The 55,916-nt window shown below is 63.4% G+C and carries 53 protein-coding genes and 2 pseudogenes (1 of these 55 running past the window's edge); 27 read left to right on the plus strand and 28 right to left on the minus strand.

Features of this window, described 5'->3' with window-relative positions:
• Positions 1-22: 22 nt before the first annotated feature.
• From proC to KW568_RS27285, 8 genes are all read left to right on the plus strand, one after another.
• Positions 23-841: a pyrroline-5-carboxylate reductase gene (proC, locus tag KW568_RS27250; protein ID WP_004575483.1), complete on the plus strand. Its 819-nt coding sequence runs from the start codon at positions 23-25 to the stop codon at positions 839-841.
• 10 nt (positions 842-851) lie between these two features.
• Positions 852-1,442: a YggT family protein gene (locus tag KW568_RS27255; RefSeq protein ID WP_004575482.1), complete on the plus strand. Its 591-nt coding sequence runs from the start codon at positions 852-854 to the stop codon at positions 1,440-1,442.
• A gap of 99 nt (positions 1,443-1,541) precedes the next feature.
• Positions 1,542-2,681, plus strand: coding sequence for a homoserine O-acetyltransferase (locus tag KW568_RS27260; protein ID WP_003249108.1), 1,140 nt, complete (start codon positions 1,542-1,544; stop codon positions 2,679-2,681).
• Between the two features lie 7 nt (positions 2,682-2,688).
• Positions 2,689-3,309 (plus strand): methionine biosynthesis protein MetW, encoded by a 621-nt coding sequence (gene metW, locus KW568_RS27265; RefSeq protein WP_003249106.1) that lies wholly within the window; start codon positions 2,689-2,691, stop codon positions 3,307-3,309.
• A 22-nt stretch (positions 3,310-3,331) separates the two neighbouring features.
• Positions 3,332-3,766: a DUF4426 domain-containing protein gene (locus tag KW568_RS27270; protein WP_004575481.1), complete on the plus strand. Its 435-nt coding sequence runs from the start codon at positions 3,332-3,334 to the stop codon at positions 3,764-3,766.
• Positions 3,763-4,359 carry an RdgB/HAM1 family non-canonical purine NTP pyrophosphatase gene (rdgB, locus tag KW568_RS27275; RefSeq protein ID WP_004575480.1) on the plus strand — a complete coding sequence of 199 codons (597 nt, stop codon included), beginning with the start codon at positions 3,763-3,765 and terminating at the stop codon, positions 4,357-4,359. Before KW568_RS27270 ends, rdgB begins: the two co-directional genes overlap by 4 nt.
• The gene (gene hemW / locus KW568_RS27280) at positions 4,356-5,531 is read left to right on the plus strand and encodes a radical SAM family heme chaperone HemW (RefSeq protein ID WP_004575479.1); all 1,176 of its coding nucleotides are present in this window, start codon (positions 4,356-4,358) and stop codon (positions 5,529-5,531) included. The genes rdgB and hemW overlap by 4 nt, the downstream gene beginning before the upstream one ends.
• Positions 5,532-5,540: 9 nt before the next feature.
• Positions 5,541-5,867 (plus strand): DUF3392 domain-containing protein, encoded by a 327-nt coding sequence (locus tag KW568_RS27285; RefSeq protein ID WP_003249095.1) that lies wholly within the window; start codon positions 5,541-5,543, stop codon positions 5,865-5,867.
• Between the two features lie 207 nt (positions 5,868-6,074).
• Here the strand turns inward: KW568_RS27285 and trmB are convergent, their stop codons facing one another.
• From trmB to KW568_RS27305, 4 genes are all read right to left on the minus strand, one after another.
• On the minus strand, positions 6,075-6,797 hold the full coding sequence (gene trmB, locus KW568_RS27290; RefSeq protein WP_004575478.1) for a tRNA (guanosine(46)-N7)-methyltransferase TrmB: 723 nt from the start codon (positions 6,795-6,797) through the stop codon (positions 6,075-6,077).
• A gap of 9 nt (positions 6,798-6,806) precedes the next feature.
• Positions 6,807-7,619: a thiazole synthase gene (locus KW568_RS27295; protein ID WP_003249091.1), complete on the minus strand. Its 813-nt coding sequence runs from the start codon at positions 7,617-7,619 to the stop codon at positions 6,807-6,809.
• A 54-nt stretch (positions 7,620-7,673) separates the two neighbouring features.
• On the minus strand, positions 7,674-7,874 hold the full coding sequence (thiS, locus tag KW568_RS27300) for a sulfur carrier protein ThiS (RefSeq protein ID WP_003249090.1): 201 nt from the start codon (positions 7,872-7,874) through the stop codon (positions 7,674-7,676).
• A 102-nt stretch (positions 7,875-7,976) separates the two neighbouring features.
• Positions 7,977-8,348 (minus strand): DUF423 domain-containing protein, encoded by a 372-nt coding sequence (locus KW568_RS27305; RefSeq protein ID WP_003249087.1) that lies wholly within the window; start codon positions 8,346-8,348, stop codon positions 7,977-7,979.
• A 29-nt stretch (positions 8,349-8,377) separates the two neighbouring features.
• Between KW568_RS27305 and mtgA the strand changes: the two are divergent.
• Positions 8,378-9,123 (plus strand): annotated as a pseudogene (mtgA, locus tag KW568_RS27310) (monofunctional biosynthetic peptidoglycan transglycosylase).
• A gap of 293 nt (positions 9,124-9,416) precedes the next feature.
• Here the strand turns inward: mtgA and rpoH are convergent.
• The 4 genes from rpoH to ftsY all read right to left on the minus strand — a co-directional run bounded on the left by rpoH (position 9,417) and on the right by ftsY (position 13,563).
• A complete protein-coding gene (gene rpoH, locus KW568_RS27315) occupies positions 9,417-10,271 on the minus strand; it encodes an RNA polymerase sigma factor RpoH (protein ID WP_003249083.1) in 855 nt (284 codons plus the stop codon).
• Between the two features lie 111 nt (positions 10,272-10,382).
• Positions 10,383-11,408 carry a permease-like cell division protein FtsX gene (ftsX, locus tag KW568_RS27320; protein WP_003249081.1) on the minus strand — a complete coding sequence of 342 codons (1,026 nt, stop codon included), beginning with the start codon at positions 11,406-11,408 and terminating at the stop codon, positions 10,383-10,385.
• The gene (ftsE, locus tag KW568_RS27325; RefSeq protein WP_003249079.1) at positions 11,405-12,076 is read right to left on the minus strand and encodes a cell division ATP-binding protein FtsE; all 672 of its coding nucleotides are present in this window, start codon (positions 12,074-12,076) and stop codon (positions 11,405-11,407) included. The genes ftsX and ftsE overlap by 4 nt, the downstream gene beginning before the upstream one ends.
• A gap of 2 nt (positions 12,077-12,078) precedes the next feature.
• Positions 12,079-13,563, minus strand: coding sequence for a signal recognition particle-docking protein FtsY (ftsY, locus tag KW568_RS27330; RefSeq protein WP_004575477.1), 1,485 nt, complete (start codon positions 13,561-13,563; stop codon positions 12,079-12,081).
• 231 nt (positions 13,564-13,794) lie between these two features.
• On the opposite strand from ftsY, the gene KW568_RS27335 reads away from it, so the two are divergent.
• The 4 genes and pseudogenes from KW568_RS27335 to KW568_RS27350 all read left to right on the plus strand — a co-directional run bounded on the left by KW568_RS27335 (position 13,795) and on the right by KW568_RS27350 (position 18,369).
• Positions 13,795-15,150, plus strand: coding sequence for a pitrilysin family protein (locus KW568_RS27335; RefSeq protein WP_004575476.1), 1,356 nt, complete (start codon positions 13,795-13,797; stop codon positions 15,148-15,150).
• A 130-nt stretch (positions 15,151-15,280) separates the two neighbouring features.
• Positions 15,281-16,633 (plus strand): annotated as a pseudogene (locus KW568_RS27340) (M16 family metallopeptidase); the annotation flags it as partial.
• Positions 16,633-17,235, plus strand: coding sequence for a 16S rRNA (guanine(966)-N(2))-methyltransferase RsmD (rsmD, locus tag KW568_RS27345; RefSeq protein ID WP_003249075.1), 603 nt, complete (start codon positions 16,633-16,635; stop codon positions 17,233-17,235). The pseudogene KW568_RS27340 and the gene rsmD, both read left to right, overlap by 1 nt.
• Positions 17,236-17,376: 141 nt before the next feature.
• Complete coding sequence (locus KW568_RS27350; protein WP_003249073.1) at positions 17,377-18,369, plus strand: hydrolase; 993 nt, start codon at positions 17,377-17,379, stop codon at positions 18,367-18,369.
• Positions 18,370-18,421: 52 nt separating this feature from the next.
• Here the strand turns inward: KW568_RS27350 and KW568_RS27355 are convergent, their stop codons facing one another.
• Complete coding sequence (locus KW568_RS27355; RefSeq protein ID WP_003249071.1) at positions 18,422-19,276, minus strand: sulfurtransferase; 855 nt, start codon at positions 19,274-19,276, stop codon at positions 18,422-18,424.
• Between the two features lie 35 nt (positions 19,277-19,311).
• Positions 19,312-19,977, minus strand: a complete 666-nt coding sequence (locus tag KW568_RS27360; RefSeq protein WP_003249070.1) for a TetR/AcrR family transcriptional regulator — start codon at positions 19,975-19,977, stop codon at positions 19,312-19,314.
• Positions 19,978-20,128: 151 nt separating this feature from the next.
• Between KW568_RS27360 and KW568_RS27365 the strand changes: the two genes are divergently transcribed.
• The 5 genes from KW568_RS27365 (at position 20,129) to KW568_RS27385 (ending at position 24,625) form a co-directional block, all read left to right on the plus strand.
• Positions 20,129-21,559 carry a coniferyl aldehyde dehydrogenase gene (locus KW568_RS27365; protein ID WP_004575474.1) on the plus strand — a complete coding sequence of 477 codons (1,431 nt, stop codon included), beginning with the start codon at positions 20,129-20,131 and terminating at the stop codon, positions 21,557-21,559.
• A gap of 10 nt (positions 21,560-21,569) precedes the next feature.
• A complete protein-coding gene (locus KW568_RS27370; RefSeq protein WP_004575473.1) occupies positions 21,570-22,055 on the plus strand; it encodes a hypothetical protein in 486 nt (161 codons plus the stop codon).
• A 20-nt stretch (positions 22,056-22,075) separates the two neighbouring features.
• On the plus strand, positions 22,076-23,674 hold the full coding sequence (locus KW568_RS27375; RefSeq protein ID WP_004575472.1) for a GMC family oxidoreductase: 1,599 nt from the start codon (positions 22,076-22,078) through the stop codon (positions 23,672-23,674).
• A 112-nt stretch (positions 23,675-23,786) separates the two neighbouring features.
• Positions 23,787-24,266 carry a pantetheine-phosphate adenylyltransferase gene (gene coaD / locus KW568_RS27380; RefSeq protein WP_003249065.1) on the plus strand — a complete coding sequence of 160 codons (480 nt, stop codon included), beginning with the start codon at positions 23,787-23,789 and terminating at the stop codon, positions 24,264-24,266.
• Positions 24,267-24,373: 107 nt separating this feature from the next.
• Complete coding sequence (locus KW568_RS27385; protein WP_003249063.1) at positions 24,374-24,625, plus strand: YfhL family 4Fe-4S dicluster ferredoxin; 252 nt, start codon at positions 24,374-24,376, stop codon at positions 24,623-24,625.
• 160 nt (positions 24,626-24,785) lie between these two features.
• On the opposite strand, the gene mutM is transcribed toward KW568_RS27385, so the two are convergent.
• Positions 24,786-25,598: a bifunctional DNA-formamidopyrimidine glycosylase/DNA-(apurinic or apyrimidinic site) lyase gene (mutM, locus tag KW568_RS27390; RefSeq protein WP_004575471.1), complete on the minus strand. Its 813-nt coding sequence runs from the start codon at positions 25,596-25,598 to the stop codon at positions 24,786-24,788.
• A gap of 3 nt (positions 25,599-25,601) precedes the next feature.
• Positions 25,602-26,420, minus strand: coding sequence for an HDOD domain-containing protein (locus KW568_RS27395; RefSeq protein WP_173881454.1), 819 nt, complete (start codon positions 26,418-26,420; stop codon positions 25,602-25,604).
• A gap of 175 nt (positions 26,421-26,595) precedes the next feature.
• Here KW568_RS27395 and KW568_RS27400 point away from each other — a divergent pair, with 175 nt between their 5' ends.
• Both KW568_RS27400 and ilvD read left to right on the plus strand, forming a co-directional pair.
• Positions 26,596-27,792, plus strand: coding sequence for a class I SAM-dependent rRNA methyltransferase (locus KW568_RS27400; RefSeq protein WP_004575470.1), 1,197 nt, complete (start codon positions 26,596-26,598; stop codon positions 27,790-27,792).
• Between the two features lie 270 nt (positions 27,793-28,062).
• The gene (gene ilvD / locus KW568_RS27405) at positions 28,063-29,904 is read left to right on the plus strand and encodes a dihydroxy-acid dehydratase (protein WP_003249056.1); all 1,842 of its coding nucleotides are present in this window, start codon (positions 28,063-28,065) and stop codon (positions 29,902-29,904) included.
• A gap of 115 nt (positions 29,905-30,019) precedes the next feature.
• On the opposite strand, the gene KW568_RS27410 is transcribed toward ilvD, so the two are convergent.
• On the minus strand, positions 30,020-31,075 hold the full coding sequence (locus tag KW568_RS27410) for a phosphorylcholine phosphatase (RefSeq protein WP_003249051.1): 1,056 nt from the start codon (positions 31,073-31,075) through the stop codon (positions 30,020-30,022).
• 244 nt (positions 31,076-31,319) lie between these two features.
• Here KW568_RS27410 and KW568_RS27415 point away from each other — a divergent pair, with 244 nt between their 5' ends.
• Complete coding sequence (locus KW568_RS27415; protein WP_003249050.1) at positions 31,320-32,711, plus strand: L-cystine transporter; 1,392 nt, start codon at positions 31,320-31,322, stop codon at positions 32,709-32,711.
• 418 nt (positions 32,712-33,129) lie between these two features.
• Here the strand turns inward: KW568_RS27415 and KW568_RS27420 are convergent, their stop codons facing one another.
• On the minus strand, positions 33,130-33,645 hold the full coding sequence (locus KW568_RS27420) for a dihydrofolate reductase (RefSeq protein ID WP_003249048.1): 516 nt from the start codon (positions 33,643-33,645) through the stop codon (positions 33,130-33,132).
• Positions 33,646-33,699: 54 nt separating this feature from the next.
• Here KW568_RS27420 and KW568_RS27425 point away from each other — a divergent pair, with 54 nt between their 5' ends.
• Together KW568_RS27425 and KW568_RS27430 are read left to right on the plus strand one after the other, a co-directional pair.
• Complete coding sequence (locus KW568_RS27425) at positions 33,700-35,091, plus strand: DUF2868 domain-containing protein (protein ID WP_014861704.1); 1,392 nt, start codon at positions 33,700-33,702, stop codon at positions 35,089-35,091.
• Positions 35,084-36,448 (plus strand): GTPase/DUF3482 domain-containing protein, encoded by a 1,365-nt coding sequence (locus KW568_RS27430; protein ID WP_004577212.1) that lies wholly within the window; start codon positions 35,084-35,086, stop codon positions 36,446-36,448. Before KW568_RS27425 ends, KW568_RS27430 begins: the two co-directional genes overlap by 8 nt.
• 276 nt (positions 36,449-36,724) lie before the next feature.
• On the opposite strand, the gene KW568_RS27435 is transcribed toward KW568_RS27430, so the two are convergent.
• From KW568_RS27435 to KW568_RS27455, 5 genes are all read right to left on the minus strand, one after another.
• Positions 36,725-37,750 (minus strand): putative 2-aminoethylphosphonate ABC transporter substrate-binding protein, encoded by a 1,026-nt coding sequence (locus KW568_RS27435; RefSeq protein ID WP_004575858.1) that lies wholly within the window; start codon positions 37,748-37,750, stop codon positions 36,725-36,727.
• 18 nt (positions 37,751-37,768) lie between these two features.
• Positions 37,769-39,493, minus strand: coding sequence for a putative 2-aminoethylphosphonate ABC transporter permease subunit (locus KW568_RS27440; RefSeq protein ID WP_004575857.1), 1,725 nt, complete (start codon positions 39,491-39,493; stop codon positions 37,769-37,771).
• Between the two features lies 1 nt (position 39,494).
• Positions 39,495-40,553: a putative 2-aminoethylphosphonate ABC transporter ATP-binding protein gene (locus KW568_RS27445; protein ID WP_003249040.1), complete on the minus strand. Its 1,059-nt coding sequence runs from the start codon at positions 40,551-40,553 to the stop codon at positions 39,495-39,497.
• Between the two features lie 231 nt (positions 40,554-40,784).
• Complete coding sequence (locus tag KW568_RS27450; RefSeq protein ID WP_003249038.1) at positions 40,785-41,654, minus strand: LysR family transcriptional regulator; 870 nt, start codon at positions 41,652-41,654, stop codon at positions 40,785-40,787.
• A gap of 9 nt (positions 41,655-41,663) precedes the next feature.
• A complete protein-coding gene (locus KW568_RS27455) occupies positions 41,664-43,916 on the minus strand; it encodes a heavy metal translocating P-type ATPase (RefSeq protein WP_004575856.1) in 2,253 nt (750 codons plus the stop codon).
• Between the two features lie 83 nt (positions 43,917-43,999).
• On the opposite strand from KW568_RS27455, the gene cadR reads away from it, so the two are divergent.
• A complete protein-coding gene (gene cadR, locus KW568_RS27460; RefSeq protein WP_003249034.1) occupies positions 44,000-44,443 on the plus strand; it encodes a cadmium resistance transcriptional regulator CadR in 444 nt (147 codons plus the stop codon).
• A gap of 119 nt (positions 44,444-44,562) precedes the next feature.
• Here cadR and KW568_RS27465 read toward each other — a convergent pair whose 3' ends face one another.
• The 3 genes from KW568_RS27465 to KW568_RS27475 are packed head-to-tail and all read right to left on the minus strand — an operon-like array spanning position 44,563 to position 47,191.
• Positions 44,563-45,534, minus strand: coding sequence for a thymidylate synthase (locus KW568_RS27465; protein WP_003249029.1), 972 nt, complete (start codon positions 45,532-45,534; stop codon positions 44,563-44,565).
• 51 nt (positions 45,535-45,585) lie between these two features.
• A complete protein-coding gene (gene lgt, locus KW568_RS27470; protein WP_003249027.1) occupies positions 45,586-46,392 on the minus strand; it encodes a prolipoprotein diacylglyceryl transferase in 807 nt (268 codons plus the stop codon).
• Positions 46,393-46,408: 16 nt separating this feature from the next.
• Positions 46,409-47,191, minus strand: coding sequence for a sulfite exporter TauE/SafE family protein (locus KW568_RS27475; RefSeq protein WP_004575855.1), 783 nt, complete (start codon positions 47,189-47,191; stop codon positions 46,409-46,411).
• 130 nt (positions 47,192-47,321) lie between these two features.
• Between KW568_RS27475 and KW568_RS27480 the strand changes: the two genes are divergently transcribed.
• Positions 47,322-48,068, plus strand: coding sequence for an NRDE family protein (locus KW568_RS27480; protein ID WP_004575854.1), 747 nt, complete (start codon positions 47,322-47,324; stop codon positions 48,066-48,068).
• A 133-nt stretch (positions 48,069-48,201) separates the two neighbouring features.
• Here the strand turns inward: KW568_RS27480 and ptsP are convergent, their stop codons facing one another.
• Positions 48,202-50,481 (minus strand): phosphoenolpyruvate--protein phosphotransferase, encoded by a 2,280-nt coding sequence (ptsP, locus tag KW568_RS27485; protein WP_003249020.1) that lies wholly within the window; start codon positions 50,479-50,481, stop codon positions 48,202-48,204.
• A 22-nt stretch (positions 50,482-50,503) separates the two neighbouring features.
• Positions 50,504-50,983, minus strand: coding sequence for an RNA pyrophosphohydrolase (locus KW568_RS27490; protein WP_003249017.1), 480 nt, complete (start codon positions 50,981-50,983; stop codon positions 50,504-50,506).
• Positions 50,984-51,124: 141 nt separating this feature from the next.
• Between KW568_RS27490 and KW568_RS27495 the strand changes: the two genes are divergently transcribed.
• Entirely contained in the window at positions 51,125-51,781 is a 657-nt protein-coding gene (locus KW568_RS27495) for an HAD family phosphatase (RefSeq protein ID WP_003249010.1), read from the plus strand.
• A 129-nt stretch (positions 51,782-51,910) separates the two neighbouring features.
• On the opposite strand, the gene KW568_RS27500 is transcribed toward KW568_RS27495, so the two are convergent.
• Positions 51,911-52,336, minus strand: coding sequence for a DUF2269 domain-containing protein (locus KW568_RS27500; protein WP_003249008.1), 426 nt, complete (start codon positions 52,334-52,336; stop codon positions 51,911-51,913).
• Positions 52,337-52,405: 69 nt separating this feature from the next.
• On the minus strand, positions 52,406-53,920 hold the full coding sequence (gene ilvA / locus KW568_RS27505; protein ID WP_003249006.1) for a threonine ammonia-lyase, biosynthetic: 1,515 nt from the start codon (positions 53,918-53,920) through the stop codon (positions 52,406-52,408).
• 133 nt (positions 53,921-54,053) lie between these two features.
• Here ilvA and rpiA point away from each other — a divergent pair, with 133 nt between their 5' ends.
• A complete protein-coding gene (gene rpiA, locus KW568_RS27510) occupies positions 54,054-54,728 on the plus strand; it encodes a ribose-5-phosphate isomerase RpiA (RefSeq protein ID WP_003249004.1) in 675 nt (224 codons plus the stop codon).
• A gap of 104 nt (positions 54,729-54,832) precedes the next feature.
• Here the strand turns inward: rpiA and KW568_RS27515 are convergent, their stop codons facing one another.
• On the minus strand, positions 54,833-55,735 hold the full coding sequence (locus tag KW568_RS27515; protein ID WP_004575853.1) for an SdiA-regulated domain-containing protein: 903 nt from the start codon (positions 55,733-55,735) through the stop codon (positions 54,833-54,835).
• A gap of 90 nt (positions 55,736-55,825) precedes the next feature.
• Positions 55,826-55,916, minus strand: partial view of an SdiA-regulated domain-containing protein gene (locus KW568_RS27520; RefSeq protein WP_004575852.1) — the 3' end only. Its footprint extends 830 nt past the window's final position; the window shows 91 of its 921 coding nt (coding positions 831-921); the start codon falls outside the window, past its right edge — the gene reads right to left on this strand; its stop codon occupies positions 55,826-55,828.

Raw genomic sequence — 55,916 nt, forward strand, 5'->3', positions numbered from 1 at the left:
CTCTTTTCCACAAGGACCTGACATGAGCAAGACACGTATTGCCTTTATCGGCGCCGGCAACATGGCCGCCAGCCTGATCGGTGGTCTGCGTGCCCAGGGCCTGGACGCCTCGCAGATCCGCGCCAGCGACCCGGGCGCCGAGACCCGCAGTCGCATCCAGGCCGAGCACGGCATTGAAGCCTTCGAGGACAACGCCCAGGCCATCGATGGCGCTGACGTCATCGTGCTGGCGGTCAAGCCACAAGTCATGAAAACCGTATGTCAGGCACTGCAACCCAACCTGCAGGATGGCCAGCTGATCGTTTCAATCGCCGCCGGCATCACGTGCGCCAGCCTGCAAAGCTGGGTGGGCGCTCGCCCGGTGGTGCGCTGCATGCCCAACACCCCGGCATTGCTGCGCCAAGGCGTGAGCGGCCTGTACGCCACCGCTGAAGTGTCCGGCGAACAGCGTCAGCAGGCCGAACAACTGCTGTCGGCCGTGGGCACCGCCCTGTGGCTGGAGCAGGAACAGCAACTGGACGCCGTGACAGCTGTGTCCGGCAGTGGCCCGGCGTACTTCTTCCTGCTGATCGAGGCCATGACCGCGGCAGGCGAAAAACTCGGCCTGCCACGCGAAACGGCCTCCCAACTGACCTTGCAGACGGCCCTGGGCGCCGCGCGCATGGCAGTTGCAAGCGATGTCGATGCCGCTGAACTGCGCCGCCGCGTCACTTCGCCCGCCGGCACCACGGAAGCGGCGATCAAGTCGTTCCAGGCCAGCGGCTTCGAAGCCATCGTCGAGCAGGCGCTGCAGGCTGCAGCCACGCGCTCCGCCGAGCTGGCCGAACAACTGGGCAAATAAGGAGCTTTAGATGAATGCACTGTCAGGCGCCGCGATTTTCGTGGTGCAAACCCTGGTCAGCCTTTACCTGGTCATCGTCCTGCTGCGCTTCGTGCTGCAACTGGTCAAGGCCAACTTCTACAACCCGCTGTGCCAGTTCGCCGTTCGTGCCACCCAACCGCTGCTCAAGCCGATCCGCCGGATCATCCCTAGCGTTGGCGGGCTGGATACCTCGTCGCTACTGCTGGCGGTGGTCATCCAGGCCTTGCTGATGGGCTTTGTGCTGATGGTCACCTACGGTACCTTCGGCGACGTCCTGCACCTGCTGATGTGGGCGCTCATCGGCATCACCTCGCTGTTCCTGAAGATTTTCTGGGTGGCGATGATCGTCATGGTGATCGTTTCCTGGGTTGCCCCCAACAGCCACAACCCGGCGGCCGAACTGGCCTACCAGATCAGCGAGCCCGTGCTGGCGCCGTTCCGCCGCCTGGTGCCAAACCTGGGCGGCATGGACATCTCGCCGATCTTCGCCTTCCTGGCGATCCAGGTGATCCAGTCGTTTGTCATGCCTCCGCTGGCCGCCTACGCGGGCATGCCTCAAGAGCTGTGGCGAATGATCTGAGGCTCGCCAGAGCCAGCGTGCCCCCAGTCGCAAGCCTTTGCTTGCCGCTGGGGGTAGCGCTCTTTAGACTTACGCCTCCGTCAAGCGTGAGCAGGGTCGATGTCAACTGTCTTTCCCGAAGATTCCGTCGGTCTGGTAGTACCGCAAACCGCCCGGTTCGATGAACCGCTGGCACTGGCCTGTGGCCGTTCACTGGCCAGTTACGAACTGGTCTACGAGACCTATGGCACCCTGAACGCCAGCGCGAGCAACGCCGTGCTGATCTGCCATGCCCTGTCCGGCCACCACCATGCCGCTGGCTACCATGCCGCCACCGACCGCAAGCCGGGCTGGTGGGACAGCTGCATCGGCCCCGGAAAACCGATCGATACCAACCGCTTCTTCGTGGTCAGCCTGAACAACCTCGGCGGCTGCAACGGCAGCACCGGCCCCAGCAGTGTCAACCCAGCCACCGGTAAACCGTATGGCGCCGAGTTCCCGGTATTGACAGTGGAAGACTGGGTGCACAGCCAGGCACGGCTGGCCGACCGCCTGGGCATCCAGCAGTGGGCAGCTATCGTCGGCGGTAGCCTGGGTGGCATGCAGGCGCTGCAATGGACGATGACCTACCCCGAACGCGTACGCCACTGCGTCGACATCGCCTCGGCACCCAAGCTGTCGGCGCAGAACATCGCCTTCAACGAGGTGGCGCGTCAGGCCATTCTTACCGACCCCGAGTTCCATGGAGGCTCGTTCCAGGACCAGGGCGTGATCCCCAAGCGCGGCCTGATGCTGGCACGCATGGTCGGCCACATTACCTATCTGTCCGATGATTCGATGGGTGAAAAATTCGGCCGAGAGCTGAAAAGCGACAAGCTCAACTACGACTTCCACAGCGTCGAGTTCCAGGTCGAAAGCTACCTGCGCTATCAGGGCGAGGAGTTTTCCGGCCGTTTCGACGCCAACACCTACCTGCTGATGACCAAGGCACTGGACTATTTCGACCCGGCCGCCACGCACGGTGGTGATCTGGCCGCCACCCTGGCCCACGTCAAGGCAGACTACTGCATCATGTCGTTCACCACCGACTGGCGCTTTTCTCCGGCCCGTTCGCGCGAGATCGTCGACGCGCTGATGGCCGCGCGCAAGAACGTCTGCTACCTGGAGATCGATTCGCCCTACGGGCACGATGCCTTCCTGATCCCCACACCTCGCTACATGCAGGGTTTCTCGAACTACATGAACCGCATTGCCATCTGAGGACAGCATGAGAGCCGATCTGGAAATCATCCACGACTGGATCCCCGCCGGCAGCCGGGTACTCGACCTGGGCTGCGGTAGCGGCGAACTGCTGGCCTCGCTGCGTGACCGCAAACAGGTCACCGGCTACGGCCTGGAAATCGACGCCGACAATATCGCCGCCTGCGTGGCCAAGGGCGTCAACGTCATCGAACAGGACCTGGACAAAGGCCTGGGCAACTTCGCCAGCAACAGCTTCGACGTGGTGATCATGACCCAAGCCCTGCAGGCCGTGGAATACCCCGACCGCATCCTCGACGAAATGCTGCGAGTGGGCCGTCAGTGCATCATCACCTTCCCGAACTTCGGCCACTGGCGCTGCCGCTGGTACCTGGCGACCAAAGGCCGCATGCCGGTATCGGACTTCATGCCGTATACCTGGTACAACACGCCGAACATCCACTTCTGCACCTTCGCCGACTTCGAAGAACTTGTGCACGAACGCCGAGCCAAGGTACTCGACCGCCTGGCGGTCGACCACTTGCACCGCAACGGGTGGGGTGGCCGGCTATGGCCTAATCTTCTAGGTGAGATCGGCATCTACCGCGTCAGCAGTCCGGGCCTGCAAGAGCATCAGCTCGCGGTCTGACGCCCACCGGAGGAATCGCACCATGCGTCGCCTAGCCCTGTTCCTGATCAGCCTGTGCCTGGCCCTGCCAGTATTGGCTGCCGATGCCGCACGCCCCGAGCGCAAGGAGGTATTTGGCGACGTGACGGTGCACTACAGCGCATTCACCTCGAGCATGCTCACACCCGAGGTGGCCGCGGCCACCGGCCTGGTTCGCAGCAAGAACCAGGGCGTGCTCAACATTGCCGTACTCAAGGCCGGCAAGCCCACCCCAGCACTGGTCAGCGGTAAGGTCAGAGACCTGACCGGGCGCATCAGCCCGCTGTCGTTCACGCAGATTACCGAACCGGGCGCGGTGTACTACATCGCCCAGTTCAAGATCGAACAACCAGAAACCGTCACCTTCGACCTGACCATCGAAACCGGCGGCATCAGCAACTCTCTCAGCTTCAACCAGGAAGTGTTCCCAGGCGAATGATGAATTTCCAGCAACTCGTATTGGCCAGCCACAATGCCGGCAAACTGAAGGAACTCCAGGCCATGCTCGGCCATTCCGTGCAACTGCGCTCGATTGGTGAGTTCAGCCAGGTGGAGCCGGAAGAAACCGGCCTGTCGTTCGTCGAGAACGCCATCCTCAAGGCGCGCAACGCCGCCCGCATTTCCGGCCTGCCGGCCCTGGCCGATGACTCTGGCCTGGCAGTGGACTTCCTCGGCGGCGCGCCGGGCATCTACTCGGCGCGTTATGCCGACGGCAAAGGTGACGCGGCAAACAATGCCAAGCTGCTCGAAGCCTTGAAAGACGTGCCTGAAGCTGAGCGCAGTGCACAGTTCGTCTGCGTTCTGGCGCTGGTGCGCCACGCCGACGACCCATTGCCGATCCTGTGCGAAGGCCTGTGGCACGGGCGCATCCTGTTCGAGGCCAGCGGCGAGCAGGGCTTTGGCTACGACCCGCTGTTCTGGGTACCGGAGCGCAACTGCTCCAGCGCCGATCTAGCCCCAGCAGACAAGAACCAGCTCAGCCACCGCGCCCGTGCCATGGCCCTGCTGCGCAAACGTCTGGGCCTGGCATGATCGAAATGCTGTCGCCCCCCGGCGCGTCAGGCTTTAGCAGCCTGCCGCCGCTGGCGCTGTACATCCACATTCCGTGGTGCGTACGCAAATGCCCTTATTGCGACTTCAACTCCCACGCAGCCGGGCCTGAACTACCGGAAGATGCCTACGTCACAGCCCTGCTCGACGACCTCGACCAGGAACTGGCTGCCGTACAAGGTCGCCCGATCAGCTCGATCTTCTTCGGTGGCGGTACGCCAAGCCTGTTCAGTGCCAACGCCCTTGGCCGGCTACTGCGTGGCATAGAGCAACGTATTCCGTTCGCGCCAGACATCGAGATCACCCTCGAAGCCAACCCGGGCACCTTCGAGCAGGACAAGTTCAAGGCCTACCGGCAGACCGGTATCAACCGTCTTTCGATCGGCGTGCAGAGCTTCCAGCCAGCCAAGCTGGAGGCACTGGGGCGCATCCACAATGGCGACGAAGCGGTGCGGGCCGCCGACATGGCGCGCGCGGCCGGTTTCGACAATTTCAACATGGACCTGATGCACGGCCTGCCCGACCAGTCGCTGGACGACGCGCTGGGTGACCTGCGCCAGGCCATCGATCTGGGGCCGACACACCTGTCGTGGTATCAGCTGACCGTGGAGCCGAACACGGTGTTCTGGAACCAGCCGCCAGAGCTGCCCGAAGACGATATCCTCTGGGATATTCAGGAAGCCGGCCAAGCGCTGATGGCCGAGCACGGCTACCGCCAGTACGAGGTATCGGCCTACGCCCAGGCAGGCCGCGCCGCCCGCCACAACCTCAACTACTGGCGCTTCGGTGACTTCATCGGCATTGGCGCTGGCGCTCACGGCAAGCTCACCTTTGCCGACGGGCGCATCCTGCGTACCTGGAAGACCCGCCTGCCCAAGGATTACCTGAACCTGGCCAAGCCGTTCAAGGCCGGCGAGAAGCTGCTGCCAGTCGATGAACTGCCGTTCGAGTTCCTGATGAACGCCCTGCGCCTGACCGATGGCGTGGAAGCCGAACTGTTCACCCAACGCACCGGCTTGCCACTGTCACAGCTGCAGGAAGCACGCCGCGCCGCCGAACAAAAGGGCCTTTTGCAGGTCGAACCGGATCGACTGGTAGCCACGCCGAGGGGCCAGTTGTTCCTCAATGACCTGCTGCAGTATTTCTTGACCTAAGGATGACCCATGGATCTGGTACTTGATCTGCTCGCGACGGTTTCCCGCTGGAGCCGCAGCAACCTGTCGGAGATTTCACTGGCTTTGGTAGGCTGCCTGCTGGTGCTGTTCGGCACCGATGTCAAAGCCTGGGCCGAGCAGCGCCTGGGCGGCCTCGCGGGCGCCCTGCGCGTGCCGTTCATGGCGCTGATGGTCATGATCGGCAGCGGTGCTGCGCTGATCTATGCCACACCGTGGGTGGTGAAGGGGCTCAGCCAGTTCAACAACTATGCGTTGGCGCCTGTGTTGCTGGTGGTGCTGGTATTGATTGGCGTGGTGGCGGATCGCCGAGGCTGAGCCAATGGCCCCGGGCCCTTGTAGGAGCGGGTTCACCCGCGAAAGGGCCGGCCCTGCTGGCCAATCTCCACCCGCCGTTCACCGTTGCCGCCACTACCGTATTCGCGGGTGAACCCGCTCCTACAAAGAAAAAACCGCCCTTCTCAAGGCGGTTTTTTCGCCTGCATTCCTGCAAGCATCGGCACATCGAGAAGCCGTATCAGCCGCTCAATCGACCTTCTCGAACTTCAAGTCCCACACCCCGTGCCCCAGCCGCTCACCGCGGCGTTCGAACTTGGTGATCGGGCGCTCTTCGGGGCGCGGCACATAGGTGCCGTCTGCCGCACGGTTGCGATAGCCAGGAGCTGCGCTCATCACTTCCAGCATGTACTCGGCATACGGCTCCCAATCGGTGGCCATGTGGAACACACCACCAGGCTTGAGCTTGCGACGTACCAGCTCGGCGAACTCCAGCTGGACGATGCGGCGCTTGTGGTGACGCGCCTTGTGCCATGGGTCTGGGAAGAACAGCATCAGGCGATCAAGGCTGTTATCCGCCACGCAGCGGTTCAGCACTTCGATAGCATCGCAGTCATACACCCGCAGGTTTTTCAGCCCCTGGGTCAGCACGCCATTGAGCAGCGCGCCAACACCCGGGCGGTGCACTTCCACACCGATGAAATCCTGCTCAGGTGCGGCAGCGGCCATTTCCAGCAGGGAATGGCCCATGCCGAAGCCGATCTCCAAGGTGCGCGGGGCCGAACGGCCGAACACCTGGTCGTAGTCCACCGGGCTGTCAGCCAGTGGCAGGATGTACAGCGGGCCGCCTTGGTCCAGGCCGCGTTGCTGGCCTTCGGTCATGCGCCCGGCACGCATCACGAAGCTCTTGATGCGGCGGTGTGGGCGGGCTTCGCCGTCGGGGGTGATCGGCGTATCGTGCGATTCAGTCATCAGTTGCTCTTACTTGATCAGACCATCCAGCGGCGAAGAGGCGCTGGCATAGAGTTTCTTCGGCATACGGCCGGCCAGGTAGGCCATGCGACCTGCGACAATGGCGTGTTTCATGGCCTCAGCCATCAGCACCGGCTGCTGGGCGTGGGCGATGGCCGAGTTCATCAGCACTGCCTCACAGCCCATTTCCATGGCGATGGTGGCGTCGGATGCGGTACCCACGCCAGCATCGACCAGCACCGGCACCTTGGATTCTTCCAGGATGATCTGCAGGTTGTAGGGGTTGCAGATACCCAGGCCGGTGCCAATCAGGCCAGCCAACGGCATGACCGCAATACAGCCGACTTCGGCCAGCTGACGGGCGATGATCGGGTCGTCGCTGGTGTAGACCATGACATCGAAACCTTCCTTGACCAGCACTTCGGCGGCCTTGAGGGTTTCGATCACGTTGGGGAACAGGGTTTTCTGGTCGGCCAGCACTTCCAGCTTCACCAGCGTCCGGGACTCGTGCGATTTGCGCCCATCGAGCAGTTCGCGGGCCAGACGGCAAGTGCGTACCGCTTCCACCGCGTCAAAGCAGCCTGCAGTGTTCGGCAGGATGGTGTACTTGTCGGGCGACAGTACATCGAGCAGGTTCGGCTCGCCCGCGTTCTGGCCAAGGTTGGTGCGGCGCACAGCGACAGTGACGATTTCGGCACCCGAGGCCTCGGTGGCCAGGCGGGTTTCTTCCATGTCACGGTACTTGCCGGTACCGACCAGCAGGCGCGACTGGAAAGTACGCCCGGCCAGGGTGAAGGGCTTGTCGCTACGAACGTTGCTCATCGTTGTTCCTCGGGAAAAGGTTGCAGGGCTTGCTTGTGAACCGCCGGGCTGCTGTCAGCCGCCACCGATGGCGTGGACCACTTCGACCTGGTCGCCGTCATTCAGCAGCGTGCTGTCGTGCTGGCTACGCGGCACGATATCCAGGTTCAGTTCCACTGCAACACGGCGCCCGGTCAGTTCCAGGCGCGCCAGCAGGGCTGCAACGCTTTCGCCGGCAGGCAGTTCGTAAGGTTCACCGTTCAATTTAATGCGCATGCGCACGGCCACCATTGTTCTTTGGGGCCAGCATTCTAGCGCCGAACCGCCCTGCAACCCAAGGGCGGTGCGCGCCATTAGTCGTGATTGTGGACCACTCGGTCAGCCCAGCCGCCAGGCTGCCAGGCCCAGGCACAGCCAGCCGACAAGGAAGCACAAGCCACCCATCGGGGTGATGATGCCAAGCTTGCCAAGGCCACTGAGGGTCAGCAGGTACAGGCTGCCGGAGAACAGCACGATGCCCAACGCAAACAGGCCGCCAGCCCACCCGACCAGGCGCCCGGGCAGGTGCGCCGAGAGCACCGCAACGCCGAAGATCGCCAAGGCATGGACCAGTTGGTAAGTCACGCCGGTATGGAAGATTGCCAGGTAGTCAGCCGTCAGCCGGTTTTTCAGGCCATGAGCGGCGAAGGCGCCCAGGGCGACACCGGTAAAGCCAAAAAAGGCGGCAAGCATCAGGAAGCTGCGAAGCATGGGACGACTCCTTGTATCGGGTCTGTATAATGGCCCCTTCCACCCTTAGGGCCAAGCCATCGACATGCTGTCAACGCTTATCCGTCGCCTCTCCCGCGCCCTGCTCTGGTTCGTTGCCGGCAGCATCGTGCTGGTGCTGGTGTTCCGCTGGGTACCACCGCCCGGCACGGCGCTGATGGTCGAGCGCAAGGTACAGTCTTGGGTGAATGGTGAACCGATCGACCTGCAGCGCGACTGGGAGCCATGGGAGAACATCTCCGATGAGCTCAAGGTTGCAGTCATTGCTGGCGAGGACCAGAAGTTCGCCAACCACTGGGGCTTCGACCTCCCGGCCATTCAGGCGGCGTTGGCCCACAACGAGCGCGGTGGCAACATTCGCGGCGCCAGCACCCTGACCCAACAAGTGGCCAAAAACCTGTTTCTGTGGTCAGGCCGCAGCTGGTTTCGCAAGGGGCTGGAGGCCTGGTTCACCGCACTGATTGAGCTGTTCTGGTCGAAGGAGCGGATTCTCGAGGTCTATTTGAACAGCGCCGAGTGGGGCAAGGGCGTGTTTGGTGCCCAGGCGGCGGCGCGTTATCACTTTGGTGTCGACGCCAGCCGGCTCAGCCGCCAGCAGGCGGCGCAGCTGGCTGCGGTGCTGCCTAGCCCCATCAAATGGAGTGCCAGCCGGCCGAGTGCCTACGTGGCCAGCCGGGCCGGCTGGATTCGCCGGCAGATGAGCCAGCTGGGCGGGCCCAGCTACCTGATGCAGCTGGACTCATCCAGAAAGCTTTGAATGCAGGCCCGGCCCTTTCGCGGGTAAACCCGCTCCTACGGGCAACCGCGTGCCCGGCCTCCTCGCGGGCAAACCCGCGCCTACGGGCAACCGCATCCCCAGACTCCTCACGGGCAAACCCGCGCCTACGGGCAACCGCATCCCCGGCCTCCTCGCGGGCAAACCCGCGCGTACAGGCAACCGCATCCCCTGTAGGAGCGGGTTTACCCGCGAAGAGGCCGGCAAAGCCAGCACAAACAAAAAAGCCGCTCACCCCATAGGGCCAGCGGCTTTTCTTTACAACCCAGACTCGATCAGGCAGCGATCAGTGCCTTGACCTTGTTCATCGCATTCTTCTCCAGCTGGCGAATACGCTCAGCCGATACGCTGTACTTGTCTGCCAGTTCATGCAGCGTGGCCTTCTCTTCCGCCAGCCAACGCTGATAGAGAATGTCGCGGCTACGCTCGTCCAGACCTTGCAGCGCTTCGTGCAGGTTGCTGGTGGAATTGTCACTCCAGTCGGCATCCTCCAACTGCACCGCCGGATCGTAACGGTGGTCTTCCAGGTAATGCGCAGGCGACTGGAAGGCGCTGTCGTCGTCAGCTTCCGCTGCCGGATCGAAGGCCATGTCCTGGCCGCTGAGGCGGCTTTCCATCTCGCGCACTTCGCGCGGCTCGACGCCAAGGCTTTCCGCCACGCGATGCACTTCGTCGTTGTTCAGCCACGCCAGGCGCTTCTTCTGGCTACGCAGGTTGAAGAACAGCTTGCGCTGAGCCTTGGTGGTAGCCACTTTGACGATGCGCCAGTTGCGCAGAATGAACTCGTGGATCTCTGCCTTGATCCAGTGCACAGCGAACGACACCAGGCGCACACCCATTTCAGGGTTGAAGCGCTTGACGGCTTTCATCAGGCCGACATTGCCTTCCTGGATCAGGTCAGCCTGGGCCAACCCGTAGCCGGCATAACTACGGGCGATATGTACGACGAAACGCAGGTGGGCCATCACCATCTGACGAGCGGCCTCGACATCCTGCTCATAATAGAGACGCTCGCCCAGATCACGCTCCTGCTCGACCGTCAGCAGCGGGATGCTGTTGACCGTGTGCACATAGGCTTCCAGGTTTGCACCGGGTACCAGGGCATAGGCAGGTTGCAACGATGTGGTCATTCAAGAACCTCCGACTTACAAAACTCGCACCTTGTGGGCGCTGCCAACATTGACCTGGAACGACGGTACAAGTTCCGCAGTGAAGAAAATGTCAATGCTGGCACGTAAACACTATCGCGGCGCCAGCTCGTTCAAGTGGCGGGCGACTGCAATCCATGCACCGATATACCCCAACAACACTGCTCCGATCAAGAGCGACAGACCATCGGAAGCCGGAACGCCGCCCAGGGCGAAGTCACTGCCATACAGCCCGGAAAGCCCTACCACCGCCTCGTTCAGCCAGTTCAGGCCAAACGCCAGGATACCCCACGCCAGCAGGCCTGCGCCCAGGCCATACAGGGCGCCCATGTACAGGAACGGCCGGCGCACGTAGGCGTCAGTGCCGCCGACCAGCTTGATCACTTCGATCTCGATACGACGGTTTTCAATGTGTAGACGAATTGTGTTACCGATTACTAACAGCAGGGCAGAAATCAGCATCACGGCCAGGCCGAAGACGAAGCGATCACCCAGCTTGAGGATGGCTGCCAGGCGCTCGACCCAGACCAGGTCCAGTTGCGCCACGTCCACCCGCGGCAGCTCCGCCAGGCGCTGACGCAAGGCGTCCAGGGCCGGCTTGTCGACCTCGGTCGGGGTTACCACCACCACACCCGGCAGTGGGTTGTCTGGCAGTTCGCGCAAGGCCTCGCCCAGGCCGGACTGCTGCTGGAACTCCTCCAGGGCCTGCTCGCGGCTGACATACTGGGCGTCCGCCACGCCAGGCATGCCCTTGATCTCGTCGCGCAGCGCTTCGCCATCGCGGCTGCCGGCATCAAGCTTGAGGTACAGCGAAATCTGCGCAGCGCGCTGCCACGAACCGCCCAGCTGCTCGACGTTCTTCAGCAACAAGGACAGGCCCATCGGCATGCTCAGCGCCACGGCCATGACCAGGCAAGTGAAGAAGCTGCCGATCGGCTGCTTGCCCAGGCGGCGCAGGCTGTCGGCCAAGCTGGCACGGTGGCTTTCCAGCCAGGCATGCAGCAGGGTGCGGAAGTCCGGGCCATCATCGTCTTCACCGCGCTTTTTCTTCGCAGGTTGCGGATCGGCCGGTTTCGGTGCGACCCGCTCGGAAACCTTCGGCGTGCGTGTAGTGTTCATTGCCCGGCCTCCCCATCGCCGATCAAGCGGCCGCGTTGCAAGGTCAGCATGCGGTGGCGCATGCGCGCGATCAGTGCCAGGTCGTGGCTGGCGATCAATACCGTCGTGCCCAGGCGGTTGATGTCCTCGAACACGCCCATGATCTCTGCAGCCAGGCGCGGGTCGAGGTTACCGGTGGGTTCGTCGGCCAGCAGCAGAGCCGGCTGGTGAACGATGGCGCGGGCGATACCCACCCGCTGCTGCTGCCCGGTGGAAAGGTCGGCCGGGAACAGCTCGCCCTTGTCGGACAGCGACACGCGCTCCAGCGCCGAGTCCACGCGCTTGGCGATCTCGACCTTGGACAGGCCGAGAATCTGCAACGGCAAGGCAATGTTGTTGAACACGGTGCGGTCGAACAACAACTGGTGGTTCTGGAACACCACGCCGATTTGCCGGCGCAGGAACGGAATTTGCGCATTGCTGATCTGGCCCAGGTCCTGCCCTGCCAGCATCAGCTTGCCGCTGGTCGGGCGCTCCATGGCCAGCAACAGGCGCAGCAGGGTGCTCTTGCCTGCGCCCGAGTGGCCGGTGACGAACAGGAATTCGCCCCGGCGCGCCCGGAAACTCAGCTCATGCAACCCCACATGACCGTTGGGATAGCGCTTGGCAACCTGCTCGAATCGGATCATGGTCAATCTCGCTCGGCGAACAGAGCCTTGACGAACGGCTCGGCTTCGAAGGTACGCAGGTCGTCGATGCCTTCACCGACGCCGATGAAACGGATCGGGATGTTGAACTGCTTGGCCAGGGCGAAGATCACCCCGCCCTTGGCCGTGCCGTCCAGCTTGGTCAGGGCCAGGCCGGTCAGCTCGACGCTCTGGTTGAAGTACTTGGCCTGACTGATGGCGTTCTGGCCGGTGCCGGCGTCAAGCACCAGCAGCACCTCGTGCGGCGCCTCAACGTCGAGCTTGCCGATGACCCGGCGGACCTTCTTCAGCTCTTCCATCAGGTTGTCTTTGGTGTGCAGGCGGCCTGCAGTGTCGGCGATCAGCACGTCGACGCCACGGGCCTTGGCGGCCTGCACGGCATCGAAGATGACCGAAGCAGAGTCGGCACCCGTGTGCTGGGCGATCACCGGAATCTGGTTACGCTCGCCCCACACCTGCAACTGCTCGACCGCGGCGGCGCGGAAGGTATCACCGGCAGCCAGCATGACCTTCTTGCCTTCCAGTTGCAGCTTTTTCGCCAGCTTGCCAATGGTGGTGGTCTTGCCGGCGCCGTTCACGCCAACCACAAGGATCACATAGGGTTTGTTCTGGGCCTGTACGTTCAGTGGCTGCTCGACCGGGCGCAGCAGCGCAGCCAGTTCTTCCTGCAACGATTTGTACAGGGCATCGGCATCGGCCAACTGCTTGCGCGCGACCTTCTGGGTCAGGTTCTGGACAATGGCCGAGGTAGCCTCCACACCCACGTCGGCAGTCAGCAGGCGCGTCTCGATTTCGTCGAGCAGGTCGTCGTCGATGACCTTCTTGCCGAGGAACAGGCTGGCCATGCCCTCGCCGATGCTGGCACTGGTCTTGGACAGGCCTTGCTTAAGGCGCGCGAAGAAGCCGGGCTTGGCCTGTTCGACGGGTGCAGCAACAGGGGCGGGTGCCGCGCGTTCCGGGATTGCGGGCGGTGCCTTCGGCTCCAGGTCCGGCACCAGGGCCACGGGCTCTTCGGCAACCGGTAGCACCAGGTTGCTGACCGGCGCTGCGGCCTCGACAGGGGCAGACTCAACAGGGGCCGCCTGCAAGGGCATGGACGCAACCGGCTGCGGTGCAGGTGCCACCAGCGGCTGGGATGCGACCGGCTCTGGCTCAGGCGCCTGCAACGGCTGCGACGCAACCGGTTCAGGGACGGGGGCCTCGACTACCGGGGGCCGGGCCGGTGCGGCGACCGGCTGCGGCTCAGCCAGCTGTGGGGCAGCAGGGGCCTGAACGGGTTCGGGGGCCTGTGGCGCTTCGGCGGCAGATCCCTCGACCGGAGCGGCTGCAGACTGCTCGACAACGGGGGGCTCATGCGCGGGCACGCCCGCTCCCGCAGGTGGCTGCGGCTTCTTGCGAAACCAGCTGAACAGGCCTTTCTTCTCACCAGCCTCGGCCGGCGCTTTTTTGTCGTCGTTGGAACCAAACATGGAAGACGGCTATCTCAGGGTAGCGATAGGCCAGCTATGGCCAATCGGGAATTCTCTCTACGCAGAACAGACTATCTTGAAGCCGGCTGGTTCATGCGCAACGTTTTGACTTAGTGTCCTGTGGGCCAGAACGGCGACAGGCATGGTCGCCAGGCAACCGGATCAGTATCCTAGCACCTCCTGGCCCGCCGACGCTAAACCCAGCGGGCCGCCGAACAGGTTAAACACCGTATGAACGCTCTAGCCCGCCGCGCCGCTGGCCTGTTGCTCGGCACGCTCTGCCTGCCGCTCGCGGCCTTTGCCGCCGATGTGCAACCCACCCACGAATTCATCCTCGACAATGGCCTGAAGGTCGTGGTCCGCGAAGACCATCGCGCCCCGGTGGTGGTCTCGCAGATTTGGTACAAGGTCGGCTCCAGCTACGAGACCCCGGGCCAGACCGGCTTGTCCCATGCGCTGGAACACATGATGTTCAAGGGCAGCGCCAAGGTCGGCCCCGGCGAGGCCTCGCGCATTCTGCGTGACCTCGGCGCCGATGAAAACGCCTTCACCAGCGACGACTACACCGCCTATTACCAAGTGCTGGCCCGCGACCGCCTGCCAGTAGCCCTGGAACTGGAGGCGGACCGCCTTGCCAGCCTGCGCCTGCCTGCCGACGAGTTCAGCCGCGAAATCGAGGTCATCAAGGAAGAACGCCGCCTGCGCACCGACGACCAGCCCAATGCCAAGGCATTCGAGCTGTTCCGCGCCATGGCCTACCCGGCCAGCGGCTACCACACGCCGACCATTGGCTGGATGGCCGACCTGGAGCGCATGAAAGTTGAGGAACTGCGCCACTGGTACGAGTCCTGGTACGCCCCCAACAACGCCACCCTGGTGGTGGTCGGTGATGTCACCGCCGACGAGGTCAAGGGCCTGGCGCAGAAGTATTTCGGCAATATTCCCAAACGCGCCGTACCGCCAGCCAAGCTGCCTCTGGAGCTGGCCGAACCTGGTTGGCGCCAGTTGACCCTGCACGTGCGAACCCAGCTGCCAAGCCTGATCTACGGCTTCAACGTGCCCGGTCTGCCCACCGCCAAGGACCCTCGGACGGTACATGCCCTGCGTCTGATCTCGGCACTGCTCGACGGCGGCTACAGCGCCCGCATGCCGGCCCGCCTGGAGCGTGGCCAGGAACTGGTGGCCGGCGCGTCGTCCAGCTACAACGCCTTCACCCGCGGCGACAGCCTGTTCCTGATCTCGGCGACGCCGAATGTGCAGAAGCAGAAAACCCTCGCCGACGTCGAGAAAGGCATCTGGCAGCTGCTTGAAGAACTCAAGAGCACGCCGCCCAGCGCCGAAGAGCTGGAACGCGTACGCGCCCAGGTCATCGCCGGCCTGGTCTACGACCGCGACTCCATCAGCAGCCAGGCCACCACCATCGGCCAGCTGGAAACCGTCGGCCTGTCCTGGAAGCTGATCGACAGCGAACTGGACGAGCTCAAGCGCGTCACCCCGCAGGACATCCAGAACGCCGCGCGCACCTACTTCACCCGCGAACGCCTGAGCGTTGCCCATGTACTGCCCGAGGAGTCCGCCCATGAGTGATCGCCGCGCACCACGCCCAACCCTGCTGGCCACGGGCATTCGTGCCATGGCGCTGGCGGCAGTGCTGGCCGCTCCGGCCATGGCCGATAACGCTGCCAAGGCCGACAGCAGCGCAGCCCGCCCGGCCAACACCTTGCAGTCGCTGGCCGAACTGAATGGCAAGGCACCCAGTCGGCGTCAGCTGAACATCCAGCACTGGAACACCGCCGAAGGTGCCCGGGTGCTGTTCGTCGAGGCCCGCGAACTGCCCATGTTCGACCTGCGCGTCACCTTCGCTGCCGGCAGCAGCCAGGACGGCGGCACGCCAGGCCTGGCCGCTCTGACCAACGCCATGCTCAACGAGGGCGTGGCCGGCAAGGACGTCACCGCCATCGCCGAGGGCTTCGAAGGCCTGGGCGCAGACTTTGGCAACGGTTCCTACCGCGACATGGCCGTCGCATCGCTGCGCAGCCTCAGTACCAAGGACAAGCGCGAACCGGCCCTCAAACTGTTTACAGAGGTGGCGGGCAAGCCAACATTCCCCGAGGATGCCCTCAAGCGCATCAAGAACCAGATGCTGGCTGGCTTCGAATATGAGAAGCAAAACCCCGGCAAGATCGCCGGCAAGGCCCTTTTCGGCAAGCTCTATGGCGACCACCCCTACGCCCACCCAAGCGACGGCACCGCAGAGAGCATCACGGGCATAAGCCTTGCCCAGCTGCGCGCGTTCCACGCCAAGGCCTATACCGGCGGCAATGCGGTAATCGCCCTGGTCGGCGACCTCAGCCGTGCAGAGGCCGAAGCCATCGCCGCCCAGGTGTCGGCTGGCCTGCCCAAGGGCCCTGCGCTGGCCGCACCGGCCCAACCCACAGACGCCAAGGCCGGCCTGACCCACATCGACTTCCCGTCCAAGCAGACCCACCTGATGCTGGCCGAACTGGGGATCGACCGCCAGGACCCGGACTGGCCAGCCCTGTCGCTGGGCAACCAGATCCTTGGTGGTGGCGCCTTCGGTACCCGGCTGATGAGCGAGGTGCGAGAGAAGCGTGGCCTGACCTACGGCGTTTACTCGGTATTCAGCCCGATGCAGGTACGCGGCCCGTTCATGATCAACCTGCAAACCCGTGCCGAGCTCAGCGAAGGTACGCTCAAGCTGGTGCAAGGCATTCTCGCCGACTACCTGAAGACGGGCCCTACCCAACAGGAACTGGACGATGCCAAGCGCGAGCTGGCCGGCAGCTTCCCGCTGTCCAATGCCAGCAATGCCAGCATCGTCGGCCAATTGGGCGCGATCGGCTTCTACAACTTGCCACTGACCTGGCTAGAGGACTTCATGCAACAGTCCCAGGCCCTTACCGTCGAACAGGTCAAGGCAGCCATGAACAAACACCTGTCAGCCGATAAACTGGTGATCGTCACCGTTGGCCCGAAAGTGCCACAAAAACCGCTGCCAGCACCCACTGACAAGCCCTCCGAGCAACCGCTCGGGGTACCGGAGCACTAATGCCAAGATCCACCCCTCCCGCCCGCCCGCAAGCGGGCCAAAGCAAGGGCCAGGGCCACCTGCGCATCATCGCCGGCGAGTGGCGCAGCCGCCGCCTGGCGGTGCCGGAAGGCGAAGGCCTGCGGCCAACGCCTGACCGCGTACGGGAAACCGTATTCAACTGGCTGGCACCCTACATCGAGGGCGCCCGCGTGCTGGACGCCTTCACCGGCAGCGGTGCCTTGGTGCTCGAAGCCCTGTCCCGTGGGGCCGAGGATGCCGTGGCGCTGGACAGCAACCCTGCGGCCATCGCCAACCTGAAGAACAACCTCGAAATCCTGCGCTGTCCCCGCGGGCAAATTCTGCAAACCGACGCCCTGCGCTACCTGCAAGGCCCGGCCAAGCAGCAGTTCGATGTCGTGTTCCTCGACCCGCCGTTCCACCAGGACCTGCTGGCCAACACCTGCAACATGCTGGAGCAGCATCAGTGGCTGAGCGAGCAGGCTTGGGTCTACACCGAAAGCGAAGCGGCACCCTCGACCTTACAACTGCCAGGCAACTGGCGCCTGCACCGCGAGAAGAAGACCGGCCAGGTGCACTACGCACTCTGGCAGCGGGGCTGATTACCCGCCGGGTGGGGTGTAATGGGTTGCCACACCCCACCTGTGCCATGCTTGGAGCTGCACCTTCACTCCCACCAATGGCGCAGGTACTGTGGCGCTGTTTCGTGGCAAGCTAGCAAGGCACATCATGAGCCACCCAGCATGCCCAGCCCCAACGCCACATTCCGTCCGGCCATCGGCCTGTCCAATCCCCACCTGCAGACCTTGTGGGGGCCACTCTGGCGCAAGCTGCCTGAGCTGCAGCGTGACCGCGAACGACTGTGGCTGGCTGACGGCGACTTCATCGACCTGGACTGGCATGGCCCGCACCAACCCCATGCGCCACTGGTACTGGTGCTGCATGGGCTGACCGGCTCGTCTCACTCGCCCTACGTGAAAGGCTTGCAGCAAGCGCTGCAAGGTCGCGGCTGGGCCAGCGTGGCAGTGAACTGGCGGGGTTGTTCAGGCGAGCCCAACCTGTTGCCGCGCAGCTACCATTCCGGCGCCAGCGAAGACCTGGCGGAAATTGTCAGCCATCTTCGCGCCCAGCGCCCGCTGGCGCCGCTGTATGCAGTGGGTTATTCGCTGGGTGGCAATGTATTGTTGAAATACTTGGGTGAGAGCGGCGTCGCCAGCCAACTGGAGGCAGCGGCTGCAGTTTCGGTGCCCTTTCGCCTGGACCACTGTGCCGACCGTATCGGCCAAGGGTTCTCCAAGGTGTATCAGGCGCATTTCATGCGCGAGATGCTGGCGTATGTTCAGCTCAAGCAGCGGCACTTCCACGACCAGGGCCAGCATGAACAGCTGGCGACACTGGAGCGCCTGGGCCAACTCACCAACTTGCGCACATTCTGGGACTTCGACGGTAAAGTCACTGCACCGCTCAATGGCTTTCGCGATGCGCACGACTACTATCGTCGCTCATCCAGCCACTTCTTCCTTGGCCAGAACCGCACGCCAACGCTGATCATCCATTCCAGCGATGACCCCTTCGTGTCCAGCCACAGCCTGCCGACGGCCCGTGAACTGTCACCACAAACCCGCTTCGAACTGCATGACCGCGGTGGGCATGTGGGCTTTGTCGATGGCAGCCTGCGAAATCCGGGGTACTACCTGGAACGACGGATTCCGCAGTGGCTGGTGGACGGCAGCTAGCGCTCGAATGCGTAAAGGCTGCGCGCTCCCACAGAGATTTAACCCGATCTGCTTACTCGCCGGTGGCCACAGCATGCTGCGGGTTGTTGATCCACTCGCTCCACGACCCCGCATACAGCTTGCCCAGCGGGTACCCCGCCAGGGCCATTGCAAACAGGTTATGGCAAGCGGTTACCCCAGACCCGCAATAAGACACCAACTGCTCCGGCGCCCGTCCACCCAGCTTTTCGGCAAAACGCTGCTTTAGCTGATCCGCCGGCAAAAAACGCCCGTCAGCCCCCAGGTTGTCGGTAAACGCCGCGCACTGGGCCCCGGGAATATGCCCTGCCACCGGGTCGATCGGCTCCACTTCACCGCGAAAACGCGGCAAGGCACGCGCATCGATCAAGGTCAGGTCTGCACTACCAAGGCGCTTGCCCAGATGGTCGGCATCGATCAGCAGCTTCGCGTCAGGTTCACCACTGAAAGTGCCCTCACGTTTGGGCGGCGGGTCCAGGCTCAACGGCAGGTGCGCCGCGTGCCAGGCCTTCAGGCCACCGTCCAGAATCGCCACACCGCTGCGCTTGCCCAGCCAGACCAGCAGCCACCAGGCGCGAGCGGCAAAGGCGCCGGGGCCGTCGTCGTACAGCACCACCTCGCTGTCGTTGTTCAGGCCCCACTCTCGCAGGCGCTCGACCAGCCGCTGGGCATCGGGCAGCGGGTGGCGCCCGGTGCGCCCCTTGCTCACCGGCCCGCTGAGATCCCGGTCCAGGTCGGCAAAATGCGCCCCCTCAATATGCCCCTGGGCATAGCTGCGCTGGCCATAGTCCACATCCTCGAGGGCAAAGCGGCAGTCGAGGATCACCAACTTGGGCGAGCCCAGACGCTCGGCCAACTGCTGCGGGGTGATCAATTGCGCAAGGGGCATGACAATCTCCTGATCGATGGCACTAGGGCCCTGTGCTAGTGCTCCAGAGCCTGGTTGAACGGTACATGGAATTCCTGACACAGCGCGTCCACGGCAGGACGGGCATTGTCGGTGACGAAACCGAGCTCCAGCACCAACACCTGATAGACGCCGCGCTTGAAGGCTTCTTCACCCAAGTGCGCGGAATGTTCACGCGTGGTGCTGAGAAAACGTACCCATGATGTCAGCACGATCCAGGCATTGATGGTCAGCGATTCGATCTGCGCCGGCACCATGGCCAGGATCCCTGCCTCGACGAAGCCGCGGTAGATCGCCTGGCCCTGGCGCAGGCAGCGTTCGGAAAAACGCCGGTAACGGGCGGCCAGTTCGGCGTCGCTGTCCAGCAGATGCTCCAGGTCACGGTGCAGGAAGCGGTAGTTCCACATCGCCGCCAGCAAGGCCTTGAGGTAGAAGCGCTTGTCTTCCACGGTTGCCGCGCGGCCCTGCGGCGGGCGCAGAAAGCTGTCCACCAGCGCTTCGTACTGGCTGAACAACAGGGCAATGATCGCCTGCTTGTTGGGGAAGTGGTAATACAGGTTGCCGGGCGAGATTTCCATGTGCGCGGCAATGTGGTTGGTACTGACGCTGCGTTCGCCCTGCTGGTTGAACAGCTCCAGGCTGTTCTGCACGATGCGCTCTCGGGTCTTCATGCGCGGGGCCATGCTCAGCTCCCAGTCTGCGGGCTTTCATCAAAGGTTTATCTTACGGCGTATTACAGATGGAATGCACCGTTGAGCGGCATGGAAAAATTCGCACCATGGTACAAATTAGAGTATAGGCTCTAGGCAACCCCGGCCCGGACTCGACACCACCATGAACTCGCCCAGTGCCTTGCCCCCTCTGCAATTCGACCTCGACCTCGCAACGACGTTCGCGGCCCAGCGCCAGGCCTTTGCCGGTAACCCGCTGCCACCAGCGGCGCAGCGACGCCAGTGGCTGAAAAGCCTGCGTGAAGCCTTGCTGAGCAGCCAGGCAGAACTGATCGAAGCCATCAGCCAGGATTTTGCCGGGCGCAGCGCCGATGAGACCTTGCTGGCCGAACTGCTACCGTCGGTACAGGGCCTGCGCCACGCCGAAAAGCACTTGCAAAGCTGGATGCGCACCCGCCGACGCCGCGTCGGCCTGGCGTTCCAGCCGGCCAGTGCACAGGTGCGCTATCAACCCTTGGGCGTGGTCGGCATCATGGTGCCGTGGAACTACCCGCTGTTCCTCGCCATCGGCCCGTTGACCTGCGCCCTGGCCGCCGGCAACCGGGTCATGCTCAAGCTTAGCGAGGCCACGCCCGCGACTGGCCTGGCCCTACAGCAACTGCTCGAGCGTGTGTTCCCCACAGACCTGGTCAGCGTTGTGCTCGGTGAGGTCGAGGTGGGCCAGGCCTTCGCCCGCCTGCCGTTCGATCACCTGCTGTTCACCGGTGCCACCAGCGTGGGCCGCCAGGTGATGCAGGCTGCCGCACACAACCTGACCCCGGTCACCCTGGAGCTGGGTGGCAAATCCCCCGCTATTGTTTCTGAGGATGTGCCGCTGGACAGCGCCGCCGAGCGCATCGCCTTCGGCAAGACCCTCAACGCCGGCCAAACCTGTGTCGCCCCCGACTACGTACTGGTGCCGCGCGAACGGCTGCCCGCCTTCAGCGACGCCTACCAGCGCGCCGTGCACCGCCTGTACCCGCGTATTGCCGACAACCCCGACTACACCGCCATCATCAACCCGCGCCAGTTGCAGCGCTTGCAGCACCTGCTGGACGATGCCCGCGCCAAAGGCGCGCAAGTACTCGACTTGTACCCAGGCGAAGCCCCTCAGGGCCGGCGCCTGCCACCACACTTGCTGCTGGACGTGAACGACAGCATGCAGGTGATGCAAGACGAAATCTTCGGCCCGCTATTGCCGTTAGTGCCTTATGACGGCCTCGACCAGGCCTTGGCCTACATCAACCAGCGCCCACGCCCACTGGCGCTGTACTTCTTTGGCTATGACCGCCGCACCCAGGAGCATGTGCTGCGTCACACCCACTCCGGCGGTGTGTGCCTGAACGACACCTTGCTGCATGTTGCCCAGGACGATCTGCCCTTCGGCGGCATCGGCCCTTCAGGCATGGGCCACTACCATGGTCATGACGGCTTCCTCACCTTCAGCAAGGCCAAGGCGGTACTTGCCAAACAACGCTTCAACGCCGCACGGCTGATCTACCCGCCTTATGGCAAAGCCTTGCAGCGCCTGGTCTACAAACTGTTCATCCGCTGAGGGGCGCGCCATGCACCGCCGCGACCTGCTGCGTTTCAGCCTCGGCGCCAGTGCTTTTCTGGCGGGTGCCAGCCTGGTGGGGTGCAGCGTGCAAACAGCCGCGACCGGCTTTCAGGTACTCCGTGACGACGACCTGCCACTGCTGCGTGCGCTGATCCCGGTGGTCCTGGCCGGTACACAGGCCACCGAGGCGCCGGTGTTGCGCAGCCTCGACAACAAGCTGGCGGCGTTGTCGCCGGAAATGCTCAAGCTCACCCGGCAATTATTCGACGTGCTCAGCCTGCCGCTGACTCGCGGCCCGCTGACCGGCGTCTGGGGCAGCTGGGGCCAAGCTGGCGCCACACAGGTCACGGCGTTCCTGCAGCGTTGGCAGGACAGCTCGCTGAACCTGCTACGCATGGGGCACGCCTCGTTGCTGCAACTGCTGCAAATGGCCTGGTACGAACGCCCTGAATCCTGGGCAGACTGCGGTTACCCGGGCCCACCGAAAATCTGAAAACAACAAGAGCATCGCCAATGCCTGTCCCCGACCCGTTTCGCCAAGGCCTCGAACGCGGCTGGATCACCCACGACGCCTCGCGCCTGGAGCACGACCTGTTTCTGGAGGCCGACATTGCCGTGATCGGCAGCGGTGCCGGCGGCGCCACCAGCGCACAGATGCTCAGCGCTGCCGGTTTCAAGGTATTGCTGATCGAAGAAGGCCCCCTGAAAACCAGTGGCGATTTCCACCTGCTGGAGAGTGAAGCCTACGCAAGCCTGTACCAGGAAGGCCTGGGGCGCATGAGCAAGGATGGCGCCATTACCATCCTGCAGGGCCGCGCCGTGGGTGGCACCACGCTGGTGAACTGGACCTCGAGCTTTCGTACCCCGCCGCAAACCCTGGCGCACTGGGCCTCGGTCCATGGTGTGAACGGTTTGGGCGAGGATGCACTGCGCCCCTGGTTCGATCGCATGGAGCAGGAACTGGGCATCAGCCCTTGGGCCTTGCCGCCGAATGCCAACAACGAGGTGCTGCGCCGGGGTTGCGAACAGCTGGGTTACCGCTGGGGGGTGATCCCGCGCAATGTGCGCGGCTGCTGGAACCTGGGCTACTGCGGCATGGGCTGCCCGGTGAATGCCAAACAATCGATGCTGGTGACCCGTATACCTGCCACCCTCGAGCAAGGCGGCGAACTGCTGTACCTGGCGCGGGCCGAGCGCTTCACCCACAACGGCGAACGCATTCAGAGCCTGACATGCCAGGCCCTGGACGCCCAGGGCATACACCCTACTGGCCGGCAGGTCGGCGTGCGGGCACGTCATTACCTCCTGGCCGGTGGCGGTATCAACAGCCCGGCCCTGCTGCTGCGCTCTGCCGCGCCCGACCCGCATGGTCGCCTGGGCAAGCGAACCTTCCTGCACCTGGTCAACTTCAGTGCGGCACGCTTCAGCGAGCGTATCGACCCCTACCATGGCGCCCCGCAATCGATCTACAGCGATCACTTTCAGTGGCAAGGCGGCGTAGACGGCCCGGTTGGCTACAAGCTGGAAGTACCGCCGCTGCATCCGGCCCTGGCCAGCACCCTGCTGGGCGGGTACGGCCACGAGAGTGCCCAGCGCATGGCCGAGCTGCCACATACCCATGTGATGCTGGCGCTGCTACGCGATGGTTTTCACCCCGAAAGCCAGGGCGGGGCCGTGGAACTGCGCGGCGATGGTTCACCCGTGCTCGATTACCCGGTCACCGACTACCTGCGGGATGGCCTGCGGCGCGCCTACCGCAGCATGGCGCACATACAGTTCGCCGCTGGCGCCACCCAGGTAACCCCAGTGCACAGCGACGCCAGCGCCGCCTCTCGCCTGGAACAGGCCCTGACCATGATCGACAAACTGCGCCTGGAGCCCTTCCGCACGCGCTTGGGCAGTGCCCATGTGATGGGCGGCTGCGCCCTCGGCGAAGATCCGCGTCAGGCGGTGTGCGACAGCCTGGGACGCCATCACCAGCTGGAAAACCTGTCGATTCACGACGGCTCGCTGTTCCCCACCAGCATCGGCGCCAACCCGCAATTATCGGTGTATGCCATCAGCGCCAGGCTCAGCGAAGCACTGGTCAGCCGCCTGGCACACAGCGCATGACAACGAACATGGCCCCTGTCTATAGTGCCATCAGTCGGCCGCATGACTTGGCCGGGGCGCCGTCGCTGCGCTACCATCCGACTCCCCAACGCACTCCAGCCAGGATGACGCGATGAACCGAGTGTTGTACCCGGGTACTTTCGACCCCATTACCAAAGGCCATGGCGATCTGGTCGAGCGCGCTTCGCGGCTATTCGACCACGTGATCATCGCGGTGGCGGCCAGCCCCAAGAAAAACCCCTTGTTCCCCCTGGAGCAACGGGTTGAGCTCGCCCGTGAGGTCACCAAGCACCTGCCCAATGTCGAAGTCATCGGCTTCTCTTCCCTGTTGGCGCATTTCGCCAAGGAACAGGGCGCCAACGTCTTCCTGCGTGGCCTGCGTGCGGTGTCCGACTTCGAGTACGAGTTCCAGCTGGCGAACATGAACCGGCAACTGGCACCCGATGTCGAGAGCCTGTTCCTGACGCCGTCGGAGCGCTATTCGTTCATTTCCTCGACCCTGGTCCGGGAGATTGCTGCGCTGGGCGGTGATATCAGCAAGTTCGTCCACCCGGTGGTGGCCGACGCACTGACTGAACGCTTCAAGAAGTAAGCCTGACGCCTGATTGTCGCGCCCGCGTGCACTGCGGGCGCGAATGCGGCACAATTGTGCCCATTGCGTTGAACATGCCCGGGCTGTGAGCCCCGGCCGGAGTCCCCATGTCCCTGATCATCACCGACGATTGCATCAATTGCGACGTCTGCGAACCCGAGTGCCCGAACGAGGCTATCTCCCAAGGCGAAGAGATCTACGTGATCGACCCTAACCTGTGCACCCAGTGCGTAGGTCATTACGACGAGCCACAGTGCCAGCAGGTCTGCCCGGTCGACTGCATCCCGCTGGATGAAGCGCACCCGGAAACCGAAGAACAGCTGATGGCCAAGTATCGCCGGATCACTGGCAAGGGCTGATCACTGCCCTTCGCTGCACGGTCCCTGTGGGAGCGGGCATGCCGCGAACACCGGCGTAGCCGGTGCCATTCATCGCGTCGCCTGCTTCGCAGGCTTGCCCGCTCCCACAGTTACCGCGCCAACGTTCAGGTTTTGCTTCAACAGGTTTGCAGCGAACGTTTCATCGTTGGCAGCGCGGGCAGTACACGCTCGCCCTCTGCCCCAGCTTCACTTCGCGCAACTCAGTGCCGCATACCTTGCACGGCTGCCCGCCACGCCCGTACACAAACAGTTCCTGCTGGAAGTACCCCGGCTGCCCGTCGCCACCGATAAAGTCGCGCAGGGTGGTACCGCCCTGCTCGATGGCCGCCGCCAGCACCCGTTTGATCTCGGTCGCCAGCTTCAGGTAGCGCGCCCGGGAAATCCCGCCCGCCTCCCGGCGTGGGTCGATACCGGCGGCAAACAACGCCTCGGTGGCGTAGATGTTGCCCACCCCTACCACCACCGCGTTGTCCATGATGAACGGCTTGACCGCCATCGACCGCCCGCGGGACAGCTGGAACAGCCGTTCACCATCGAACAGGTCGGTCAGCGGCTCAGGCCCCAGGCGCAGCAGTAGCTCATGGTTCAGAGGGTCCAGGCTCCACAGCATGGCACCAAAGCGGCGCGGGTCGGTGTAGCGCAGCATCAGCCCGGACTCCAGCTCGATGTCGACATGCTCATGCTTGGCCGCCGGCAAGCCCAGCTCGACCAGCCGCAGGTTGCCCGACATGCCCAAGTGGCTGATCAGCGTACCCACTTCGGCATTGATCAACAGGTACTTGGCACGTCGCTCCACGCTGACGATGCGCTGCCCTGACAGGCGCACATCGAGGTCTTCCGGAATCGGCCAGCGCAGACGCCGGTCGCGTACCACCACACGGCTGACGCGCTGGCCTTCCAGGTGTGGCGCAATACCGCGCCGGGTGGTTTCTACTTCTGGCAATTCCGGCATGTGTCAGTGTCCGCCCAACTCGCGAATGTTCTGCTTGAGGTTTTCGAAATCGTATTCCGACAAACCAATGTAATCGAGCACCAAAGGGCCGACCACATTCCATTCGTGGTCCACCGCCTGGTTGCCCAGCACACGGTAGGACGCGCAGATATGCTCGGCCATCTTCAGCACCGCCAGCAGGTTTTTCAGCTGGCTCTGGGTATTGCGCGAGGTATCGTCGCGGAACACGGCCAAGGCATTGTGGTGGTTGGCGATGGCCGCACTGAGGTGCTCGGGCAAGCGCCAGGATTTGGCTGTGAAGTAGCCGACCACTGAATGGTTGGTGTTGAACGTGCGGTTTTCGGTATCGACCACGCGTGTTTCTTCGTCGGCCTTGGCGTATGCCTCTTCCAGCACGTCCATGTAATTGGGGAAGCGCTTGAGCATCAACGGCACGCCACAGTCATGGAAGAGGCCAAGGGTATAGGCTTCGTCCGCCGCCTGTATGCCGGTACGCTTGGCCAGCGTCAGGCAGGTCATCGCGACGTCCTGGGCGGTATCCCAGAAGCGGTTGAGGGTAACGATGGTCTCGTCACTCATCTCGCCCTTGATCGACTGGGCGTTGATCAGGTTGATGATCGACCGGCTCCCCAGCAGGTTTACCGCACGCTGGATCGAACCGATCTTGTTGGACAACCCGAAGTGCGGAGAGTTGACCAGCTTGAGCAAGGCGCCAGAGAGGCCCGGGTCCTGGGAAATCAGCTTGGCGATGGTTTCCAGGTCTGGGTCAGGCATGTACTGCTCGAACTGCAGATCGACCATGATCTGCGGTTGAGGCGGGATGGTGATGCCTTGCAAGGCTTGCTGGATCTGTTCGGCGCTGAGTTCTTGGGACATACGTACACACTCGTTTAGGACGGGGGATTTTAACCCTCTAAGCGCCCCCGGGCACCACACCTGTAAAAGCTAAAGCACTGCAGACACGCTATAATCCCGCTCTTTTTCCCGGAGCGACGTCATGTCCCTGCCCAGCCTTCGCCTCAAAGCCAATGCCGACCGCCGCCTGCGCGCCGGCCACCTGTGGGTCTACAGCAACGAAGTCGATGTCAGCGCGACCCCTTTGCAAGGCTTCCAGGCGGGTCAGCAGGCCATTCTCGAGGCAGCCAACGGCAAGCCGCTGGGCATCGTCGCACTGAGCCCGAACAACCTGATCTGCGCCCGCCTGCTGTCACGCGACATCAAGCTGCCGCTGGACAAGTCGCTGCTGGTACACCGCCTGAACGTCGCCCTGTCGCTGCGCGAGCGCCTGTTCGACCAGCCGTGCTACCGCCTGGTCTACGGTGACTCCGACCTGCTCCCAGGCCTGGTGGTCGACCGTTTCTTCGATATCCTCGTGGTGCAGTTGGCCTCGGCCACCATGGAAGCGCACAAGGATGACGTGATCGCCGCACTGGTGCAGGTGCTCAAGCCCAGCGGCATCCTGTTCAAGAACGATTCGGCCGCGCGCGACGCCGAAGGCCTGCAGCGCTATGTCGAGACCGTCTACGGCGAAGTACCGGACTGGGTGCCGCTGGAAGAGAACGGCGTCAAGTTCGAAGCCCCGGTGCGCGAAGGCCAGAAGACGGGCTGGTTCTACGACCACCGCATGAACCGCGCCCGCCTGGCACCGTACGTGAAGGGCAAGCGTGTACTCGACCTGTTCAGCTATATCGGTGGCTGGGGCGTACAGGCCGGTGCCTTCGGCGCCAGCGAAGTGTTCTGTGTCGATGCCTCGGGCTTTGCCCTGGACGGCGTGGAGCGTAACGCTGCACTGAACGGCATCAGCGAGAAGCTGACCTGCATCGAAGGCGACGTGTTTGAAGCCCTGCGCGAGCTCAAGGCGGCCGAAGAACGCTTCGACGTGATCATTGCCGACCCACCTGCCTTCATCAAGCGCAAAAAAGACCTGAAAAACGGCGAAGCGGCCTACCGCCGCCTGAACGAACAGGCCATGCGCATGTTGAACAAAGACGGCATCCTCGTCAGCGCCTCGTGCTCGATGCACCTGCCCGAGGACGACCTGAACAACATCCTGCTGACCAGCGCCCGCCACCTGGACCGCAACATGCAGCTGCTCGAGCGAGGCGGTCAGGGCCCGGATCACCCGGTACACCCGGCCATCGCCGAAACCCGCTACATCAAAAGCATCACCTGCCGGTTACTGCCAAACAGCTGATATCTGCCAAAAAGGGCCGCCCAGCGGCCCTTTCCTGCCGCAATCCCCCCGCCAACCATCCACATCTGCATTCCCTCACCGCGCCAGCGGTGTAGAATCGGCCTATTCATCGCCAGTCATCCCCGGCGGGTTTATGAGCTCTGGTCAAGCACGCGGCGATCCCGCGCGGTCTTGGCCCCATCCGTGCCAGTGGCAACCGGCCTGCGGCGCAAAGGACAAGAGAAGCTCACTCCCCTATTTGTGACCTGATTAAGCCGCCAGGAGTGTTTCATGCCTGATTATCGTTCCAAGACTTCCACCCAAGGCCGCAACATGGCCGGCGCCCGTGCCCTTTGGCGCGCCACCGGGATGAAGGACGAAGACTTCAAGAAACCGATCATCGCCATCGCCAACTCGTTCACCCAGTTCGTTCCGGGCCACGTGCACCTGAAGGACCTGGGCCAGCTGGTGGCTCGCGAAATCGAACGCGCCGGTGGCGTGGCCAAGGAATTCAACACCATCGCGGTCGATGACGGCATCGCCATGGGCCACGACGGCATGCTGTACTCGCTGCCAAGCCGCGAAATCATTGCCGACGCGGTGGAGTACATGGTCAATGCGCACTGCGCTGACGCCATCGTCTGCATCTCCAACTGCGACAAGATCACCCCCGGCATGCTGATGGCCGCCCTGCGCCTGAACATCCCGGTGATCTTCGTTTCCGGCGGCCCGATGGAAGCCGGCAAGACCAAGCTGGCCAGCCACGGCCTGGACCTGGTCGATGCCATGGTCATCGCGGCCGACTCCACGGCCTCCGACGAAAAAGTCGCCGAATACGAGCGCAGCGCCTGCCCGACCTGCGGTTCGTGCTCCGGCATGTTCACCGCCAACTCGATGAACTGCCTGACCGAAGCCCTGGGCCTGGCCCTGCCGGGCAACGGTTCGACCCTGGCCACCCACTCCGACCGCGAGCAGCTGTTCCTCACGGCCGGCCGCACCATCGTCGAGCTGTGCAAGCGCTACTACGGCGAGAATGACGAGTCGGTCCTGCCACGCAGCATCGCCAACTTCAAAGCGTTCGAAAACGCCATGATGCTGGACATCGCCATGGGCGGCTCGACCAACACCATCCTGCACCTGCTGGCCGCAGCACAGGAAGGTGAAGTGGCGTTCGACCTGCGCGACATCGACCGCCTGTCACGCAAAGTGCCGCAGCTGTGCAAAGTGGCGCCAAACATCCAGAAGTACCACATGGAAGACGTCCACCGCGCCGGCGGCATCTTCAGCATCCTCGGTTCGCTGGCCCGTGGTGGCCTGCTGCACACCGACCTGCCGACCGTGCACAGCCGCAGCATGGAAGAAGCCATCGCCAAATGGGACATCACCCAGACCGATGACGAAGCGGTGCACACCTTCTTCAAGGCCGGCCCGGCCGGTATCCCGACCCAGACCGCATTCAGCCAGTCGACCCGTTGGGAAACCCTCGACGACGACCGTGAAAACGGCTGCATCCGCAGCTTCGAACACGCCTACTCGCAAGAGGGCGGCCTGGCCGTGCTGTACGGCAACATCGCACTGGATGGCTGCGTGGTCAAAACGGCCGGTGTGGACGAATCGATCCACGTGTTCGAGGGCACCGCGAAGATCTTCGAAAGCCAGGACAGCGCCGTGCGCGGCATCCTCGCCGACGAGGTGAAAGCCGGCGACATCGTCATCATCCGCTACGAAGGCCCGAAAGGCGGCCCGGGCATGCAAGAAATGCTCTACCCGACCTCGTACCTCAAGTCCAAAGGCCTGGGCAAGGCCTGCGCCCTGCTCACCGACGGTCGCTTCTCGGGCGGTACCTCGGGCCTGTCGATCGGCCACGCCTCGCCAGAGGCCGCGGCGGGCGGCGCCATCGGCCTGGTGCGCGACGGCGACAAGGTACTGATCGACATCCCTAACCGTTCGATCAACCTGCTGGTCAGCGATGAAGAGCTGGCGGAACGCCGTGTCGAACAGGACAAGAAGGGCTGGAAGCCAGCCGAGGTCCGTCCACGCAAGGTGACCACCGCGCTCAAGGCCTATGCCCTGCTGGCCACCAGTGCCGACAAAGGCGCAGTGCGTAACAAGGCGATGCTGGAAGGCCTCTGAGGTGCTTTTGGCGTGAAATAAGAACCGGCGCCCTGGGCGCCGGTTTTTTTATGCCTGCACCGGCCCCTTCGCGGGCACGCCCGCTCCCACAGGGGCCGCACAGGTAGGGCAAGATTTACTGGATCTGCTCCGGCGTGACAATCACCCAGTTCTTGTCTGCCGTCACCGGCAACCCTTCCTTGGCCTGCGCCGCTGCATTTTTGGCAATCATCCCGTTGAGCTGGTCCATGTACTTGGCCTTGCGGTTTATCCACAGGTGGATACCACCTTTGCCTACATCCACCCCGTGGAACTGCATGTAGCCATCGCTGGTCGGCGTGTCGCCGCCCACCAGCACCGGTTTCTTCCACTCATCGATGTAGGTAAGGATCGCCGCCTGCTTGCCCGCCATCCAGGTGGCCGGGGTCCACAGGTAAGGGGTCAGCTCCAGGCCCTCGTTAGCCTTGGCATCGTAGTGCCCGGCGCTGATCTGCTTGCGCGCAGTGGTCAGCTGTCCGCTGGCGCGGTCCTTGAGCAGCAGGCTCACGCCAATCACGTTCTGGGGCTTCACGTTGTAACCATACTTGGGGTCCGAGGCGACCATGCGCACCAGCTCCTCGGAGGCCGCCGAAATCACATAGACCTCGATGCCGTTCTCCATCAGCTTGTTGTACAGCTCGGCCTGGCCCTTGAAGACCTTGGGCGGCTGAACCTCGATGGCCTTGACCTGGTCGCCTTCGTAATAGGTGCTGGGGATCGGCTTGGTCGAAGCCATCAGCTCATCCACCTGCACCTTCAGCTCCTGCAAGGTAAAGCCGGAGAACACCTGGGCTACCCACGGGTAGCAAACCATGTCATCGATTTCACACAGCCGGTAGTAATAACTGAACAGGCTTTCCTTGTGCTCGGCAGTGTCCTTGAACGGCATCAGCTTCAACGAAGGGTCGAGCTTGTCGCGGCTTAGCAGGCCCTTGTTTTCCATGAACGGAAGCAAGGCTTCTTCCAGGTCATAGCGGTAACTGGTGTTGTCCATGTCGAATACCGCGTAGTTACCCTTGTTGGCATTGGCGGCGATCATGCTGTCGAGCTGTTTGGCCGCGTCAGCAGGCCAGTGTTTGAGCTCCGTGGCGAAGGTTTCGATACTGAACAGCAGGGACAGGCCAATGGCGGCGGCTTTCACAGCGACTTTCATGTACGAATCTCCTGAAATGACCCAGAAACGCTAGTGCAACAATCCCCACTGCAAGCCCCCGATAACGACCTCCAGGCAGCCGCAAACGCCTTGTTCATTGCAATCTGCGACATCCCGTTATTCCATAAACGACTATGCAAATTCCATTTGGGTATAAATTCGTTTGTTTTCAGGCTGTTAGCATTTCCGTTCGCAATCGCTCACAGAGGCGATGCCACTTCTGCTTTTTTCTGCTGGAGCTTCAATGAACCTGCCGCTGTCACTCAACCTGCTGGCGTTCCTGGCCCTGTTGCTGGGCCTGGCACAAACCCGCCGCACCGACTGGAGCCTGGCCAAGAAGGTACTGCTTGGCCTGGTGCTGGGCGTGGTCTTCGGCCTTGTGCTGCACACGATCTATGGCGCTGGCCACCCCGTGCTCAAGGCAACCATCGCCTGGCTCGATCTGGTCGGCAACGGCTATGTCGGCCTGCTGCAGATGATCGTCATGCCGCTGATCTTCGCCTCGATCCTCAGTGCCGTGGCACGTTTGCACACTGCCTCTTCGCTGGGCCGCATCAGCGTGCTGAGCATCGGCACCCTGCTGCTGACCACGGCCATTGCCGCCCTGATCGGCATTGTGTTGACCAACCTGTTCGGCCTCAGCGCCGAGGGCCTGGTGGCCGGTGCCCAGGAAAGCGCACGCATGCAGGTTATCCACAGTGACTACGCGGGCAAGGTTGCCGACCTCAACATCCCGCAACTGCTGCTGTCGTTCATCCCCAGCAACCCGGTAGGCGACCTGGCGCGGGCCAAGCCGACCTCGATCATCAGCGTGGTGATCTTTGCCGTGTTCCTCGGCCTGGCCGCGCTCCAGTTGATCAAGGACGACGCCGAGAAGGGCGAGCGCGCCCTGTCGGCCATCGACACCCTGCAGGCCTGGGTAATGCGCCTGGTGCGGGTCGTGATGAAGCTGACCCCCTATGGCGTGCTGGCGTTGATGACCAAAGTAGTGGCCAGTTCCAACACGGAGGACATCCTCAAGCTGGGCAGCTTCGTGGTGGTGTCGTACCTGGGCCTGGGGTTGATGTTCGTGGTGCACGGCATCATCCTCGCCGCCACCGGCGTGAGCCCGCTGCGCTTCTTCCGCAAGGTGTGGCCGGTGCTGACCTTCGCCTTCACCAGCCGCTCCAGCGCCGCCAGCATTCCGCTGAACATCGAAGCACAAACCCGCCGTCTGGGCGTGCCGCAATCGATCGCCAGCTTCAGCGCATCGTTCGGCACCACCATTGGCCAGAACGGCTGTGCCGGGCTCTATCCTGCCATGCTGGCGGTGATGGTCGCGCCAGCGGTGGGCATCGACACCTTCGACCCACTGTGGATCGCCACCCTGGTGGCCATCGTCACGCTGAGTTCGGCAGGGGTTGCCGGCGTGGGCGGCGGTGCCACCTTTGCCGCGCTGATCGTGCTGCCAGCCATGGGCTTGCCGGTGGAGTTGGTGGCGCTACTGATTTCGGTGGAGCCGCTGATCGACATGGGCCGTACGGCGTTGAACGTGAACGGTTCGATGACGGCGGGCGTTGTCACCAGCCAGCTGTTGAAAGAGACTGACAAGGAAGTGCTGGCCGGTGATGAACATGCCGAGCTGAGCCACACCTGATAGATTGCCGGGGGCGCGTTGCGCCCCTTTCGCAACAAGGCCGCTTGTATCTTGCTCAAAATCTGAACACCCTGCGGTCCCCCGTAGGAGCGGGTTTACCCGCGAAAGGGCCAGGCCTGCTGACCAATTTCACTCGCCGTCCACCGTTGCCGCCGCTACCGTATTCGCGGGTAAACCCGCTCCTACAGGGTGGTGGATACACATCGGGGGTCGGACACAGGCCGCTGTAGGAGCGGGTTCACCCGCGAAAGGGCCAGGCCTGCTGGCCAATTTTCACCCGCCGTTCACCGTTGCCGCCGCGATCGTATTCGCGGGTAAACCCGCTCCTACAGGGTGGTGGATACACATCGGGGTCGGACACAGGCCGCTGTAGGAGCGGGTTCACCCGCGAAGGGCTGCAGAGCAGCCCCCAACAATCTCACCCCTTATCCCAAACCTCGAAGTGATACACCGGCTTACCTTCCTCAGCCTGTGCCTCGCTAGAAGTCAGCCTCCACTGCCCTTCATCAAACGCCGGGAACCACGCATCCCCCTCTGGCGCCAACTCAACCCGCGTCAGGTACATGCGGCTGACCAGCCCCTTCTCCAGCGCCTGCCCATACAGCTGCGCCCCGCCAATCAGCATCAGCTCACCGACGCCCTGCTCGCGCGCCCACTGCTCGGCCCGCACCAACGCCTCTTCAAGCGAGGCGAACACTTCGGCACCTGCAAGCTCAAGCCCCGGCTGGCGGCTGACCACGATGTTCAGCCGCCCAGGCAGCGGCCGCCCCAGCGAGTCCCAGGTCTTGCGCCCCATGATGATCGGCTTGCCCAGGGTGGTGGCCTTGAAGTACTTGAAGTCCCCCGGCAAATGCCAGGGCATGGAGTTGTCGATGCCGATCACGCGGTTCTCGGCATAAGCCGCGATCAGGCTGAGGGGGAGTGATGTATTCATGCCAGCGAGGATAGCACCGGGCGTGTGGGTTATGCTTCTGCCTTGACCTGTGCAATGGAAGACCTTGTGACTGCACCCACGCCACTGGACAAGCGCTGGCTCACCGAAGCGGTACGCCTGCGCGAAGAACATGCCGGCCCGCTGGAAGACCAGGAAGCCAACCGCTACGCCCGCCAGCTAGGTGGCGACCTGGCCACGCGCATCGAAACACGTGCGCTGTTCCTGGCCGAGCGCGATGACATGACCGGCGCCCTGCGCCATTGGAAGCAGGGCGCGCGCCTGGCGCTGCTGGCCTTGTTGCTGATGGCCGTGCTCAGCGGCGCGGGCCTGGGGCTGGCCGCCCTCGGTGACGGGCAGCGCCCGGTGAATGTGTTCTGGGCGCTGGGCAGCCTGCTCGGGCTGAACCTGCTGATGCTACTTGGCTGGGGCATGGGTTTTGCCCTGAGCGGCGAGCATGGCGCAGGGCTGGGCCGCTTGTGGCTGTGGCTAAGCGAACGCTTCGCCCGCGATGCCAAGGCCGCGCACCTGGCGCCAGCGCTGCTGGTGCTGCTGCAACGTCAACGCCTCAACCGGTGGCTGCTCGGCCTGTTGGTACACGGCCTGTGGCTGCTGGCGATGCTCACCGCGCTGGGCATGCTGCTGGTCTTGCTGGCGACCCGGCGCTATGGCTTTGTCTGGGAAACCACCTTGCTCGCCGCCGACCCATTCATTCACCTGACCCAAGCGCTGGGCGCCCTCCCCTCGTTGCTGGGCTTCGCCGTGCCCGACGAAGCCATGATCCGCGCCAGCGGCGACAGCCTGCCAGCCCTGGACGTGGCCCGCCAGGCCTGGGCCAGCTGGCTGCTCGGCGTGGTGCTGGTATACGGCCTGCTGCCCCGCCTGCTGCTGGCCGGGTTATGCCTGTGGCGCTGGCGCCAGGGCCGTGAACGCCTGACGCTGGACCTGGGGTTGCCCGGCTACGCGCAACTGCGCGAGGCACTGATGCCGCGCAGCGAACGCATGGGCGTGCAGGATGCTGCCCCGCAAGCCTTGCCGCAGTTTGCCGCCGGGCAGCTGGAAAGCGGCAGCAGCGGTGCCCTGCTGGTGGGCCTGGAGCTGGACGACCAGCGCCCCTGGCCACCCGCCCTGCCGAAAAGCGTGACCGATGCCGGCGTGCTCGACAGCCGCGAATCACGCAACCGGCTGTTGGAACAGCTCAGCCGCTTCCCACCGGCACGCCTGGCCATCGCCTGCGACCCACGTCGCTCGCCGGACCGCGGCAGTTTGGCGCTGCTCGCCGAACTGGCGCGCAATGCCGGCGCAACCCGTATCTGGCTGCTGCAGGCTGCACCAGGCCAGCCCCTCGATGCCGAGCGCCTGGGCGATTGGCACGAAGCCCTTGACCGCCTTGGCCTGCAACATGCCGACACCTCACCGCTGACCTGGCTGGAGCATGGCCATGACTGAGCCACTGAAACTGGCCGTGGTCGGCCATACCAATGTTGGCAAAACCTCGCTACTGCGCACCCTGACCCGCGACGTCGGTTTTGGCGAAGTGTCCCACCGCCCCAGCACTACCCGCCATGTGGAAGGTGCGCGGCTGTCTGTGGACGGTGAACCCTTGCTGGAGCTGTACGACACGCCGGGCCTGGAAGATGCCATCGCCCTGCTCGACTACCTTGAACGTCTGGAACGCCCGGGCGAGCGCCTGGACGGCCCGGCCCGGCTGGAGCGTTTTCTGCAGGGCAGCGAAGCGCGCCAACGTTTCGAGCAGGAGGCCAAGGTATTGCGCCAATTGCTGGCCAGTAATGCCGGGCTGTATGTGATTGATGCGCGCGAGCCGGTGCTGGCCAAGTACCGCGACGAACTGGAAGTACTGGCCAACTGCGGCAAGCCGTTGCTGCCGGTGCTCAACTTCGTCGCCAGCAGCCAGCACCGCGAGCCGGAATGGCGTGAAGCCCTTGCCCGGCTTGGGCTTCACGCATTGGTCCGGTTCGACAGCGTGGCCCCGCCAGAGGATGGCGAGCGCCGTTTGTATGAAAGCCTGGCGCTGCTGCTGGAAAACGCCCGCCCGGCGCTGCAACGGCTGATCGACGACCAGCAGGCGCAGCGCTTGGCACGCCGGCACAGCGGCAAGCGCCTGATCGCCGAACTGCTGCTCGATTGCGCTGCATGCCGGCGCAGTGTCGAGGCCGAACCAGCGGCAGAAGCTCGGGCCATCGAAGCGCTGCGCCAGGACATACGCCAACGAGAACAACGCTGCGTCGAAGCCTTGCTCAAGCTGTATGCCTTCCGCCGCGAGGACGCCCATGCCAGCGACCTGCCGTTGCTGGACGGCCGCTGGGGCGATGACTTGTTCAATCCGGAGACGTTGAAACTGCTGGGCGTGCGCCTGGGCAGCGGCGTGGCGGCGGGGGCGGCAGCGGGGGCCGGGGTCGATTTGCTGGTTGGTGGCCTTACCCTCGGCGCGGCGGCGCTGGCCGGGGCGATTGCCGGTGGCGCGCTGCAGACGGCGCGCAACTATGGGGCACGGTTGATGGGCAAGCTCAAGGGCAAGCGCGAGCTGACCGTGGACGACACTGTATTGCGTTTGCTGGCCTTGCGTCAGCAGCAGTTGATGGTGGCGCTGGATAACCGCGGGCATGCGGCGCAGGACAGCATCAGGCTGGGTGAGCTGGATGAAAAGGCCTGGCGTGAGGGCAAGTTGCCGGAGGCGCTGGTCAAGGCGCGGGCGCACCCGCAATGGTCCACCCTGAATCCCGGGGCGAAGCTGAATCAGGCTGAGCGGCAGGAACAGCTGGAGGCGCTGGTTTCACAGATTTGAGCCAGCAGGGTCGGCCCTTTCGCGGGTAAACCCGCTCCTACGGGCGGCCTGTGTAGTGTGCCCACCCCCAATCTGCGTAGGAGCGGGTTAACCCGCGAATACGGTGGCGGCGGCAACGGTGAACGGCGGGTGGAGATTGGCCAGCAGGGCCGGCCTCTTCGCGGGTGAACCCGCTCCTACACGGCGGCCTGTGTCCAACCCCCGATGTGTGCCCACCACCAATCTGTGTAGGAGCGGGTTTACCCGCGAAGAGGCCGGCCCTGCAATAGTGAAGCGTTACTGCTGGGCCACCTTCTCCGACTTGCCGTCATAGCGCTCGCGCCATTCGGCCAGAATTTGGTCACGGTTTTTCGAAGCCCAGACAAAGTCGTTCTTGATCAACCGCTGCTCATAATCCGCCGGCAGCTCGGTCTGCGGCTTGGCGATGCCCGGCGCGGCCAGTACGGCGAAGTTTTCCTTGTACAGTTCCATGGCCGCCGGGCTGGCCGAGAAATCGGCCAGGCGCTTGGCCGCATCGGCCTTGGGCGAGCCTTTGATCACTGCGGTTGCCTCGATCTCCCAGCCCAAACCCTCCTTTGGCAACACGATGTCCAACGGCGCGCCTTGGCGCTTGAGCTGAACGGCCGGGTATTCGAACGAAATACCAATCGGGAACTCGCCCGCCGCCGCCAACTTGCACGGTTTGGAGCCGGAATGGACGTACTGGCCGATGTTCTGGTGCAGCGCATCCATGTAGGCCCAGCCCTGCGGCTCGCCAAAGGTTTGCAACCAGGCACTGACATCCAGGAAGCCGGTGCCGGACGAGGCCGGGTTGGGCATGACAATCTTGCCTTTGTACTCAGGCTTGGTCAGGTCCTGCCAGCTCACCGGTTTGCTCAGGCCCTGTTTCTCGGCCTCGATGGTGTTGAAGCAAATGGTGGCGGCCCACACGTCCATGCCGACCCAGGCTGGCGGGTTGGCGGCGTCACGATAATTGCCGGAAATCTTGCCCAGGTCCTTGGGCGCATAAGCTTCGAGCATGCCGTTCTGATCGAGGATGGCCAGGCTCGATGCCGCCAGCCCCCACACAGCGTCGGCTTGCGGGCGCTCTTTCTCCGCCAGCAGCTTGGCAGTGATGATGCCGGTGGAATCACGCACCCACTTGATCTCGATATCCGGGTTGGCTTTCTCGAAGGCCTGTTTGTAGGTTTTCAGCTGCTCGGCTTCCAGAGCGGTGTAGACCGTCAGCTGGGTAGCAGCGGCCGAAGCCTGCAGGCTGAACACGGCGGAAACGGCAGCGGCAAGGGCAAGGAGCTTGTGCATGGGTAGGTTCCTTTCAGGTCAGACGGTCGCGGCGCGTTGGCGCCAGGCTTGGGAGCGGCGCAGCAGGCCGCGCGAGGCTGCAGCCAGCAACAGTGAAGCGCCGGCACTGGTCAGCAGAATCAAGGTGGACATGGCGGCAGCACCGCCAACGTTGCCGGCGTCGTCCATGTTCAGCACGGCAACGGCAGCCAGGAGGGTGTCGGGGCTGTACAGAAAGATCGCTGCCGACACGGTGGTCATTGCCGATACGAACAGGTAGCGGATGATATCCAGCAGTGCCGGCAGGCAGATCGGCACGGTCACGCGCAGGAAGTGCCTGTACAGCGGCGCTTTCAGCGACATCGCGGCAGCCTCGAACTCGCCGTCGAGCTGGCGCAGGGCGGTGGTCGCGGTCATCTGCGCGGTGGTCAGGTAATGGGCAATGGTGCACACCACCAGCAACCCCATGCCGCCGTACAGCACATGCAGCGGGTTACCGTTCAGGTTGAAGAAGAATACGTAGCCCAGGCCCAGCACCAGGCCCGGCACGGCCATGGGGATGAAGCTGAGCAGGCGCAGCGCATGGTTGAGCAGGCGTTGGCCCTGGGTCTTCTCCATCAGGTAGGCACCGGTGAAGATCACGATGCTGCCGATCAGTGCGGTGCCAATGGCCATGGTCACGCTATTGCGGTAGGCCAGCCAGCCGCCACCGGCAGTGTCTTCGAACAGGTAGTGGCGCAGCGACAACGACAGGTTGTAGGGCCAGAAAGTGACCAGCGAGGAGTACACCGCCATACCGATCACCACCAGCAACGCCGCGCACACCAGCAGCACAATGGTCAGGAAGCAGGCATCACGACCGCGTGATGGCTTGGGTTCGAACACCTGCGCACGGCCACCCATGGCCTCGCCCTGGCGTCTACGCAGCCAGGCGTCGACGGTAAAGCTGAACAGGGCCGGCAACAGCAGCACCATGCCGATCAGCGCACCACGGCCGAACTGTTGCTGGCCCACCACCGCCTTGTAAGCTTCCAGCGCCAGCACTTGATAATCGCCCCCCACCACGACCGGTACACCGAAGTCTGTGATAGTCAGCGTGAATACCAGGCAGAACGCCGCGAATACTGCCTGGCGCGAGGCTGGCCAGGTGATGCTGGTGAACGCCCGCCACGAGCCTGCCCCCATGCTGGAGGCCGCATCGAACAGGCGAGCATCGGCCAGTGACAGTGCCGACAGCAGAATCATCAGCGCATGCGGGAAGGTGTAGATGGCCTCGCCCAGCACGATGCCCCAGAAGCCGTAGATATTGTCGCTGAGCAACCCACGCAGCAGGCCCTGATTGCCAAACAGGTAGACCAGGGCGATCGCCGGCAGCATCGACGGTGCCAGCAATGGCAGCAGCGAAATCCCCCGCCACAGGCCCTTGGCCGGGATCAACGTGCGTTGCAGGGCAAAGGCGAACAAATAGGCCAGCGGTACCACAATGGCCGCGACAGTGAAGGCCACCGACAGGCTGTTGCCAAGCAACCAATGGAAGCTGGCGCTGGTGAACAATTCACGGGCCGCCAGCAAGCCACCGCCCTGGCCCGCTTCACCGCTGAAACCACGCCAGAAGATCGCCAGCAACGGCATCAGCACGGCCAGCACCAACAGAATCAGCAGCAGGCTCTTGCCGCCGATGACGAACAGCCGGTCACCCAGGGCGATGCCAGCACGCGGCGCGACGTTGGCCTGGCTCAACGGCAGGGGCATTGGCGCGGCCATCTCAGGCAAACACCTGCAGGCTCTGCGGCGGCAATGCCACCCAGATGTCCTGCGAACCCAGGCGCGGCATGGCCTCGGGTGCCAGTTCGGCCAGCAGGGCATGGCCTGGCAGGGCCTTGAGTTCAAAGCTCATGCGGCAGCGGTTACCGAGGAAGGTGATTTCGCGGACCATGGCCGGGAACAGGTTTTCTTCGTGCACCACCGGGTTGACCGTGATCGCCTCCGGGCGGCAGAACAGCCGGCCACTGCTGGCCTGGGCTGAACCCGGCGCCAGGCGCATGTTCATGTCGCCGACCAGGGCATGGCTGTCGCTGCGGCGCTGGAACGGCAGCCAGTTGCCCTGGCCAACGAACTCGGCCACGAACGGCGTGGCCGGGTGGTCGTAGATTTCCTGCGGGGTGGCGTACTGCTCGACCTGACCGTTGTTCATCACCGCAATGCGGTCGGCCATCAACATCGCCTCGTCCTGGTTGTGGGTAACCATCAACGTGGTGATGCCCAGTTGGCGCTGCAGCTGACGCAGTTCGGTGCACAAGTGCTCGCGCACCCGGGCGTCCAGCGCCGACATCGGCTCATCGAGCAGCAGCAGCGATGGCGACGGTGCCAGCGCGCGGGCCAGGGCCACACGTTGCTGCTGGCCACCGGAGAGCTGGCCTGGGTACTTCTTCTCGCTGCCAGACAGGCCAACCAGTTCGAGCATTTCGGCCACCCGCTGACGGGCCTGCTCGCGACCACTGCCCGTCAGGCCATAGGCGATATTGGCTTCGACGGTAAGGTTGGGAAACAGCGCATAGGACTGGAACAGGATGCCGTAGTCCCGCGCCTGGGGTGACAGCTTGGAGATATCGCGTTCGCCGATGTACAGCGTACCGCGGTCCTGGCGCTCCAGGCCGGCAATGCAGCGCAGCAGCGTGGTCTTGCCACAACCGGACGGGCCGAGCAGGCACACCAGTTCGCCCGCGGCGATGTCCAGCGAGACATCGTTGAGCGCCGTAAAGGCACCGAAGCGCTTGTGGATGTTGCACACTTTTATCTGTGCGCCGGGGGTGGTGTGGTTCATGGCATGGCCTCATCGAAGAGATGGGGCCATGCTAGGCAGGCTGTGCGAAGGTTCTGTGGCTTTAAGGCAAAAGCCGGTGATAGTGGTATAGGCAGATTTAGTAGTGGCCTGTGCCGGCCTCTTCGCGGGTAAACCCGCTCCTACAACGGCATGCATGTTCGCGGAAAATGCAGGCACGCGGGTACGCTGAAATGTAGGAGCGGGTTTACCCGCGAAGAAGCCAGCAAAAATCTAGAACTGCGAACCGGCCACTTCCTGCGCCACCCCCAGGAATGCCGCCGGCAACCGGGCCTGGCGCCGCTCCTTCAGGCAATACAGGTACTCGTGCATCACCGGCGCATTCTCCAGCGCCAGCACCCGGAGTTCGGGGTTGTGCGGCACCTCATGACGGGCAATCACGCTGATGCCGATATTGCGCAGCACCGCTTCGCGGATCGACTCGCGACTGCCGATCTCCATCAGGGCGCCGGCCTTGACCCCGGCCTCCTGCATCATCTGCTCGGTCAGCTTGCGTGTGGTCGAGCCCTTCTCGCGCATCAGCAGGCAATGCCCCGACACCACCTCGATCGACACCGTCTGGCGTTGGGCCAGAGGGTGGTTGCGGTGCACCGCCACCACCAAGGGGTCAGTGCCCAGTATCCGCCGCACCAACCGCGCGTCCTCCACCCATTGCGACGACGCGGCAATATCCACCCGGTAATCCTCGAGCATTTCCAGCACCTGCTGCGAGTTGCCGATCTCCACCGCCACTTCAACCTGCGGCAAGCGTTCGCGATAGATCTTGACCAGGTCGAGAATGTAGTAAGGCGCAGTGGCCGCAATGCGCAGGCTGCCCTGGGCCTGACCACTGTTGCGCAGCTCGAACTCGATGTCGGCTTCCTGCTGCAGCAGCGCCTTGACCATCGGCAGCAGGCGTAAGCCCTCCTCGCTCAACACCAGGCGCCGCCCGCCGCGGTAGAACAACTCCACGGCGTACTGGCCTTCCAGGCTGCGGATCTGCGTGGTCACCGTGGGCTGGCTGAGGCCTAGCTTCTTCGCCGCCTGGGTAATGCTGCCCAGACGGGCCACCATGTAGAAGGCCTTCAGCTCGGAACTCAGCATGCACGTCCTCTATTTGCGCAAAAGGCGCAAGCCGTTGAACACCACCAGCAAGCTCACGCCCATATCAGCGAACACCGCCATCCACATCGTGGCCATGCCGGCAAAGGTGATCGCCAGAAATATCGCCTTGATGCCCAACGCCAGAACGATGTTCTGCATGAGGATCGCCGCACTTTGGCGCGACAGCCTGACGAAGGCCGGGATTTTGCGCAAGTCATCGTCCATCAGCGCCACATCAGCCGTCTCGATGGCGGTGTCGGTGCCGGCAGCAGCCATGGCAAAACCGATTTCGGCGCGGGCCAGCGCCGGGGCGTCGTTGATGCCGTCACCGACCATGCCTACCCGATGGCCTTGGGCGTACAACGCCTCAATGGTTTTCAGCTTGTCGGCCGGCAACAGGTTGCCCTCGGCGCGGTCGATCCCCACCACGGCGGCAATGGCCTGCGCAGTATGCGGATTGTCACCGGTCAGCATGACAGTCTTGATACCCAGTTGATGCAATTCGGCGATCGCCTGACGGCTGCTGTCCTTGACCGTGTCGGCCACGGCGAACAGTGCCAGAGGGCCTGATCGGTCGAGCAGCAGGACCACGGTCTTGCCCTGGCGCTCCAGCGCATCCAGTTGGGCCTCCAGCGCTGGCGAACACAGCCCCAGTTCCTCGACCAGGCGATGGTTGCCCAAATGGTAGACCTCACCGGCGATGACACCACGCACGCCACGCCCGGCCAGGGCGGCGAAGTCACTGACCTCGCTCAAGGCCAGGCCTTGCTGCTTGCCGAACTCGGCAATGGCGCGGGACACCGGGTGGTCCGAACGCTCGCTCAGGCTGGCCGCCAAGGCTTGCGCACGGTCTTCGAACAGCGGCGCCAGCACCTTGGCGTCGGTCTGCACCGGCTTGCCATGGGTGATGGTGCCGGTCTTGTCCAGGGCCAGGAAATCCAGGTGGCGACCACCCTCCAGGTACACGCCACCCTTGATCAGGATGCCTTTGCGCGCAGCGGCGGCCAAGCCACTGACGATGGTCACCGGAGTCGAGATCACCAGCGCGCAGGGGCAGGCCACCACCAGCAGCACCAAGGCGCGGTAAACCCAGTCGAACCAGGCGCCAGCCATGAACAGCGGGGGTAACAGCGCCACGGCCAGGGCAATGGCGAATACCACCGGGGTGTAGATACGCGAGAAACGGTCGACGAAGCGTTGGGTAGGCGCCCGCGCGCCCTGCGCTTCCTCCACAGCCTTGATGATCCGCGCCAGGGTCGACTGCCCGGCAGCGGCGGTGACGCGAAACTCCAGCGCCCCCGCCTGGTTGATGGTGCCAGCGAACAGCTTGTCGCCCACCCCCTTCTCCACAGGCAGGCTTTCGCCGGTAATCGGCGCCTGATCGACGCTGGATTGCCCGCTGGTCACTTCACCGTCCAGGCCGATGCGCTCACCGGGGCGCACCCGCACCAGTGCGCCGATGGCCACCTCACGCACGTCCAGCTCGCGCCACTGGCCATCGGCCTGCTGCACCGTAGCCATGTCCGGGGTCAGCTGCATCAACCCGCCGATGGCATTGCGCGCACGGTCCAGCGAGCGCGCTTCGATCAGTTCGGCAACGGTGAACAGCACCATCACCATAGCCGCTTCCGGCCACTGGCCGATCAATACGGCCCCCGTCACGGCGATACTCATCAGCGCATTGATGTTGAGGTTACGGTTTTTCAGGGCAATCCAGCCCTTCTTGTAGGTACCCAGGCCGCAACCGAGGATCGCGGCAAGCGCCAGTCCCGCTACCACCCACTCAGGGGCCAGTGCAGCAAAGTGCACGATTTCGGCGGCGATCGCGGCGACGCCCGACAATGCCAGTGGCCACCAGCGGGCCTTGGCCGGTTGTGGCACGCTGGCGCTGCCGTCGTCCTGGGCGGCAATCGGCTCGGCCTTCATGCCCAGGCTGTCGATAGCCCGCTCGATATCGGCGGTGCCGTCCAAGGTATGGCGCACGCCAAGCACGCGGTTGATCAGGTTGAATTCCAGCTGTTCGATACCGGCCAGCTTGCTCAGTTTGTCCTGAATCAGGGTCTGCTCGGTGGGGCAGTCCATGGCATCGATGCGGAAACGACTGAGTTGTGCCTGGGCACTGGCCGTTTCGCTCAGTTGCACCAGCGGCGGCGCGGCTTTGGCGCCGCAGCAGCTGTGGCCGTGGGCAGCATGGCCATGGTCGTCATCACCATGAGCGTGATCGTGCGGATGCTTGTGTTCGTGGCTGACAGGCTGGTTCATGGGGTCATCCTTAAATTGAGCCTGTTGCCAAGTGAACACCCTGTAGCCACTATAGGGTCAAGCCACTTGCTGGAGATTTCGTGATGAAGATCGGAGAACTGGCCAAAGCCACCGACTGCGCGGTGGAAACCATCCGCTACTACGAGCGTGAAAACCTGCTGCCAGAGCCGGCGCGCAGCGAGGGCAACTACCGGTTGTACACCCAGGCCCATGTGGAGCGGCTGACCTTCATCCGCAACTGCCGCACGCTGGACATGACCCTGGACGAAATTCGCAGCCTGCTACGCCTGCGCGACAGCCCCGACGACGCGTGCGGCAGCGTCAATGCGCTGATCGACGAGCATATCGAGCATGTTCAGGCGCGGATCGATGGCTTGGTGGCATTGCAAGAGCAGCTGGTGGAGCTGCGGCGGCGCTGCAACACGCAGGGGAGTGAATGCGCGATCTTGCAGCAACTGGAGACAAACGGGGCGGTATCGGTGCCGGATACCGAACATTCGCATGTGGGGCGGAGTCACGGGCATTGAGCCAAAAGCTTCGCGGGTGAACCCGCTCCCCCAGGGACCGCGCACGACTTAGCGCCTGTGCAGTACCCTGTGGGAGCGGGTTCACCCGCGAAGAGGCCAGTTCACACAATGGAGATCTATCAGACCGCCATCGGCGCTGTCATCGGCGCATGGTGCTCATAGCCTTCCAGCCAGAAATCACTCGGTTCGATCTTCTCTAGCCACTCCGGCTCGTATTTACCAGTCTCGGCAAACGACGGCACACGGTCGCTGATGACCAGCTTCGGCGCTTCCAGCGGCTCGCGCTTGAGCTGCTCGTTGAGCATGTCCAGGTGGTTTTCATACACATGGGCATCGCCGATGAAGTAGGTGAACCAGCGCGGTGTATAGCCGGTCAGGCGGCCAAACAGCGACAGCAGCGCCGCGCCTTCGGTGAGGTTGAACGGCGTGCCCAGCCCCAGGTCGTTCGAGCGGATGTAGAGGGTCAGGGAAATTTCCCTGGTCTCGACATTCGGGTGGAACTGGTACAGCAAGTGACACGGTGGCAGTGCCATTTCGTCCAGTTGCGCGCAGTTCCAGCCGTGGAACAGGATGCGGCGGCTACCCGGGTCGTTGGCGATGGTGTCCAGGCACTGGCGCACCTGGTCGATTGCCTTGTACAGGATGACGAACGCGACGCCGTCCTCTTCGTCCTGGGCAATACGGCGGAAACCGGCTTGCTCGGCCATTTCGATGGCCGCCGGGTTGCTCAGCGGGATGCGCTTGTAGCCCGGCCACTGGCGCCATTGCACGCCATAGATCTCGCCCAGGTCGTCATGGCCCTGACGGAACGGGTTGGCCAGCCACTGGGCGTTTTCGTTGGCGTTCTGGTCCCAGACCTTGCAGCCCAGCTCGCGGAACTCACCGGCGTTCTTCACGCCACGCAGGAAACCGACCATTTCACCGATCGCCGACTTGAACGCCAGCTTGCGCGTGGTAATGGCCGGAAAGCCCTTCTGCAGGTCGAAACGCAGCATCGCGCCCGGCAGGCTGATGGTGCGGATGCCGGTGCGGTTTCCCTGCAACGTGCCGTTATCAATGACGTCGCGGACCAGGTCCAGATACTGTTTCATGGCTTACCTGTAGCAAAAACGGCAGGGGGATCGCCCCTGCCGTGGGATTAATCAGGCGGGTTTCGCCGTGGGCTTGCGATTATAAGCCCACCAGATCAGACCGAGGCCAGCCAGGATCATCGGCACACAGAGAATCTGACCCATGGTCAGCCAGCCCCAGGCGATGTAACCCAGCTGAGCATCCGGCACCCGCACGAATTCGACGATGAAGCGGAAGATACCGTAGAACAGCGCGAACATGCCTGACACCGCCATGGTCGGCCGTGGCTTGCGCGAGAACAGCCACAGGATGACGAACAGCGCCACGCCCTCAAGGGCGAACTGGTACAGCTGCGACGGGTGGCGCGGCAACTGGGCCGGGTCGCTGAACGGCGGGAAGATCATCGCCCATGGCACGTCGGTGGGTTTGCCCCACAGTTCGGCGTTGATGAAGTTGCCGATACGCCCGGCACCCAGGCCAATCGGCACCAGCGGGGCGACGAAATCCATCAGCTCGAAGAACGACTTGTTGTTGCGCTTGCCGAACCACAAGGCCGCCAGCATCACGCCGATGAAGCCGCCGTGGAACGACATACCGCCTTTCCACACCTCGAAGATCAGCGTCGGGTTGGCCAGGTAGGCGTGCAAGTCGTAGAACAGCACATAGCCCAGGCGACCGCCGACAATCACCCCCATCGACAGCCAGAACACCAGGTCGGACAGCTTCTCGCGGCTCCAGGTGGGGTCGAAGCGGTTGAGCCGGCGTGAGGCCAGCAACCAGGCACCGCCGATGCCGATCAGGTACATCAGGCCGTACCAATGGATTTTCAACGGCCCGATGGCCAAGGCCACGGGGTCTATCTGCGGGTAAGGCAGCATGGAACTTCCTCTCGATTCAAATCAAAAAGCTGAGGCCGACACAGAACAGCAGGGCTGCGAACAGGCGTTTCAACAAACGTGGCGACAGCTTGTGCGCCAGGCGCGCGCCGAAGCGGGCGAAGAACATGCTGGTCACGGCAATGCCGACCAGCGCCGGAAGGTACACGTAACCCAGGCTGTGGGGCGGCAGGTGCTCCTCGTGCCAACCCAGCAGCATGAAGCTCAGGGCACTGGCTACAGCAATCGGCAGGCCACAGGCCGATGACGTAGCCACTGCCTGCTGCATGGGCAGGCTACGCCAGGTAAGGAACGGCACCGTCAGCGAACCACCGCCAATGCCGAAAATGGCCGAGGCCCAGCCAATCACGCCACCAGCACCGATCAGCCCAGGTTTGCCGGGGACGCCACGGCTGGCCTTGGGTTTGAGGTCAAGGGCCATCTGCGCGGCGATGATCAGGGCGAACACACCGATGATCTTCTGCAGCAGTGGGCCCTGGATCAGCGAAGCGGTCTTGGCACCGACACCGGCCCCCAGGAGGATGCCGATGGTCATCCAGATGAAGATCGGCCATTGCACCGCGCGCTTGCGGTGGTGCTCCCGCACGGCGTTGATCGAAGTGAAGACGATGGTGGCCAATGACGTGCCGACGGCCAGGTGGGTCAGCACCGAAGCGTCGAAACCCTGCAGGGTAAAGCTGAACACCAGCACCGGCACGATGATGATGCCGCCGCCCACGCCGAACAGCCCGGCCAGCACACCGGCACAGGCGCCCAACAACAGATAGAGCACGAATTCCATTCGGCGTCCCCTAGAAATCAATCCGGCATGGTAACGGAAGCCGGGCTCGGGGCTCTAGTGAACTCTGTGTCAGGATGGATCCGCATCGTTCCTGTGGGTACAGTGACAAAAAAACACAGAGGCCCAACCTATGTGCCTGATCGTATTTGCCTGGCGGCCGGGGCACGCCCTGCCGCTGATCGTGGCGGCCAACCGCGACGAATTCTATGCCCGCCCCACTCAGCCCCTGGCGGCCTGGGAGGATGCACCTGGGGTGCATGCCGGGCGCGACCTGGAGGCAGGCGGTACCTGGCTGGGCGTAGGCCCACAGGGGCGCTTTGCCGCGCTGACCAACATCCGCGACCCGGGCCAGGCGCAGGGGCCCCGCTCGCGGGGTGAGCTGGTGGCGGCGTTTCTGCAGGGCGAGCTAGGGGTTGAGGCTTACCTGGACCAGGTGGCCAGCCGTAGCGGGCAGTACTCGGGGTTCAACCTGCTGGTGGGTGATGGGCAGCAACTGGGTTATCTGCATGCCCGTGAGGCCACGCCGCGCCTGCTGAAGGCTGGGGTTTATGGGCTTTCGAACGCCGGGCTGGATACACCGTGGCCGAAGCTGGTGAAGGCACGTGACAGGCTGGAAAACCTGTTGGACACGCCGGAGCCGCACAGGCTGCTGGCTTTGCTCGCGGATAACGAGCCCGCGGCTGATGGTGACCTACCCGAAACAGGCGTGGGGTTGGCAACCGAGAAGTTGCTGTCGAGCGTCTTCATCGCCAGCCAGAATTACGGGACCCGGGCGAGCACAGTGCTCATTGTGGATGATCAGGGGCAAAGACGGCTGGTTGAGCGCAGTTTCGGGCCTTTTGGCGGGCATTTGGGGGAAATTGAGTTGTTGGCCTGAACATTTGATGTTGTCTGTTCGGGCCTCTTCGCGGGTAAACCCGCTCCTACCACGTACACACATCTGGGGTTGGACCCAGGCCGTTGTAGGAGCGGGTTCACCCGCGAAGAGGCCGGGACAGGCCACATCACCCTCACAAGGTTTTGTTAGCCCCAGGCCCAATCATCCGCGCCAACCCAAGGTTCTTCAGGGCCAGCTGCAACGAGCTGTGGATAACCTGCGGGTTGTCATGGCTCAAGGCCTCGGCCAGCAGTTCCTTGGCCTTGCCCATATTGATCTGGCGCAGCATCCACTTGACCTTCGGCAGGTTGGTGGCGTTCATCGACAGGCTGTCGAAACCCATGGCCATCAACAGGACCGCTGCCGCCGGGTCACCGGCCATCTCGCCGCAGATGCTCACCGGCTTGCCTTCGCCATGGGCGTCGCGCACCACCGTGTTCAGCGCCTGCAGTACCGCCGGGTGCAGGTAATCGTACAGGTCGGCGACCCGCGGGTTGTTGCGGTCCACCGCCAGCAGATACTGGGTCAGGTCGTTGGAGCCTACCGACAGGAAGTCCACCTGCCGCGCCAGCTCCTTGGTCTGGTACACCGCCGCCGGAATTTCCACCATCACACCCACGGGCGGCATCGGTACATCGGTACCTTCGTCACGCACTTCACCCCAGGCACGGTGGATCAGGTGCAGCGCCTCTTCCAGCTCGTGAATGCCGGAAATCATCGGCAGCAGGATGCGCAGGTTGTTCAGGCCCTCGCTGGCCTTGAGCATGGCGCGGGTCTGTACCAGGAAGATTTCCGGGTGGTCGAGGGTGACGCGAATGCCGCGCCAGCCGAGGAACGGGTTTTCTTCCTTGATGGGGAAGTACGACAGAGCCTTGTCGCCACCGATGTCGAGGGTACGCATGGTCACCGGCAGCGGGTGGAAGGCCGCCAGCTGCTCACGGTAGATGGCCAGCTGCTCTTTCTCACTGGGGAAGCGCTGGTTGATCATGAACGGCACTTCGGTGCGGTACAGGCCTACCCCTTCGGCGCCGCGCTGCTGGGCACGGGCCACGTCAGCGAGCAGGCCAGTGTTGACCCACAGGGGCATGCGGTGGCCGTCGGGGGTGACGCACGGAAGTTCGCGCAGTGCATCCAGCCCTTGGGCCAGCTGGCGTTCCTCCTCGACCACTTCGCTGTACTGCTTGCGCAGCACTTCGCTGGGGTTGGTGAACACCTCGCCCTTGTAGCCGTCGACGATCAGTTCAATACCGTCGACTTTGGAGTATGGCAGGTCGACCAGGCCCATCACCGTGGGGATGCCCATGGCCCGCGCGAGGATGGCGACGTGGGAGTTGCCCGAGCCGAGTACCGAGACCAGGCCGACCAGCTTGCCTTCCGGCACTTCACCGAGCATGGCCGGTGTCAGTTCCTCACTGACCAGGATGGTGTTGTCGGCATACACCAACGACTGCGAGCGCGCTTCCTGCAGGTAGGCCAAAAGGCGGCGCCCCAGGTCCTTGACGTCGGAGGCACGCTCACGCAGGTAGTCGTCGTCCATCAGCTCGAAGCGGTTGACGTGCTCACCAACCACCTGGCGCAGGGCGCCCTGGGCCCACTGGCCGGTCTTGATGACCTCGGTCACCTCACCGCCCAGGGCTGCGTCTTCCAGCATCATCAGATAGACGTCGAACAGCGCACGCTCTTCCGGGCGCAGCTGGGTGGCCAGTTTGGCCGACAGCTTGCGCATGTCGTCGCGCACACCTTCCAGGGCGTTCTGGAACAGCTTGAGTTCGGCGTCGATGTCATCGACGGTCTTGTCCGGGACCACTTCCAGGTCGGCCGGCGGCAACATCACCACCGCACGCCCCACCGCGGCACCAGGCGAACCCGGCACACCCACGAAGCGCGCTTCCTGAATACCTTTGCCCTGACGGCCCAGGCCACGGATCGAGCCGGTAGCCTCGGCGTGGGCGATAACCCCGGCAAGCTGGGCGCTCATGGTGACCAGGAAGGCTTCCTCGCCCTCGTCGAACTGGCGGCGCTCCTTTTGCTGGATGACCAGTACCCCGACCACACGGCGGTGGTGGATGATCGGCGCACCCAGGAAGGAGGCGAATTTCTCTTCGCCGGTTTCGGCAAAGTAGCGGTAACGCGGGTGGTCGGCGGCGTTTTCCAGGTTCAGCGGCTCTTCCCGGGTACCGACCAGGCCAACCAGGCCTTCGTTGGGGGCCATGCTGACCTTGCCGATGGAGCGCTTGTTCAGGCCTTCGGTCGCCATCAGCACGAAGCGGTTGGTTTCCGGGTCGAGCAGGTAGACCGAGCAGACCTGGCTGCCCATGGCTTCCTTGACGCGCAAGACAATGATCCCCAACGCCGACTTGAGATCTTTGGCGGAGTTTACTTCCTGGACGATCTTGCGCAGCGTATTGAGCATGGCTCGGGGTCGAACTCCGTCGTCAGTCGCGCGTCAACAGACGCGGTGCTAGCTCTTTCAGGGCGCGCCGGTACACCTCGCGCTTGAATGTCACAACCTGGCCCAGCGGATACCAATAGCTCACCCAGCGCCAGCCGTCGAATTCCGGCTTGCCGGTCAGGTCCATCCGCACCCGTTGTTCGTTGCTCACCAGGCGCAGCAGGAACCACTTCTGCTTCTGGCCGATGCACAGCGGCTGGCTGTGGGTACGTACCAATCGCTGGGGTAAACGATAACGCAACCAGCCACGGGTGCAGGCAAGAATTTCTACATCGTCGCGTTCAAGGCCAACTTCTTCGTTCAGCTCGCGGTACAGGGCGTCTTCCGGCGTCTCGTCAGGGTTGATACCACCCTGGGGGAATTGCCAGGCATCCTGGTTGATCCGTCGAGCCCATAGCACCTGCCCGGCATCATTCGTGAGAATGATCCCGACATTGGGGCGAAAACCATCCGGGTCGATCACGGCAGCAACCTCGCAAACGCATGTCAACGCATTGTTCCACAAAGCTTGCGAGCGCAGCAACGCGCCCGCCAAGCTTATGTGCAGCTGCGTGAAAACTCCGTATTCTGCGGGCCTACCCTGTGGCTGATACGAGTGACCGCGATGCGCCTGGCTTTATTCGACCTGGACAATACCCTCCTCGGTGGCGACAGCGACCATGCCTGGGGTGACTATCTTTGCGAGCGCGGCATTCTCGACCCGGTCGCCTACAAGCAACGCAACGACAGCTTCTACCAGGATTACCTCAATGGCACCCTGGACCTGCAGGCCTACCTGGCCTTTTCAATGGAAATCCTGGCGGCAACACCCATGCCCCGGCTCGACGAATGGCACCGCGACTTCATGCGCGACTGCATCGAGCCCATCGTCCTGCCCAAGGCCCTGGCCTTGCTGCAGCAGCACCGCGAGGCGGGTGACCAGCTGGTGATCATCACCGCTACCAACCGCTTCGTCACCGCACCGATCGCCCGGCGCCTGGGGGTGCGGGTGTTGCTGGCAACCGAATGCGAGGTGCGCGACGGCCGCTACACCGGGCGTAGTACCGATATACCGTGTTTCCGTGAAGGCAAAGTGACGCGGCTGGAACGCTGGATGCTGGAGAACGGCTTTGATCTTGAGGACAGCTACTTCTATAGCGACTCGATGAATGACCTGCCGTTGTTGCAGCGGGTGACGCATGCAGTGGCAGTGGACCCGGCCCCGGACCTGCGGGCCGAGGCGGATAAGCGTGGGTGGCCGGTGATCTCGCTGCGGGATTGAGGTTTTCCGTGCCGGTCTTTTCGCGGGCACGCCCGCTCCCACAGGAATCACCACAGGCCTTGAGGGCTGCGCTGTACCTGTAGGAGCGGGTTCACCCGCGAATAGGCCGGCACAATCAGCACAAGGCTGTCAGACCGGCTTGGCCCCCATCAGCCCGGCAATGGACAGGAAGCAAACCCCACTGAATACCGCCAGCGCCAGGGTAAACCGCAGCCCTACCACCTCGGCCTTGCGCAGCCGGTTCAGCCGCACCAGCAGCCACCACACGGCAAACGCGCCAAATGTATAGATGACACTGGATGCCAACACCCAGGTCTGCCCCAGTGGCCAGCCCACCAGGTGTACCAGCCACCAGCCGGTGAACGGCATGCTCACCAGGCTCAGGCCCATCACCAACCAGACGAACACCAATGGCCGGCGCAACAGCTTGGCGTAGGCCTCGGCATCGCCCTGGCGGCGGGCGCGCCAGGTCCAGATCGCCAGGCCCAGGGCGCCCAGAAGCAGCAGCGCGGTGGCGATGATGTGCAGGGTCTTGAGCGTGGTCAGGTGTTCCATGTCTCGGTCGTCCTTAAACGGGCATTTTGCGGTCGCTTCTTCGCGGGCCATCAGCCCTAGCTTAGCCGCTCAGCCCAGGAACAGTTTGTAGGCCGGGTTTTCGGTCTCGTCCCAGTACGGGTAACCGATCTTGGCCAGCGCTGCCGGCACCAGGTGACGTTCGTCCTCCGGCACCTGCAGCCCCGCCACCACGCGCCCATCAGCCGCGCCATGGTTGCGGTAGTGGAACATCGAGATGTTCCAGCGCCCGCCCAGCTTGTTGAGGAAGTTGAACAGCGCCCCCGGCCGCTCGGGGAATTCGAAGCGCAGCACCATTTCGTCGCTGGCACCGGCCGAGTGGCCGCCGACCATATGACGAATATGCAGCTTGGCCAGTTCATTGTCGGTCAGATCGGTAACTGGGAAGCCCTGCTCGGTCAGTTGCTGCACCAGCGCTGCGCGGGGGTCGTTTTCCGGGTGGGTCTGCACCCCAACGAAGATATGCGCTTCGTCAGAGGTGTGCTTGCGGTAGTTGAACTCGGTGATCTGACGCTTGCCGATAGCCTCGCAGAAGGCCTTGAAGCTACCCGGGCGCTCAGGGATGGTCACGGCGATGATCGCCTCGCGCTTTTCACCCAGCTCGGCACGTTCGGCCACATGGCGCAGGCGATCGAAATTGACGTTGGCACCGGAGTCGATGGCCACCAGGGTCTGGCCGCTGACGCCGTATAGCTCGACGTACTTCTTGATGCCCGCCACACCCAGCGCGCCAGCAGGCTCGGTGATCGAGCGGGTATCGTCGTAGATATCCTTGATTGCTGCACAGATCTCATCGGTACTGACAGTGACGACTTCGTCCACATGGTGGCGGCAGATATCGAACGTGTGCTGGCCAATCTGCGCCACCGCCACGCCATCGGCGAACAGCCCGACCTGCGGCAGCACCACGCGCTCACCGGCAGCCATGGCCGCCTGCAGGCAATTGGAATCGTCCGGCTCGACACCGATTACCTTGATTTCCGGGCGCAGGTACTTCACGTAGGCAGCAATGCCAGCGATCAGGCCGCCACCGCCCACCGGCACGAAGATCGCATCCAGCTGGCCAGGGTGTTGGCGCAGGATTTCCATGGCGACGGTGCCCTGCCCGGCGATGGTGTGCGGATCGTCGTAAGGGTGAACGTAGACGAAGCCCTTTTCATCGACCAGTTTCAGCGAGTAGGCCAGCGCTTCAGGGAACGAATCGCCATGCAGCACCACCTTGCCACCGCGCGAGCGCACGCCTTCGACCTTGATCTCCGGAGTAGTCTTGGGCATCACGATGGTGGCCTTGATGCCCATTTCGCGCGCGGCCAGGGCCAGGCCTTGGGCGTGGTTGCCGGCCGAGGCGGTGACCACGCCACGGGCCAGTTCTTCCGGGCTCAGCTGGGCCAGCTTGTTATACGCGCCGCGGATCTTGAACGAGAACACTGGCTGCAGGTCTTCGCGCTTGAGCAAAATCTGGTTGCCCAGGCGCTTGCTCAGCTGCCCGGCGCTCTGTAACGGGGTTTCGACGGCAACGTCATAGACGCGCGAGGTGAGGATCTTCTTGACGTACTGTTCGAGCATCGGGAAAGCATCACTGGGCCGCGGGACGAGGGCTGGGAGTCTACCCTAGCGCTACGTCGGGCGACCACAGCAAAGCCGTGCGAGCCGTTATACTAGGTGACTTTGAAACCGCCCTGCCCCTTCCGGAGCCCGCATGACCCAGGACCAACTCAAACAGGCCGTCGCCCAGGCCGCTGTCGACTTCATTCTGCCCAAGCTGGATGAAAAGAGCGTCGTAGGCGTCGGTACCGGTTCGACCGCCAACTTCTTCATCGATGCCCTGGCTCAGCACAAGACCGCGTTCGACGGTGCAGTCGCCAGCTCCGAAGCCACTGCCCAGCGCCTGAAGGGCCATGGCATCCCGGTCTACGAACTGAACAGCGTCAGCGAGCTTGAGTTTTACGTGGACGGAGCTGACGAGAGCGACGCACACCTGCACCTGATCAAGGGCGGCGGCGCAGCCCTGACCCGCGAAAAGATCGTCGCGGCCGTGGCCAAGACCTTCATCTGCATCGCCGACGGCAGCAAGCTGGTGCCGGTACTGGGGGCCTTCCCGCTGCCGGTCGAAGTGATCCCCATGGCCCGCAGCCACGTGGCACGTCAGCTGGTGAAGCTGGGTGGCGACCCGGTGTACCGTGAAGGCGTGGTCACCGACAACGGCAACGTGATCCTGGATGTGTACAACCTGCAGATCACCAACCCGGTGGAACTGGAAGCGCAGATCAACGCCATCGTCGGCGTGGTGACCAACGGCCTGTTCGCGGCGCGGCCGGCGGATCTACTGTTATTGGGCACTGCTGAGGGCGTTAAGAGCCTCAAAGCCGAGTAACAATCTTCGCGGGTAAACCCGCTCCTACAAGGTACCCCACCGGCCTGGAACCGTGGCGATCCCTGTAGGAGCGGGTTTACCCGCGAACAGGCCCTGACAGGCGATCAGTCAGTCGGCTGCTTGAACACATAGAACAGGTTCGGCTCACTGACCAGGTAAATGGTCCCCGCGTCATCCATCGCAATGCCCTCCGCCTGCGGCACCGTCGCCTGCAACCCCTGGAAGCCCTTGCGCAACGACAAGGTACTCAGCGGCTGGCCCTGTACATCCAGCTCCAGCACCAACCGCGACTCGTCCGACAATGCCAGCAAATGCCCGCTGCGTTCATCGAACTGCAAACTCGACAAATCCCGCACAAACAACCGTGAATCGCGCTTGCGGTCCTGCACCACATGCACGGCATAGGGCTTTTCCGGATTGTCATGCGGGAAGCCATGCACCTCATAGATCAGCATCGGGTCACGCTCTTTCGCCACGAACAGGCGCTTACCCGCCGAATCGTAGGCCAGGCCCTCGAAGCCTTTGTTGCCATTGAGGCCAATACCCAATGTCAGCTGTTCGGCATCACCGGCATCGAGAAACATCGTGTCGTCTTCCAACCGTACGCGAATCAGCCGTTGCTGACGCTCGTCGGTGATCACATAGCTGTTAGGCCCAACGTACTCCACAGCCTCCGGGTCGCCGAAGCCAGTCAGCGGCACACGCCGCAGGATACGGCCATCCAGCGACAGCTCGATCAGCTCCGAACGGGCGTTGGTGACCGTGAAGAGGGTTTTGCGGTCGGGGTCGTAGGTCAGCGCCGAAATGTCATCATCCAGCCCTTCGATCGGCTGCGCCTCCAGCACCACCCGGTAGCGATCCAGACCAATGCTGCGCTCCACAGGCTGCCACCAGGTCTTCAGATTGAACCAGCCACGCTCGAACAGGCGAAACTCCTGCCCTGCCCAGCCAAGCAGGAGCAGACCAAGGGCAGCCAGAACAAGAAACAGGCGAACAAAACGACGCATAGGGACAGACTCGACACAGGGGTGGCGAATCTAATCATGAATGGCTGAAGCAAAGCTTAATGCAAGCGTCAGGCAATTCTGATGATGTTGTCAGTTCTTTTTGAATCGATAGAAAAGCGCCGGCTCGCTGACCATGTACAAGGTGCCCTTGTCGTCCATGGCCACCCCTTCAGCCCGCGGA

It is taken from the genome of Pseudomonas sp. HD6515 (assembly GCF_024971855.1).
In the GTDB taxonomy this organism is placed as follows: Bacteria; Pseudomonadota; Gammaproteobacteria; order Pseudomonadales; family Pseudomonadaceae; genus Aquipseudomonas; species Aquipseudomonas alloputida.

What these genes read in the sequence shown, in the direction of transcription:
- KW568_RS27400 (WP_004575470.1), top strand. Translation starts at nt 26,596, where the DNA reads ATGTCCCTGCCCAGCCTTCGCCTCAAAGCCAATGCCGACCGCCGCCTG.
- KW568_RS27385 (WP_003249063.1), top strand. Translation starts at nt 24,374, where the DNA reads ATGTCCCTGATCATCACCGACGATTGCATCAATTGCGACGTCTGCGAA.
- KW568_RS27430 (WP_004577212.1), top strand. Translation starts at nt 35,084, where the DNA reads ATGACTGAGCCACTGAAACTGGCCGTGGTCGGCCATACCAATGTTGGC.
- KW568_RS27445 (WP_003249040.1), bottom strand. Translation starts at nt 40,553, where the DNA reads ATGAACCACACCACCCCCGGCGCACAGATAAAAGTGTGCAACATCCAC.
- KW568_RS27365 (WP_004575474.1), top strand. Translation starts at nt 20,129, where the DNA reads ATGAACTCGCCCAGTGCCTTGCCCCCTCTGCAATTCGACCTCGACCTC.
- KW568_RS27465 (WP_003249029.1), bottom strand. Translation starts at nt 45,534, where the DNA reads ATGAAACAGTATCTGGACCTGGTCCGCGACGTCATTGATAACGGCACG.
- hemW (WP_004575479.1), top strand. Translation starts at nt 4,356, where the DNA reads ATGATCGAAATGCTGTCGCCCCCCGGCGCGTCAGGCTTTAGCAGCCTG.
- proC (WP_004575483.1), top strand. Translation starts at nt 23, where the DNA reads ATGAGCAAGACACGTATTGCCTTTATCGGCGCCGGCAACATGGCCGCC.
- rsmD (WP_003249075.1), top strand. Translation starts at nt 16,633, where the DNA reads ATGCCAAGATCCACCCCTCCCGCCCGCCCGCAAGCGGGCCAAAGCAAG.
- KW568_RS27475 (WP_004575855.1), bottom strand. Translation starts at nt 47,191, where the DNA reads ATGGAATTCGTGCTCTATCTGTTGTTGGGCGCCTGTGCCGGTGTGCTG.
- KW568_RS27515 (WP_004575853.1), bottom strand. Translation starts at nt 55,735, where the DNA reads ATGCGTCGTTTTGTTCGCCTGTTTCTTGTTCTGGCTGCCCTTGGTCTG.
- mutM (WP_004575471.1), bottom strand. Translation starts at nt 25,598, where the DNA reads ATGCCGGAATTGCCAGAAGTAGAAACCACCCGGCGCGGTATTGCGCCA.
- KW568_RS27500 (WP_003249008.1), bottom strand. Translation starts at nt 52,336, where the DNA reads ATGGAACACCTGACCACGCTCAAGACCCTGCACATCATCGCCACCGCG.
- ftsY (WP_004575477.1), bottom strand. Translation starts at nt 13,563, where the DNA reads ATGTTTGGTTCCAACGACGACAAAAAAGCGCCGGCCGAGGCTGGTGAG.
- lgt (WP_003249027.1), bottom strand. Translation starts at nt 46,392, where the DNA reads ATGCTGCCTTACCCGCAGATAGACCCCGTGGCCTTGGCCATCGGGCCG.
- KW568_RS27305 (WP_003249087.1), bottom strand. Translation starts at nt 8,348, where the DNA reads ATGCTTCGCAGCTTCCTGATGCTTGCCGCCTTTTTTGGCTTTACCGGT.
- KW568_RS27335 (WP_004575476.1), top strand. Translation starts at nt 13,795, where the DNA reads ATGAACGCTCTAGCCCGCCGCGCCGCTGGCCTGTTGCTCGGCACGCTC.
- KW568_RS27425 (WP_014861704.1), top strand. Translation starts at nt 33,700, where the DNA reads ATGGAAGACCTTGTGACTGCACCCACGCCACTGGACAAGCGCTGGCTC.
- rpoH (WP_003249083.1), bottom strand. Translation starts at nt 10,271, where the DNA reads ATGACCACATCGTTGCAACCTGCCTATGCCCTGGTACCCGGTGCAAAC.
- KW568_RS27360 (WP_003249070.1), bottom strand. Translation starts at nt 19,977, where the DNA reads ATGGCCCCGCGCATGAAGACCCGAGAGCGCATCGTGCAGAACAGCCTG.
- KW568_RS27255 (WP_004575482.1), top strand. Translation starts at nt 852, where the DNA reads ATGAATGCACTGTCAGGCGCCGCGATTTTCGTGGTGCAAACCCTGGTC.
- ilvD (WP_003249056.1), top strand. Translation starts at nt 28,063, where the DNA reads ATGCCTGATTATCGTTCCAAGACTTCCACCCAAGGCCGCAACATGGCC.
- KW568_RS27480 (WP_004575854.1), top strand. Translation starts at nt 47,322, where the DNA reads ATGTGCCTGATCGTATTTGCCTGGCGGCCGGGGCACGCCCTGCCGCTG.
- trmB (WP_004575478.1), bottom strand. Translation starts at nt 6,797, where the DNA reads ATGACTGAATCGCACGATACGCCGATCACCCCCGACGGCGAAGCCCGC.
- rpiA (WP_003249004.1), top strand. Translation starts at nt 54,054, where the DNA reads ATGACCCAGGACCAACTCAAACAGGCCGTCGCCCAGGCCGCTGTCGAC.
- KW568_RS27370 (WP_004575473.1), top strand. Translation starts at nt 21,570, where the DNA reads ATGCACCGCCGCGACCTGCTGCGTTTCAGCCTCGGCGCCAGTGCTTTT.
- KW568_RS27415 (WP_003249050.1), top strand. Translation starts at nt 31,320, where the DNA reads ATGAACCTGCCGCTGTCACTCAACCTGCTGGCGTTCCTGGCCCTGTTG.
- coaD (WP_003249065.1), top strand. Translation starts at nt 23,787, where the DNA reads ATGAACCGAGTGTTGTACCCGGGTACTTTCGACCCCATTACCAAAGGC.
- KW568_RS27495 (WP_003249010.1), top strand. Translation starts at nt 51,125, where the DNA reads ATGCGCCTGGCTTTATTCGACCTGGACAATACCCTCCTCGGTGGCGAC.
- KW568_RS27420 (WP_003249048.1), bottom strand. Translation starts at nt 33,645, where the DNA reads ATGAATACATCACTCCCCCTCAGCCTGATCGCGGCTTATGCCGAGAAC.
- KW568_RS27260 (WP_003249108.1), top strand. Translation starts at nt 1,542, where the DNA reads ATGTCAACTGTCTTTCCCGAAGATTCCGTCGGTCTGGTAGTACCGCAA.
- KW568_RS27440 (WP_004575857.1), bottom strand. Translation starts at nt 39,493, where the DNA reads ATGGCCGCGCCAATGCCCCTGCCGTTGAGCCAGGCCAACGTCGCGCCG.
- ftsE (WP_003249079.1), bottom strand. Translation starts at nt 12,076, where the DNA reads ATGATCCGATTCGAGCAGGTTGCCAAGCGCTATCCCAACGGTCATGTG.
- KW568_RS27285 (WP_003249095.1), top strand. Translation starts at nt 5,541, where the DNA reads ATGGATCTGGTACTTGATCTGCTCGCGACGGTTTCCCGCTGGAGCCGC.
- rdgB (WP_004575480.1), top strand. Translation starts at nt 3,763, where the DNA reads ATGATGAATTTCCAGCAACTCGTATTGGCCAGCCACAATGCCGGCAAA.
- KW568_RS27455 (WP_004575856.1), bottom strand. Translation starts at nt 43,916, where the DNA reads ATGAACCAGCCTGTCAGCCACGAACACAAGCATCCGCACGATCACGCT.
- ptsP (WP_003249020.1), bottom strand. Translation starts at nt 50,481, where the DNA reads ATGCTCAATACGCTGCGCAAGATCGTCCAGGAAGTAAACTCCGCCAAA.
- metW (WP_003249106.1), top strand. Translation starts at nt 2,689, where the DNA reads ATGAGAGCCGATCTGGAAATCATCCACGACTGGATCCCCGCCGGCAGC.
- KW568_RS27355 (WP_003249071.1), bottom strand. Translation starts at nt 19,276, where the DNA reads ATGCCCCTTGCGCAATTGATCACCCCGCAGCAGTTGGCCGAGCGTCTG.
- KW568_RS27435 (WP_004575858.1), bottom strand. Translation starts at nt 37,750, where the DNA reads ATGCACAAGCTCCTTGCCCTTGCCGCTGCCGTTTCCGCCGTGTTCAGC.
- thiS (WP_003249090.1), bottom strand. Translation starts at nt 7,874, where the DNA reads ATGCGCATTAAATTGAACGGTGAACCTTACGAACTGCCTGCCGGCGAA.
- KW568_RS27450 (WP_003249038.1), bottom strand. Translation starts at nt 41,654, where the DNA reads ATGCTGAGTTCCGAGCTGAAGGCCTTCTACATGGTGGCCCGTCTGGGC.
- KW568_RS27270 (WP_004575481.1), top strand. Translation starts at nt 3,332, where the DNA reads ATGCGTCGCCTAGCCCTGTTCCTGATCAGCCTGTGCCTGGCCCTGCCA.
- cadR (WP_003249034.1), top strand. Translation starts at nt 44,000, where the DNA reads ATGAAGATCGGAGAACTGGCCAAAGCCACCGACTGCGCGGTGGAAACC.
- KW568_RS27375 (WP_004575472.1), top strand. Translation starts at nt 22,076, where the DNA reads ATGCCTGTCCCCGACCCGTTTCGCCAAGGCCTCGAACGCGGCTGGATC.
- ilvA (WP_003249006.1), bottom strand. Translation starts at nt 53,920, where the DNA reads ATGCTCGAACAGTACGTCAAGAAGATCCTCACCTCGCGCGTCTATGAC.
- ftsX (WP_003249081.1), bottom strand. Translation starts at nt 11,408, where the DNA reads ATGAACACTACACGCACGCCGAAGGTTTCCGAGCGGGTCGCACCGAAA.
- KW568_RS27410 (WP_003249051.1), bottom strand. Translation starts at nt 31,075, where the DNA reads ATGAAAGTCGCTGTGAAAGCCGCCGCCATTGGCCTGTCCCTGCTGTTC.
- KW568_RS27295 (WP_003249091.1), bottom strand. Translation starts at nt 7,619, where the DNA reads ATGAGCAACGTTCGTAGCGACAAGCCCTTCACCCTGGCCGGGCGTACT.
- KW568_RS27350 (WP_003249073.1), top strand. Translation starts at nt 17,377, where the DNA reads ATGCCCAGCCCCAACGCCACATTCCGTCCGGCCATCGGCCTGTCCAAT.